Origin of the sequence: Streptomyces sp. NPDC056224 (assembly GCF_042267665.1) — a bacterium.
Classification (GTDB): domain Bacteria; phylum Actinomycetota; class Actinomycetes; order Streptomycetales; family Streptomycetaceae; genus Streptomyces.
Genome location: NZ_JBHJTK010000014.1, coordinates 1 through 55354, shown reverse-complemented (window position 1 = coordinate 55354; position 55354 = coordinate 1). Strand labels below are relative to the sequence as shown.

The 55354-nt window shown below is 70.7% G+C and carries 55 protein-coding genes and 1 pseudogene (1 of these 56 cut by a window edge); 23 read left to right on the top strand and 33 right to left on the bottom strand.

What is annotated here, in order from left to right; genetic code table 11:
* The 15 genes from mshB to ACFCZ1_RS18620 all read right to left on the bottom strand — a co-directional run.
* A protein-coding gene (gene mshB, locus ACFCZ1_RS18690; RefSeq protein ID WP_376679364.1) for an N-acetyl-1-D-myo-inositol-2-amino-2-deoxy-alpha-D-glucopyranoside deacetylase crosses the window boundary here: on the bottom strand, nt 1-17 show its start. Its footprint begins 880 nt before the window's first position; the window shows 17 of its 897 coding nt (coding positions 1-17); its start codon is at nt 15-17; its stop codon lies beyond the left edge, outside the window.
* A 309-nt stretch (nt 18-326) separates the two neighbouring features.
* Nucleotides 327-521 carry a hypothetical protein gene (locus tag ACFCZ1_RS18685; protein ID WP_053677094.1) on the bottom strand — a complete coding sequence of 65 codons (195 nt, stop codon included), beginning with the start codon at nt 519-521 and terminating at the stop codon, nt 327-329.
* Between the two features lie 370 nt (nt 522-891).
* On the bottom strand, nt 892-1941 hold the full coding sequence (locus tag ACFCZ1_RS18680; protein WP_376679363.1) for an ABC transporter ATP-binding protein: 1050 nt from the start codon (nt 1939-1941) through the stop codon (nt 892-894).
* The gene (locus ACFCZ1_RS18675; RefSeq protein WP_376679362.1) at nt 1934-2917 is read right to left on the bottom strand and encodes an ABC transporter ATP-binding protein; all 984 of its coding nucleotides are present in this window, start codon (nt 2915-2917) and stop codon (nt 1934-1936) included. The genes ACFCZ1_RS18680 and ACFCZ1_RS18675 overlap by 8 nt, the downstream gene beginning before the upstream one ends.
* A gap of 12 nt (nt 2918-2929) precedes the next feature.
* Nucleotides 2930-3955 carry an ABC transporter permease gene (locus ACFCZ1_RS18670; protein WP_376679361.1) on the bottom strand — a complete coding sequence of 342 codons (1026 nt, stop codon included), beginning with the start codon at nt 3953-3955 and terminating at the stop codon, nt 2930-2932.
* Entirely contained in the window at nt 3948-4871 is a 924-nt protein-coding gene (locus ACFCZ1_RS18665; protein ID WP_376679360.1) for an ABC transporter permease, read from the bottom strand. The genes ACFCZ1_RS18670 and ACFCZ1_RS18665 overlap by 8 nt, the downstream gene beginning before the upstream one ends.
* Nucleotides 4872-4962: 91 nt before the next feature.
* A complete protein-coding gene (locus ACFCZ1_RS18660) occupies nt 4963-6597 on the bottom strand; it encodes an ABC transporter substrate-binding protein (protein ID WP_376679359.1) in 1635 nt (544 codons plus the stop codon).
* Between the two features lie 106 nt (nt 6598-6703).
* Nucleotides 6704-7642 (bottom strand): GNAT family N-acetyltransferase, encoded by a 939-nt coding sequence (locus tag ACFCZ1_RS18655; protein ID WP_376679358.1) that lies wholly within the window; start codon nt 7640-7642, stop codon nt 6704-6706.
* 188 nt (nt 7643-7830) lie between these two features.
* Complete coding sequence (locus tag ACFCZ1_RS18650) at nt 7831-8883, bottom strand: ABC transporter ATP-binding protein (RefSeq protein WP_376679357.1); 1053 nt, start codon at nt 8881-8883, stop codon at nt 7831-7833.
* The gene (locus tag ACFCZ1_RS18645) at nt 8876-9922 is read right to left on the bottom strand and encodes an ABC transporter ATP-binding protein (protein WP_376679447.1); all 1047 of its coding nucleotides are present in this window, start codon (nt 9920-9922) and stop codon (nt 8876-8878) included. The genes ACFCZ1_RS18650 and ACFCZ1_RS18645 overlap by 8 nt, the downstream gene beginning before the upstream one ends.
* A gap of 20 nt (nt 9923-9942) precedes the next feature.
* Entirely contained in the window at nt 9943-10890 is a 948-nt protein-coding gene (locus ACFCZ1_RS18640; RefSeq protein WP_376679356.1) for an ABC transporter permease, read from the bottom strand.
* The gene (locus tag ACFCZ1_RS18635) at nt 10883-11815 is read right to left on the bottom strand and encodes an ABC transporter permease (protein ID WP_376679355.1); all 933 of its coding nucleotides are present in this window, start codon (nt 11813-11815) and stop codon (nt 10883-10885) included. The genes ACFCZ1_RS18640 and ACFCZ1_RS18635 overlap by 8 nt, the downstream gene beginning before the upstream one ends.
* A 175-nt stretch (nt 11816-11990) precedes the next feature.
* Nucleotides 11991-13625 carry an ABC transporter substrate-binding protein gene (locus ACFCZ1_RS18630; protein ID WP_376679354.1) on the bottom strand — a complete coding sequence of 545 codons (1635 nt, stop codon included), beginning with the start codon at nt 13623-13625 and terminating at the stop codon, nt 11991-11993.
* Between the two features lie 449 nt (nt 13626-14074).
* Nucleotides 14075-15979, bottom strand: a complete 1905-nt coding sequence (gene typA, locus ACFCZ1_RS18625) for a translational GTPase TypA (protein ID WP_376679353.1) — start codon at nt 15977-15979, stop codon at nt 14075-14077.
* A 362-nt stretch (nt 15980-16341) separates the two neighbouring features.
* Nucleotides 16342-18750, bottom strand: coding sequence for an ABC transporter family substrate-binding protein (locus tag ACFCZ1_RS18620; RefSeq protein ID WP_376679352.1), 2409 nt, complete (start codon nt 18748-18750; stop codon nt 16342-16344).
* A 346-nt stretch (nt 18751-19096) separates the two neighbouring features.
* On the opposite strand from ACFCZ1_RS18620, the gene ACFCZ1_RS18615 reads away from it, so the two are divergent.
* The 6 genes from ACFCZ1_RS18615 to ACFCZ1_RS18590 all read left to right on the top strand — a co-directional run bounded on the left by ACFCZ1_RS18615 (nt 19097) and on the right by ACFCZ1_RS18590 (nt 26033).
* Nucleotides 19097-19318, top strand: coding sequence for a hypothetical protein (locus ACFCZ1_RS18615; protein ID WP_376679351.1), 222 nt, complete (start codon nt 19097-19099; stop codon nt 19316-19318).
* 122 nt (nt 19319-19440) lie between these two features.
* The gene (locus tag ACFCZ1_RS18610) at nt 19441-20265 is read left to right on the top strand and encodes a hypothetical protein (RefSeq protein ID WP_376679350.1); all 825 of its coding nucleotides are present in this window, start codon (nt 19441-19443) and stop codon (nt 20263-20265) included.
* A gap of 1 nt (nt 20266) precedes the next feature.
* On the top strand, nt 20267-22183 hold the full coding sequence (locus ACFCZ1_RS18605) for a fumarate reductase/succinate dehydrogenase flavoprotein subunit (protein ID WP_376679349.1): 1917 nt from the start codon (nt 20267-20269) through the stop codon (nt 22181-22183).
* Complete coding sequence (locus ACFCZ1_RS18600) at nt 22180-22956, top strand: succinate dehydrogenase/fumarate reductase iron-sulfur subunit (RefSeq protein WP_376679348.1); 777 nt, start codon at nt 22180-22182, stop codon at nt 22954-22956. The genes ACFCZ1_RS18605 and ACFCZ1_RS18600 overlap by 4 nt, the downstream gene beginning before the upstream one ends.
* Nucleotides 22957-23166: 210 nt before the next feature.
* Nucleotides 23167-25275 (top strand): TPM domain-containing protein, encoded by a 2109-nt coding sequence (locus ACFCZ1_RS18595; RefSeq protein WP_376679347.1) that lies wholly within the window; start codon nt 23167-23169, stop codon nt 25273-25275.
* A gap of 44 nt (nt 25276-25319) precedes the next feature.
* On the top strand, nt 25320-26033 hold the full coding sequence (locus ACFCZ1_RS18590; protein ID WP_376679346.1) for a PspA/IM30 family protein: 714 nt from the start codon (nt 25320-25322) through the stop codon (nt 26031-26033).
* A 168-nt stretch (nt 26034-26201) separates the two neighbouring features.
* Here the strand turns inward: ACFCZ1_RS18590 and ACFCZ1_RS18585 are convergent, their stop codons facing one another.
* From ACFCZ1_RS18585 to ACFCZ1_RS18570, 4 genes are all read right to left on the bottom strand, one after another.
* The gene (locus tag ACFCZ1_RS18585; protein ID WP_376679446.1) at nt 26202-28811 is read right to left on the bottom strand and encodes a SpoIIE family protein phosphatase; all 2610 of its coding nucleotides are present in this window, start codon (nt 28809-28811) and stop codon (nt 26202-26204) included.
* 184 nt (nt 28812-28995) lie between these two features.
* The gene (locus tag ACFCZ1_RS18580) at nt 28996-29424 is read right to left on the bottom strand and encodes an ATP-binding protein (RefSeq protein ID WP_376679345.1); all 429 of its coding nucleotides are present in this window, start codon (nt 29422-29424) and stop codon (nt 28996-28998) included.
* Nucleotides 29425-29563: 139 nt separating this feature from the next.
* Entirely contained in the window at nt 29564-29989 is a 426-nt protein-coding gene (locus tag ACFCZ1_RS18575) for a (deoxy)nucleoside triphosphate pyrophosphohydrolase (protein ID WP_376679344.1), read from the bottom strand.
* A 27-nt stretch (nt 29990-30016) separates the two neighbouring features.
* Nucleotides 30017-30202 carry an SPOR domain-containing protein gene (locus ACFCZ1_RS18570; protein WP_328927454.1) on the bottom strand — a complete coding sequence of 62 codons (186 nt, stop codon included), beginning with the start codon at nt 30200-30202 and terminating at the stop codon, nt 30017-30019.
* Between the two features lie 383 nt (nt 30203-30585).
* Here ACFCZ1_RS18570 and ACFCZ1_RS18565 point away from each other — a divergent pair, with 383 nt between their 5' ends.
* On the top strand, nt 30586-30825 hold the full coding sequence (locus ACFCZ1_RS18565) for a hypothetical protein (protein ID WP_376679343.1): 240 nt from the start codon (nt 30586-30588) through the stop codon (nt 30823-30825).
* A 408-nt stretch (nt 30826-31233) separates the two neighbouring features.
* Here the strand turns inward: ACFCZ1_RS18565 and ACFCZ1_RS18560 are convergent, their stop codons facing one another.
* The 3 genes from ACFCZ1_RS18560 to ACFCZ1_RS18550 all read right to left on the bottom strand — a co-directional run bounded on the left by ACFCZ1_RS18560 (nt 31234) and on the right by ACFCZ1_RS18550 (nt 34989).
* A complete protein-coding gene (locus ACFCZ1_RS18560) occupies nt 31234-31986 on the bottom strand; it encodes a GntR family transcriptional regulator (protein ID WP_376679342.1) in 753 nt (250 codons plus the stop codon).
* Nucleotides 31987-32123: 137 nt separating this feature from the next.
* Entirely contained in the window at nt 32124-33290 is a 1167-nt protein-coding gene (locus tag ACFCZ1_RS18555) for a DUF4190 domain-containing protein (protein WP_376679341.1), read from the bottom strand.
* Nucleotides 33291-33417: 127 nt separating this feature from the next.
* Nucleotides 33418-34989, bottom strand: a complete 1572-nt coding sequence (locus tag ACFCZ1_RS18550; protein ID WP_376679340.1) for a S8 family serine peptidase — start codon at nt 34987-34989, stop codon at nt 33418-33420.
* Between the two features lie 229 nt (nt 34990-35218).
* On the opposite strand from ACFCZ1_RS18550, the gene ACFCZ1_RS18545 reads away from it, so the two are divergent.
* The 3 genes from ACFCZ1_RS18545 (at nt 35219) to ACFCZ1_RS18535 (ending at nt 38202) form a co-directional block, all read left to right on the top strand.
* Entirely contained in the window at nt 35219-36316 is a 1098-nt protein-coding gene (locus ACFCZ1_RS18545) for a pyridoxal-phosphate dependent enzyme (protein ID WP_376679339.1), read from the top strand.
* A 107-nt stretch (nt 36317-36423) separates the two neighbouring features.
* Nucleotides 36424-37242 (top strand): isocitrate lyase/phosphoenolpyruvate mutase family protein, encoded by an 819-nt coding sequence (locus ACFCZ1_RS18540; RefSeq protein WP_376679338.1) that lies wholly within the window; start codon nt 36424-36426, stop codon nt 37240-37242.
* A gap of 24 nt (nt 37243-37266) precedes the next feature.
* A complete protein-coding gene (locus tag ACFCZ1_RS18535) occupies nt 37267-38202 on the top strand; it encodes an EamA family transporter (protein WP_376679337.1) in 936 nt (311 codons plus the stop codon).
* A gap of 20 nt (nt 38203-38222) precedes the next feature.
* Here the strand turns inward: ACFCZ1_RS18535 and ACFCZ1_RS18530 are convergent, their stop codons facing one another.
* The 4 genes from ACFCZ1_RS18530 to ACFCZ1_RS18515 all read right to left on the bottom strand — a co-directional run bounded on the left by ACFCZ1_RS18530 (nt 38223) and on the right by ACFCZ1_RS18515 (nt 42070).
* A complete protein-coding gene (locus ACFCZ1_RS18530) occupies nt 38223-39014 on the bottom strand; it encodes a trypsin-like serine peptidase (RefSeq protein WP_376679336.1) in 792 nt (263 codons plus the stop codon).
* Nucleotides 39011-40108 carry an alpha/beta hydrolase gene (locus tag ACFCZ1_RS18525; protein ID WP_376679335.1) on the bottom strand — a complete coding sequence of 366 codons (1098 nt, stop codon included), beginning with the start codon at nt 40106-40108 and terminating at the stop codon, nt 39011-39013. Before ACFCZ1_RS18525 ends, ACFCZ1_RS18530 begins: the two co-directional genes overlap by 4 nt.
* 255 nt (nt 40109-40363) lie before the next feature.
* Complete coding sequence (locus ACFCZ1_RS18520; RefSeq protein WP_376679334.1) at nt 40364-41461, bottom strand: alpha/beta hydrolase; 1098 nt, start codon at nt 41459-41461, stop codon at nt 40364-40366.
* Between the two features lie 171 nt (nt 41462-41632).
* On the bottom strand, nt 41633-42070 hold the full coding sequence (locus tag ACFCZ1_RS18515) for a MarR family winged helix-turn-helix transcriptional regulator (protein ID WP_376679333.1): 438 nt from the start codon (nt 42068-42070) through the stop codon (nt 41633-41635).
* Nucleotides 42071-42146: 76 nt separating this feature from the next.
* Between ACFCZ1_RS18515 and ACFCZ1_RS18510 the strand changes: the two genes are divergently transcribed.
* The 6 genes from ACFCZ1_RS18510 to ACFCZ1_RS18485 all read left to right on the top strand — a co-directional run bounded on the left by ACFCZ1_RS18510 (nt 42147) and on the right by ACFCZ1_RS18485 (nt 45267).
* Nucleotides 42147-43157 (top strand): SMP-30/gluconolactonase/LRE family protein, encoded by a 1011-nt coding sequence (locus ACFCZ1_RS18510; RefSeq protein WP_376679332.1) that lies wholly within the window; start codon nt 42147-42149, stop codon nt 43155-43157.
* Between the two features lie 112 nt (nt 43158-43269).
* Nucleotides 43270-43659, top strand: a complete 390-nt coding sequence (locus ACFCZ1_RS18505) for a CPCC family cysteine-rich protein (protein ID WP_376679331.1) — start codon at nt 43270-43272, stop codon at nt 43657-43659.
* Between the two features lie 64 nt (nt 43660-43723).
* Nucleotides 43724-44038 carry a hypothetical protein gene (locus tag ACFCZ1_RS18500; protein ID WP_376679330.1) on the top strand — a complete coding sequence of 105 codons (315 nt, stop codon included), beginning with the start codon at nt 43724-43726 and terminating at the stop codon, nt 44036-44038.
* Entirely contained in the window at nt 44035-44616 is a 582-nt protein-coding gene (locus ACFCZ1_RS18495; protein WP_376679329.1) for a Uma2 family endonuclease, read from the top strand. Before ACFCZ1_RS18500 ends, ACFCZ1_RS18495 begins: the two co-directional genes overlap by 4 nt.
* 125 nt (nt 44617-44741) lie before the next feature.
* Nucleotides 44742-45011 (top strand): type II toxin-antitoxin system Phd/YefM family antitoxin, encoded by a 270-nt coding sequence (locus ACFCZ1_RS18490; RefSeq protein ID WP_019434848.1) that lies wholly within the window; start codon nt 44742-44744, stop codon nt 45009-45011.
* Nucleotides 45004-45267: a type II toxin-antitoxin system RelE/ParE family toxin gene (locus ACFCZ1_RS18485; protein WP_376679328.1), complete on the top strand. Its 264-nt coding sequence runs from the start codon at nt 45004-45006 to the stop codon at nt 45265-45267. The genes ACFCZ1_RS18490 and ACFCZ1_RS18485 overlap by 8 nt, the downstream gene beginning before the upstream one ends.
* A 74-nt stretch (nt 45268-45341) precedes the next feature.
* Here the strand turns inward: ACFCZ1_RS18485 and ACFCZ1_RS18480 are convergent.
* The 4 genes and pseudogenes from ACFCZ1_RS18480 to ACFCZ1_RS18465 form a co-directional block, all read right to left on the bottom strand.
* Nucleotides 45342-45595: pseudogene (locus tag ACFCZ1_RS18480) on the bottom strand (Txe/YoeB family addiction module toxin).
* Nucleotides 45592-45879: a type II toxin-antitoxin system Phd/YefM family antitoxin gene (locus ACFCZ1_RS18475; RefSeq protein WP_376679327.1), complete on the bottom strand. Its 288-nt coding sequence runs from the start codon at nt 45877-45879 to the stop codon at nt 45592-45594. The pseudogene ACFCZ1_RS18480 and the gene ACFCZ1_RS18475 overlap by 4 nt, the downstream one beginning before the upstream one ends.
* Before the next feature lie 344 nt (nt 45880-46223).
* Nucleotides 46224-46574 carry a hypothetical protein gene (locus tag ACFCZ1_RS18470; protein WP_376679326.1) on the bottom strand — a complete coding sequence of 117 codons (351 nt, stop codon included), beginning with the start codon at nt 46572-46574 and terminating at the stop codon, nt 46224-46226.
* A 143-nt stretch (nt 46575-46717) separates the two neighbouring features.
* Nucleotides 46718-46915, bottom strand: coding sequence for a hypothetical protein (locus tag ACFCZ1_RS18465; RefSeq protein WP_376679325.1), 198 nt, complete (start codon nt 46913-46915; stop codon nt 46718-46720).
* A 240-nt stretch (nt 46916-47155) separates the two neighbouring features.
* Between ACFCZ1_RS18465 and ACFCZ1_RS18460 the strand changes: the two genes are divergently transcribed.
* Together ACFCZ1_RS18460 and ACFCZ1_RS18455 are read left to right on the top strand one after the other, a co-directional pair.
* A complete protein-coding gene (locus ACFCZ1_RS18460; RefSeq protein ID WP_031144348.1) occupies nt 47156-47398 on the top strand; it encodes a type II toxin-antitoxin system VapB family antitoxin in 243 nt (80 codons plus the stop codon).
* Nucleotides 47398-47817 (top strand): PIN domain nuclease, encoded by a 420-nt coding sequence (locus ACFCZ1_RS18455; protein WP_360644948.1) that lies wholly within the window; start codon nt 47398-47400, stop codon nt 47815-47817. The genes ACFCZ1_RS18460 and ACFCZ1_RS18455 overlap by 1 nt, the downstream gene beginning before the upstream one ends.
* A gap of 145 nt (nt 47818-47962) precedes the next feature.
* Here the strand turns inward: ACFCZ1_RS18455 and ychF are convergent, their stop codons facing one another.
* Nucleotides 47963-49051 (bottom strand): redox-regulated ATPase YchF, encoded by a 1089-nt coding sequence (ychF, locus tag ACFCZ1_RS18450; RefSeq protein ID WP_376679324.1) that lies wholly within the window; start codon nt 49049-49051, stop codon nt 47963-47965.
* Nucleotides 49052-49264: 213 nt separating this feature from the next.
* Here ychF and ACFCZ1_RS18445 point away from each other — a divergent pair, with 213 nt between their 5' ends.
* Nucleotides 49265-49702, top strand: coding sequence for a DUF6542 domain-containing protein (locus tag ACFCZ1_RS18445; RefSeq protein ID WP_376679323.1), 438 nt, complete (start codon nt 49265-49267; stop codon nt 49700-49702).
* 67 nt (nt 49703-49769) lie between these two features.
* On the opposite strand, the gene ppgK is transcribed toward ACFCZ1_RS18445, so the two are convergent.
* Nucleotides 49770-50507 carry a polyphosphate--glucose phosphotransferase gene (ppgK, locus tag ACFCZ1_RS18440; protein WP_376679322.1) on the bottom strand — a complete coding sequence of 246 codons (738 nt, stop codon included), beginning with the start codon at nt 50505-50507 and terminating at the stop codon, nt 49770-49772.
* Between the two features lie 21 nt (nt 50508-50528).
* A complete protein-coding gene (locus ACFCZ1_RS18435) occupies nt 50529-51533 on the bottom strand; it encodes a 4-hydroxy-3-methylbut-2-enyl diphosphate reductase (protein WP_376679321.1) in 1005 nt (334 codons plus the stop codon).
* 95 nt (nt 51534-51628) lie between these two features.
* On the opposite strand from ACFCZ1_RS18435, the gene ACFCZ1_RS18430 reads away from it, so the two are divergent.
* The 4 genes from ACFCZ1_RS18430 to ACFCZ1_RS18415 all read left to right on the top strand — a co-directional run bounded on the left by ACFCZ1_RS18430 (nt 51629) and on the right by ACFCZ1_RS18415 (nt 55299).
* Entirely contained in the window at nt 51629-53047 is a 1419-nt protein-coding gene (locus tag ACFCZ1_RS18430) for an APC family permease (RefSeq protein WP_376679320.1), read from the top strand.
* Between the two features lie 33 nt (nt 53048-53080).
* A complete protein-coding gene (xseA, locus tag ACFCZ1_RS18425; RefSeq protein ID WP_376679319.1) occupies nt 53081-54310 on the top strand; it encodes an exodeoxyribonuclease VII large subunit in 1230 nt (409 codons plus the stop codon).
* A gap of 73 nt (nt 54311-54383) precedes the next feature.
* Entirely contained in the window at nt 54384-54611 is a 228-nt protein-coding gene (locus ACFCZ1_RS18420; protein ID WP_376679318.1) for an exodeoxyribonuclease VII small subunit, read from the top strand.
* A 97-nt stretch (nt 54612-54708) separates the two neighbouring features.
* Complete coding sequence (locus tag ACFCZ1_RS18415; RefSeq protein WP_376679317.1) at nt 54709-55299, top strand: malonic semialdehyde reductase; 591 nt, start codon at nt 54709-54711, stop codon at nt 55297-55299.
* Nucleotides 55300-55354: the final 55 nt, after the last annotated feature.

The window sequence follows — 55354 nt, the reverse complement described above, 5'->3', positions numbered from 1 at the left end:
GCGGGAAGACCGTTCATGGCGCCTAGCGTCTCAGATCGGGCGAGTGATCCCGAGCCGGACGTGGGCTCCGGTTCGAGGATGCGTGCCCGTCGTGGCGGCTCGCATCCTCGATCCGGGCCGGACGGGCACCACGGCGAGAAGCCGCGCGAGCCGACGGGCCGCTTCCTAGTGCTGTGGCCGGGAGGGTTTGCCGGGTCGCGGCTTCCGGTGCGGTGCATCGCAAGGCGGAGGCCCGCGGCCCGTACTGGACGTACCGGCGCGGGCCGACAACGCGGCGAGGTGCCGTGCCGGGGGCCGCGACCCGGTGGACCTTGCCGGTCACAGCACTAGAACTTGAGCCCGCTGATCATGCTGGCCACGTTCGAAGTGAGCTGGCTGAGGGTCGGGGCGATGGTGGAACTCGCCAGATAGAAACCGAGGAGCACACAGACCACCGCGTGTCCCGCCTTCAGGCCCGACCTTCGGACCAGCAGGAATACGACGATCGCCAGCAGCACCACGGCCGAGATCGAGAGTGCCACGGCGTTTCACCTCCACGTCGAGCGGACATCGGTACACGATTCGTGCTCGGCGAGAGTCATACCCACCGTGCGCTACGGATCATAACTTTCCGTACCAGCGCATCGATCGAAATCCGGCAGCACAAGGGGCGCACTCCGCGCATGGACGGGGTCACGGGGGAGGCCGGCCGGAGAGGCTGTACACCTCCCGGCCGGCTGTCGGCACCCGCACGGCCGCACGCCGTCCAGCCTGCATGCCCCAGATCTCGGGGCAGAAACGGTCAAGTTGCCCCTGTGTAAACGGCGTTGGGTCAGAGGATCGCCGATTTCTTCTCGAACAGCCTCGGGTGGCCGGAAATGATCGGCTACTTGAGCTACTTCAGGACGTGGGCTACTCCTTCACGAGCGGAGGCAGCGGGGCCGTCGGCGGGACCACCTGCTTCTCCGCCGCGAAGTGACAGGCCGACGGGTGGGCCGCCGGCCCGGACGGGAAGACCGCCGGGACCGCGAGCAGCGGCACCTCCACCACGCACCGCTCCCGGGCCTTCCAGCAGCGGGTGCGGAAGGGACAGCCCGAGGGCGGGTCGGCCGGGGACGGCACGTCGCCGGAGAGGATGATGCGCTCCCGGTGGGCGCGGGCCTCCGGGTCGGGGACGGGTACGGCCGACAGCAGGGCCTGGGTGTAGGGGTGGGTCGGGTGGTCGTAGATCTGGGTGTCGGAGCCGATCTCGACGATCCGGCCCAGGTACATGACCCCGACCCGGTCGGAGATGTGGCGCACGATGGACAGGTCGTGCGCGATGAAGACGTAACTCAGCCTGAACTCGTCCTGCAGGCGCTCCAGCAGGTTGATCACCTGGGCCTGCACGGACACGTCCAGCGCGGAGACGGGCTCGTCGGCGACGATGATCTCCGGCTGGAGGGCCAGGCCGCGGGCGATGCCGATGCGCTGGCGCTGTCCGCCGGAGAACTGGTGCGGGTAGCGGTTGATGTACTCGGGGTTCAGGCCCACCACGTCCAGCAGGTCCTGGACCTTCGCCCGGCGCGAGCCCTTCGGGGCGACCTCCGGGTGGATGTCGTACGGCTCGCCGATGATGTCGCCGACCGTCATGCGCGGGTTCAGCGAGGTGTACGGGTCCTGGAACACCATCTGGATGTTGCGCCGGACGGCCTTGAGGGCGCGCCCGGACAGCTTGGTGATGTCCTCGCCCTTGTAGGAAATCTCGCCGGCCGTCGGCCGTTCCAGGTGGACCAGCATCTTGGCGACGGTCGACTTCCCGCATCCGGACTCGCCGACGATGCCCAGCGTCTCGCCGGCGCGCAGGTCGAAGGAGACCCCGTCGACGGCCTTGACCGCGCCGATCTGCTTGCGGAAGACGATGCCCCGGGTCAGCGGGTAGTGCTTGACCAGGTCCTTCACCTCCAGAAGGGACTCAGCCATGGAGGCACTCCTTCCAGAAGTGGCAGGCGCTGGTCCGCTCCACCGGTGACCCGGTCACCGCGTACAGCGGCGGGACGTCGGTGCGGCACACCGCCTGCGCCATCGGGCAGCGCGGGTTGAAGGCGCAGCCGGGCGGGATGGCCAGCAGGTTCGGAGGCAGGCCCTTGATCGCGTACAGCTCCTGGCCCTTCTGGTCGAGGCGCGGGATGGAGTCCAGCAGACCGCGGGTGTACGGGTGCGCGGGCGCCTTGTAGATCTCGTGCACCGGGGCCGCCTCGACGATCCGGCCCGCGTACATGACCGCGATCTTGTCCGCGACGTCGGCGACGACGCCGAGGTCGTGGGTGATCAGGATCAGACCCATGTTCAGCTCGCGCTGGAGCTCGGCCAGCAGGTCCATGACCTGGGCCTGGACGGTCACGTCGAGAGCCGTGGTCGGCTCGTCGGCGATGATCAGCGAGGGCTCCAGGGCCAGCGCCATGGCGATCATGATGCGCTGGCGCATACCGCCCGAGAACTGGTGCGGGTAGTCCCCCACCCGCTGCTTCGCCGCCGGGATCTTCACCCGGTCCATCAGCTCGACGGCCCTGGCCCTGGCGTCCTTGCGGGACATCCCGCGGTGGACCTCGTACATCTCGCCGAGCTGCGCGCCCACGCTGAGCACGGGGTTCAGGGAGGAGAGGGCGTCCTGGAAGATCATGGCCATGTCGGCGCCGCGGATCTTCCGCCGGTCCTCCTCCTTCATCTTCAGCAGGTCCCGGCCCTTGAAGAGGATCTCGCCGCCCGCGATCCGGCCCGGCGGCATGTCGAGGATGCCCATCACGGCCTGCGCGGTCACCGATTTGCCGGAGCCGGACTCGCCGAGCACCGCGAGGGTCTCGCCCTCGTCCACCGCGTAGGCGACGCCGTTGACCGCCTTCGCGACTCCGTCGCGCGTCTTGAATTCCACGTGCAGGTCGCGGACTTCGAGCAGCATGTGCGGGGCTCCTCAGCGCAGCTTGGGGTCGAGGGCGTCGCGCACCGCGTCGCCGAGCATGATGAAGGCGAGCACGGTCAGGCTGAGTGCGGCCGCCGGGTAGAGCAGCATGTGCGGGGCGTTGCGGATCTGCGAGGCCGCGTTGGAGATGTCGATGCCCCAGGAGACGGTGGGCGGACGCAGGCCCACGCCGAGGAAGGACAGGGTGGCCTCCAGGGCGATGTACGTGCCGAGCGCGATGGTGGCGACCACGATGACGGGCGCGACGGCGTTGGGCGCCACGTGCCGCAGCAGCATCCGGCCGTTGCCGGCGCCGAGCGCCCGGGCGGCCTGGACGTAGTCGTTCTGTCTGGCGGTGATCACCGAGCCGCGGGCGATGCGGGCGACCTGCGGCCAGCCGAGCAGCACGATGAAGCCGACGACGGGCCAGACGGTGGTGCTGGTGACGACGGACAGGAACACCAGGCCGCCGAGGACCACCGGGATGCCGAAGAAGATGTCCGCGACCCGGGAGAGCAGGGCGTCGCCCCAGCCGCCGAAGAAGCCGGCGAGGCCGCCGAGCGCCGAACCGAGCAGCGCGGCGCCGAGGGTGGCGCAGACGCCGACGGTGATCGAGGCGCGGGCGCCGTAGACGGTACGGGTGTACACGTCGCAGCCCTGGGTGTCGTAGCCGAACGGGTGGCCGGGGGAAGAGCCCTGCTGCGATTTGGACAGGTCGCACTGGAGGGGGTCGCCGCTCGCGATGAGCTGGGGCCAGATCGAGATGACGATGAGGAAGAGGATCATCAGGGAGGAGATGACGAACACCGGGTTGCGGCGCAGCTCGTGCCAGGCGTCGGACCACAGCGACCGGGCCTTCTCCTTGGGGCCGGCCGGGCCGCGGGGCTCCACGTCCTTCTCGATACCCTCGACGCTCTCCGCCTCTTCGATGGCCAGATCCATGGGACCGCCCTGGCCGGTGGGCGACACGGCCTCGTGGGGGCGCGGCCCCACGGGGTCGTAGCCGCCGGGGCCTGCGGGACGCTCGGGGTCAGGCATAACGGATCCTCGGGTCCAGGACCGCGTAGAGCAGGTCGACGAGCAGGTTCGCCAGCAGGAAGACGATGACGAGGATCGTCACGAAGCCGACGACCGTGGGCGAGTTGTTGCGCAGGATGCCCTGGTAGAGCTGGTAGCCGACGCCGTGGATGTTGAAGATCCGCTCGGTGACGATGGCTCCGCCCATCAGGGCGCCGATGTCGGTGCCGATGAAGGTGATCACCGGGATGAGGGAGTTGCGCAGCAGGTGCCGGGTGACGACCCTGCGGCGCGGCAGCCCCTTGGCGGTGGCGGTGCGGACGTAGTCGGCCTTGGTGTTCTCGGCGATCGAGGTGCGGGAGAGCCGGGTGACGTACGCGAGCGATACGAGGGCGAGCACGATGCCGGGCAGGATCAGCTCGCTGAAGGGGGCGTCCGGGGAGACGGTGGGCTTGACCAGGCCCCATTTGACGCCGAAGAGGTACTGGAGCACGTAGCCCGTCACGAAGGTGGGCACCGAGATGACGACGAGGGTGAGCACCAGCACGGAGGTGTCGACGGACTTGCCGCGGCGCAGTCCGCTGATCACGCCGAGGGTGATGCCGAAGACGATCTCGATCACGATCGCGACGATGGTCAGGCGCAGGGTGACCGGGAAGGCGCTGGCCATCAGCTCGGTGACCGGCTGTCCGTTGAAGGCGGTGCCGAAGTTGCCCTGGAAGATCTGCCCCATGTAGTGGAGGTATTGCTTCCACAGGGGCTGGTCGAGGAAGAGGTCCTTGCGGATGCGCGCGGCGGTGGCGGGGTCGGGCGCCTTGTCGCCGAAGAGGGCCGCGACCGGGTCACCGAGCGCGTACACCATGAAGAAGATCAGGAACGTGCTGCCGATGAACACCGGGATCATCTGGAGCAGCCGCCGGATCACATAACGTCCCATGGAGTGCTCCATGTGTGTGGGTGGGCCCGGGTCGGTGTGCGGCGGGCCCCCCGCGCGGCGGGGGGCCCGGATCCGTGCGATCCGTCGCCGGTCAGCTGACCTTGATCTCGTTGTAGACCGGCACGCTGAACTGGTTGAGCGCCACGTCCGTGAGCCGCTCGGAGTACCCGGCGCTGCCGTTCTGGTACCAGAGAGGGATGGAGGGCATCTGCTCGGCGAGGATCTTCTCGGACTCCTGGAACGTGGCGATCGCCTTCGACGCGTCGCTCTCCTGGTTGGCCTGGTCGACGAGCTTGTCGAACTCCGGGTTGCTGAACTTCCCGTAGTTGGAGGAGGCGTCCGTGTAGTACAGCGGCTGCAGGAAGTTCTGGATCAGCGGGTAGTCGGCCTGCCAGCCGGAGCGGAAGGGGCCCGTCAGCTTGTAGCTGCTCTGCTGGTTGCGGAAGTCGGCGAAGGTGCCGACGGGGTTGACCGTGCACACGGGGCCTTCGCCGAGCGCGTTGTTGATGCTGTTGCAGACGGCGTCCATCCAGTCGCGGTGCGATCCGGTGTCCACGTTGGAGGTCAGTGTGACCTTGCCGCCGGGGAGCCCGCCGCCCTCCTGGATGAGCTTCTTGGCCTCGGCGGGGTCGTAGACGCAGGCGTCGCCGCAGACGGTGGCGGAGAAGCCGCCCTTCTCCCCGAGGGCCGGGGAGGTCCAGTCCTTGGCGGAGGTGCGGGTCTCCTGGAAGATCTGCTTGGTGATCTCGTCGCGGTTGATGGCCCGCGAGATGCCCTGGCGGACCTTCTCCGTGCCCGGCTTGCTCCACTGGGGGTCGTACAGGGGGAAGGTGAGGGTCTGGATGATGAGGGCCGGCTGGTTGATGTACCGGTCGCCCAGGTCGTTCTTGACGTTCTTCAGCTGCTGCGCGGGGACGTCGTCGACGAGGTCGAGGTTTCCGGAGATCAGGTCCGTGTAGGCGGTGTTGTTGTCGGTGTAGACCTTGAGGTCCACCCCGCCGTTCTGGGCCTTGTCCGTACCGGGGTAGGCGTCCCACGCGCGCAGCTTCATCCCGGTGCCCTTGGTGTACGAGTCCACCATGTACGGGCCGTTGCCGACGGGCTTGGCGAGCCAGCCGGCGTGATCGGTGAAGAAGGCCTTGGGCAGCGGGGAGAAGGCCTGGTAGCCGAGGGTCTCGGGCCAGGTGGAGAACTTCTGCTTCAGGGCGACGGTGAAGGTATTGGGGCCCGTGACGACCAGCCCCTTCATCGTCTTGGCGGTGGGCTCGCCGGTGGCGGGGTGGACGTCCTGGTAGCCGACGATGTCCGAGAAGAAGGGCGAGTTGTTCTGCTTGTTGCGCACGTCCGCCCCGTAGTTCCAGGCGTCCACGAAGGACTGGGCGGTGACCGGCTCGCCGTTGCTGAACTTCCAGCCGTCCTTCACCGTGATCGTGAAGTTCTGGCTGTCCGTCGTCTCGAACTTCTCGGCGAGCATGTTCACGGCCGCGCCGGTCTTCGCGTCGTAGCGCTTCAGACCCCGGAAGAGCATGTCGAGGACCTTGCCGCCCTGCACCTCGTTGGTGTTGGCAGGCTCCAGCGGGTTCTGCGGGTCACCCCACGAAGAGCTGACGATCCCCGCACCCTCGCCGCCGCCGCCGCCGCCGTCGCTGTCGCCCCCGCAGGCCGTCGCCGTGAGGGCGACGGCCACCGCACATGCGGCCCACTTGGCGTGGGTGGCTCCGCGCATGAAGTGCCTCCTATGGATCCCAAGACTCACTTGGGCCCTATGTCACCCCATGTGGGGTCCGGCACACCCCCGGTTGGACCGATTGCACCCCCGCTCGCGCCCCCTGTCACCCCTCCGGGTGCAAAGGCAGGTCCCAGGTGTCCACCGCGTAGTGCAGGCCCATGCCGTGCGCCTCGTAGAGCGCGAGGGCGCCGGTCTCGTTCCCGGTGTCCACACCCAGTCCCACGGTGTCCCGGCCGCGCGCCGCGTAGACCGCGAAGCCGTGGCGCAGCAGGAATCCGCCGATGCCGCGGCCGCGCAGGTCCTCCCGTACGCCGATGTGGCTGAGCCATCCCATGCTCGTACGGTCGTCCCGGGTGAGCAGCACGGCCGCGTCGCCCTCGCCGGGCAGGGCGGCGATCCATACGAGGGACCAGTCGAGTTCGCGCGCCGCGAGGTGGTCCAGCCAGGGCTCGTACGCGCGCTCCACGTGGCCGAAGTGCGCCGCGAAGGTCTCCTCGACCAGCGCGTGGGCCCGGCGGCGGTCGGTCTCGTCGGCGGCGCAGTGGCGCAGGGTGAGGCCGGCCGGGGCGGCGGGCGGGAGGTCGAGGGCCGGGGACAGCCGGCGGGTCATGACCTGGTGGCGGCGGACCGTGCGGTAGCCGCGGCCGGTGAGGAGGCCGAGGTCAAGGGTGGGTTCGGAGTGGAGGTGGAGCCGCAGCCGGGCCTGTTCGGCGTCCGCGGCCATCTCACGGGCCCTGGCCTCCATGTGCTCCAGCAGCCGGCGGGCGGCCTCGCGGTGGCCGGGCAGCACGTAGTGGTCGCCGTCGATCCTGTCCGGTCCCGCGTCGGACCAGAGCAGGGCGTAGGCGACGAGCCGGCCGCCCTGGAAGGCGAGCCGGGAGTCGGTGGCCAGGTCGACGTGCGGGTGGTGGAGGTCGGCCTCCACGGTGCCCAGGTCGGTCTCCGGGCGGCCGATCTCGATCATGTCGATGGCGTTGAGGAGGGCGCAGATGTCGGACGCGTCCCCGGGCCCGGCGGGCCGGACGGTCAGCATGGCGGTCATCTGGCCACTGTCGGGGGACCCCGAGCTCGGCCGCAACCGCCTTTGCCCGCGCGGGGTACGGAAAGGCGGTCGGGCCGGGCAGGCGGCCAGGCGGTCAAGCCGGCCGGGCGGAAAACGGGCAGGGCGCCCGGGCCGGAGGAATCCGGTCCGGGCGCCCTGGACGCCGTACGGCTGCCGCCGCGGGGAGGTCAGACGGCCAGGACGGCCTTCTCCTCCGCGAAGTGGCAGGCCGACTCGTGCGCGGCGAAGATGTCCTGCCCCTTGAACCGCTCCGGGATCGCCAGCAGCGGCTCCTCGACGGAGCACTTGTCCTGGACCTTCCAGCAGCGGGTGCGGAAGCGGCAGCCCGACGGCGGGTTGGCCGGGGAGGGGACGTCACCGGTGAGGATGATCCGCTCGCGGCCCTCGCGGGCCTCGGGGTCCGGAACCGGGACGGCCGACAGCAGCGCCTGGGTGTAGGGGTGCGTCGGGTGTTCGTAGATCTGCGCGTCGGTACCGATCTCGGCCATCTTGCCGAGGTACATGACGCCCACGCGGTCCGAGATGTGCCGGACGATCGACAGGTCGTGCGCGATGAAGACGTAGGACAGGTTGAACTCGTCCTGGAGCTTCTCCATCAGGTTGATGACCTGGGCCTGCACCGACACGTCGAGCGCGGAGACCGGCTCGTCGCAGATGATGATCTCCGGGTTGAGCGCGAGGCCGCGGGCGATGCCGATGCGCTGGCGCTGACCGCCGGAGAACTGGTGCGGGTAGCGGTTGATGTACTCGGGGTTCAGGCCCACGACGTCCAGGAGTTCCTGGACCTTGCGGCGCCGGTCGCCCTTGGGAGCCACCTCGGGGTGGATGTCGTACGTCTCGCCGATGATGTCGCCGACCGTCATGCGCGGGTTCAGCGAGGTGTACGGGTCCTGGAACACCATCTGGATGTTGCGCCGGACGGCCTTGAGGGCGCGCCCGGACAGCTTGGTGATGTCCTGGCCCTTGTAGAAGACCTCGCCGGACGTCGCCCGCTCCAGGTTCATCAGCAGCTTGGCGACCGTGGACTTGCCACAGCCGGACTCGCCGACGATGCCCAGGGTCTCGCCCCGGTAGAGGTCGAAGGAGATCCCGTCGACCGCCTTGACCGCGCCGACCTGCTTCTTGAACAGGATGCCCTGGGTCAGCGGGAAGTGCTTGACCAGGTTGCGGACCTGGAGGATCGGCTCGCGCTCGGTGGTGTGCTTGGTGAGCTCAGCCATGGATCTGCTCCTTCCAGAAGTGGCACGCGCTGCGGCGGCCCGGCAGCTCGGTGCCGTCCTGCTCGCTGACCACCTGAAGCGCGGGGACCTCCGAGTGGCAGATGTCCTGCGCGGCGGTGCACCGCGGGTTGAAGGAACAGCCGCTCGGCAGACGCAGCAGGTTGGGCGGCAGGCCCTTGATCGCGAAGAGCTCCTGGCCCTTCTGGTCGAGACGCGGAATCGAGTCCAGCAGACCGCGGGTGTACGGGTGCGCGGGGCGCTTGTAGATCTCGTGCACCGGGGCCGTCTCGACGATCCGGCCGGCGTACATGACCGCGATCTTGTCCGCGACGTCGGCGACGACGCCGAGGTCGTGGGTGATCAGGATCAGACCCATGTTCAGCTCGCGCTGGAGCTCGGCCAGCAGGTCCATGACCTGGGCCTGGACGGTCACGTCGAGAGCCGTGGTCGGCTCGTCGGCGATGATCAGGTCCGGCTCCAGCGCGATCGCCATGGCGATCATGATGCGCTGGCGCATACCGCCCGAGAAGTGGTGCGGGTAATCGTCCACGCGCTGCTTCGCAGCCGGGATCTTCACCTTGTCCATCAGCTCGATGGCCTTGAGCCGGGCTTCCTTCTTCGACAGGCCGCGGTGGACGCGGAACATCTCGCCCAGCTGGTAGCCGACGGTGAGCACCGGGTTCAGGGAGGACAGCGCGTCCTGGAAGATCATGGCGATCTTCCGGCCGCGGATCTTCCGCCGCTCCTCGAAGGTCATCTTCAGCATGTCTTCGCCGCGGAAGAGGATCTCGCCCTGCGGGATCTTGCCGGGCGGCATGTCGAGGATGCCCATGATGGCCTGGGCGGTGACCGACTTGCCGGAGCCCGACTCGCCGAGCACGGCGAGGGTCTCGCCGGCGCTCACGCTGTAGTTGACGCCGTTGACTGCCTTGGCCACGCCGTCGCGGGTGTGGAACTCCACGTGGAGGTCGCGCACTTCGAGGAGCGGGCCCTGCTTGTCCCCGTCACGCGGGGAGGGAATTGCACTGGTGTTGTCCATGGTGATCACTTACGCCCTCCTCAGCGCAGCTTCGGGTCGAGGGCGTTGCGGACCGCTTCGCCGAGCATGATGAACGCGAGGACCGTGATGCTCAGCATGATCGAGGGCCAGAGCAGGATGTGCTGCGCCACCCGGATCTGCGCGGCACCGGCGGAGATGTCCACACCCCACGAGATGGTGGGGGAGGCGAGGCCGAGACCCAGGTAGGACAGGGTCGCCTCGGCGGCGACGTAGCCGCCCAGCGCGATCGTGGAGACCACGATCACCGGTGCCATGGCGTTCGGCAGGATGTGCCGGATCAGGATGCGCGAGGTTCCCGCGCCGAGGGCCTTCGCGGCGTGCACGTAGTCCGCCTGCTTCACGGTGATGACCGCACCGCGCATCACGCGGTTGATCTGCGTCCAGCCGAGGAAGGCCAGGGCGAAGACGACGGTCCACACGGTGCGCTTGGTGAAGGCCTGGAGGACGACCATCGCGCCGAGCAGGAAGGGGATGCCGAAGAAGATGTCCGTGACGCGGGACATGATCGCGTCGGTGAGGCCACCGAAGTAGCCCGCGATCATGCCCGTGATGCCGCCGACGATCGTGACGATCAGGGTCACGGCGACCGCGACGATGACCGAGGCGCGGGTGCCGTAGATGAGGCGCGCGTAGACGCTGCGGCCCTGGCCGTCGTAGCCGAGCCACTCGGGCGAACCGACGCTGCCCAGCTCCGGCTTGGTCAGGAAGTGGTGGACCAGGTCGCCCTTGGTGGGGTCCACGCTGGTGAACAGGCCCGGGAGGGCGGCGATCAGCAGCAGGATGAGGATCAGCACGGAGGAGACGACGAAGTACGGGTTGCGACGCAGGTCGGCCCAGGCGTCGCCCCAGAGGCTGCGGGCCTTCTCCGCCTTCGCCGGCTCCACGGGGGCCTTGGGCGCCGCCGGGTTGCCGGCCGTCACGGTGTCGGTCTTGGTCATGTCAGGCATACCGGATCCTCGGGTCCATGACCGCGTAGAGGAGGTCGACGAGCAGGCTGGCAATCAGGTAGACCACGACCAGGACGGTGACGACACCGACGACGGTCAGGCCCTCGCGGCGGACGATCGAGTCGTAGATCAGACCGCCGACGCCCTTGACGTTGAAGATGCCCTCGGTGACGACGGCGCCGCCCATGAGGGCGCCGATGTCGGTACCGAGGAAGGTCACGACGGGGATCATCGAGTTGCGCATGAGGTGCACACCGATGACGCGGCTCTTGGGCAGACCCTTGGCGACCGCGGTGCGCATGTAGTCGGCGCGCAGGTTCTCGGCCATCGAGGTGCGCGTCAGGCGCGCCACGTAGGCGAGCGAGAGGGATCCCAGCACGATGGCCGGGGCGAGCAGCTCGCTCCACAGCTCGTCGTTGCTGACGTTGGGATCGATCCAGCCGAGCTGGAAGGCGAACACCGACTTGACGATGAAGCCGAGCACGAAGACCGGCATCGAGATGATCAGCAGCGTCAGGATCAGGACCAGGTTGTCGGCGAGCTTGCCGGCCTTGAGACCCGCGACGATGCCGAGGCCGAGACCGAGGACGATCTCGATGGCGAAGGCCATCAGGGCCAGGCGCAGCGTCACCGGGAAGGCGCCGCCGATGACCTCGGTGATCTCGCGGCCGCTGCGGATCTGGGATCCGAAGTCGAAGTGGAAGATGATGCCGGAGATGTAGTTCCAGTACTGCTGCAGGATCGGCAGGTCCAGGCCGTGCTCGTGGCGGAGTTTCGCGAGCGTGGCGGGGTCGGTGCCCTTGTCCCCGAAGAGTCCGGCCACGGGGTCGCCGGGCAGGCTGTACACCATCAAGAAGATGAGCAGGGTCGTCCCGAAGAAGACCGGGATCATCTGGAGCAGTCGTCGTGCGACATAGCGCCCCATCGTGCCTCCGTAGAAGATGCGGCAGGCGCAGCCGGACGGGCCCTTTCGCCACGCACGCACGTGACGGTTACGTCACTGCGTCGCGAAAGGGCCCCCCGGGCGCTGCGTATAGGCCCGGATGCGGGCCGGCTCCCCGCCGGCCCACATCCGTCGAACGTGAATTACGCGGCGGAACTTACTTCTTGACCTCGACGTCTTCGATGATCGGGTCGCCGTCCTGGGCGTACTTGACGTTCTGGACCTTCTCCGAGTAGCCCGCGTTGACCTTGTAGTACCAGAGCGGGATCGAAGGCATGTAGTTGACCAGGTCCTTCTCGATGGCCTGGTACGCCTTCACGGACTCGTCCAGGCTCGCAGCGGTGTCAGCCGCGGCGATCTTGGCGTCGAGCTCCGCGTTGGTGAAGCCGCCCTGGTTACCGCCGGCGCCCGTACGGAACAGGTCGCTGACGAAGTTGGCGTTCACCGGGTAGTCGAGGACCCAGCCGGAGCGGTAGATCGACTTGACCTGCTTCGACTTGCGGGCCTGGAGGTCGGCCTGGAAGTCGGGCTTGGCGTCACCGGTGCACTTCACGCCGGTGGCCTGGGTGATGCTGTTGCAGACAGCCTCGACCCATTCCTTGTGGCCGCCGTCCGAGTTGAACTGGATCGAGATCTCGTTGTTCGGAACGCCACCACCCGCGGTGATGAGCTCCTTGGCCTTGGCCGGGTTGAACTTGGTGACGTCGCCGGTCGCGTTCGGCGTGTAGCCGAGGACGCCCTTGGCGACCCAGCCGGTGGCGGGCTCGCGGGTGCCCTGGAGCACCGTCTTGGTGATGGTGTCGCGGTCGATCGCCATCGACAGGCCCTGGATGACCTTCGGGTCGACCGGCTTCGGGGTCTTCCACTGGTCGGCGTAGAACGCGATGGCCAGCGTCTGGACGGCGGAGTACGCCTGGTCCACGGCACGGTCACCGAGGTCGGCGCGGTAGACCGGGAGGTCCTTCGGGCCGATGGTGCGCAGGACGTCGACGTTGCCGGACTTCAGGTCCTCGTAGGCGGTCTCGACGGTGGAGTAGTTCTTGAGGATCACACCACCGTTCTTCGCCTTGTTCTCGCCCTTGTAGTCGTCGAAGCGGGCCAGCTCGATCTGCTTCTTGTGCTCCCAGGACTTGAACTTGTACGGGCCGTTGCCGACCGGCTTCTCACCGGCGGCCGCGGGGTCCTTGTAGAAGGACTCGGGCAGCGGGGAGAAGACCTCGTAGCCGAGCTTGTACGCGAAGTACGGGACGGCGTTGGCGAGTTCGATGGTGAAGGTGTTCTCGTCGACGACCTTCAGACCCTCCATCGCGGTGCCGGTGGGCTTGGCGCCCTCGGCCTCGGGGTGGACGGCCTCGAAGCCCTTGATGTCCGCGAACCAGGACGCGTTGCCCTGCTTGTTGTCGATGTTCGCGGCCCAGTTCCAGGCCTTGACGTACGAGTCGGCGGTCACCTTGGTGCCGTCGTGGAACGTCCAGCCCGACTTCAGCTTGACGGTCCAGAGCTTGCTGTCCTTGGACTCGACCGACTCGGCGTTGACCATGGTCAGCTTGCCGTCGGCGTCGTAGTCGACCAGCTGCGAGAACAGGCCCGACATGACGATGGAGCCGTTGGACTCCATCGTGTCAGCCGGGTGCAGGAGCTTCTCGGGCTCGCCGACCTCGATCGAGTAGATACCGTTCGGGTCAACCTCACCCTTGGCGGCATTGCCCTTGTCGCCACCGCCACAAGCGGTCGCTGCCAGGGCGACGACAATCGCGCCCGCTACCCACTTGGCGCTCTTGGCACCGCGCATGGGTTTCCTCCTCATGAGTCCACTGTCAGATGTGAAGGACACCGATACGTTTCGCCGACACCCCTGACGGCGATAGGGACGGTGTCCCGAGTGTGCTCGTGAGTCGGCGCTCCCCACAGCGCGTGACCCATTGACCCGAGCTCAATGGAGCCATCCTCAGGGACTCCTAGGCCGTAAACCACACTTAAGTGGTCTCGTTTTCACAACATCACCTCAGGCCGAAAACCCGAAATCCGGACAAACGGATAGGAGACAGACACGTGCGAAACGGACGGTTAGCTCACCTTCCGGAGTGTCACGGTCGGTATGCGGACACCTGAACACAAAATCCGCTTGACACAAGCGAACAGCCCCTCCCTCACGGACTCCGTGAGGGAGGGGCTGCTGGGTGCTACGGCTGTGCGACCGCGACGGTCACCGACCGAGCGGCGACCGGGCTCGGCAGGTTACTACTTGGCGGACTTGGCGCGCGACGCGGTGCGCGAGCGGTCCTTCTGGTCCAGGACGACCTTGCGGATGCGGACGGCCTCCGGGGTCACCTCGACGCACTCGTCGTCGCGGCAGAACTCCAGGGACTGCTCCAGGGAGAGCTTGCGCGGCGGCACCACGTTCTCGGTGTTGTCCGCGGAAGCCGCACGCATGTTGGTGAGCTTCTTCTCCTTGGTGATGTTCACGTCCATGTCGTCGGAGCGCGAGTTCTCGCCGACGATCATGCCCTCGTACACCTCGGTGCCGGGGTCGGTGAACAGGACGCCGCGCTCCTGCAGGTTGATCATCGCGAACGGCGTGACCGCACCCGCGCGGTCCGCCACCAGCGAACCGTTGTTACGGGTGACCAGCGGGCCGAACCACGGCTCGTGGCCCTCGTGGATGGAGTGGGCGATACCGGTACCGCGCGTGCCCGTGAGGAACTCCGTACGGAAGCCGATGAGACCGCGGGACGGGACGACGAACTCCATGCGGACCCAGCCGGAGCCGTGGTTCGACATGTTGTCCATGCGGCCCTTGCGGACGCCCATGAGCTGCGTGACCGCGCCCATGTGCTCCTCGGGGACGTCGATCGTCATGCGCTCGACCGGCTCGTGCACCTTGCCGTCGATCTCCTGCGTGACCACCTGCGGCTTGCCGATGGTCAGCTCGAAGCCCTCGCGGCGCATCTGCTCGACCAGGATGGCGAGCGCGAGCTCACCACGGCCCTGGACCTCCCAGGCGTCCGGGCGCTCGGTGTCCAGGACGCGGAGCGAGACGTTGCCGACCAGCTCGCGGTCCAGACGGTCCTTGACCTGGCGGGCGGTGACCTTGCGGTCCTTGACCGCGGACTTCGCGTCCGCGCCCTTGCCGCTGCCGCCGCGGCCGACCATCGGGGAGGTGTTCGTTCCGATGGTCATGGAGATGGCCGGCTCGTCCACCGAGATCAGCGGCAGGGCGATCGGGTTCTCCGGGTCGGCCAGGGTCTCGCCGATCATGATGTCGGGGATACCGGCGACCGCGCAGATGTCGCCCGGGCCCGCCATCTCGGCCGGCTTGCGGGTGAGTGCCTCGGTCATCATCAGCTCGGTGATGCGGACGTTGGACATCGAGCCGTCACGCTTGATCCACGCGACGGTCTGGCCCTTGCGCAGCTCGCCCTGCTCGACGCGGAGCAGCGCGATGCGGCCGAGGAAGTTGTCGGCGTCCAGGTTGGTGACGTGGGCCTGGAGGGGGGCCGCCTCGTCGTACACCGGGGCGGGGACGTGCTCCAGGATGGTGGAGAAGAACGGCTCCAGGCTGTCGCTGTCCGCGGGGACGGTGCCGTCCTCCGGCTTCGTCAGCGAGGCGACGCCGTCCCGGCCGCAGGCGTAGACGATCGGGAACTCGATCTGGTCCTCGTCCGCGTCCAGGTCCAGGAAGAGGTCGTACGTCTCGTTGACGACCTCGTCGATCCGGGAGTCCGGGCGGTCGGTCTTGTTGATGCAGAGGATGACCGGCATCTTCGCCTGCAGGGCCTTGCGCAGGACGAAGCGGGTCTGGGGCAGCGGACCCTCGGAGGCGTCCACCAGCAGGACGACGGCGTCCACCATCGACAGACCGCGCTCGACCTCACCACCGAAGTCGGCGTGGCCGGGGGTGTCGATGATGTTGATCGTGATGGGCGCCCCGCCGTCCTTGGGGTGGTACTTCACCGCCGTGTTCTTGGCGAGGATCGTGATGCCCTTCTCACGCTCCAGGTCGTTCGAGTCCATCATGCGGTCGTCGAGGTGCTGGTGGGCGGCGAAGGCACCGGCCTGCTTGAGCATGGCATCGACGATGGTCGTCTTGCCATGGTCGACGTGGGCGACGATGGCGACGTTACGGATGTCGTGGCGCGTGGGCACTTCGGCGCTTCTCCCGGGATAGTGGATGGCGTCGCGTACGGCCTGGCACGCTCGCCTCGGCCGGGCGAAAACCTGCCACGGCCTTACCCCATGGTACGTCGCGTGGCGGGAACCGCCTGCCGGGGGGTCTGTCAAGAGGCCGGACGAATGAGCGGGGCCGGATGCGGTGTGGGGTGCGCCGGCCGCCTGTCCTGCCTGGATTCAAGCGGGTCAACGGGTGTCCATGACCTTGCCCGCCGGGATATCCGGCGGGCAAGCGACTTGAGTCACATCTGAGCTTGGGATCCCGGGGTCAACCTGACAGGCACCCCTTTGTCACCACATCTTCTCCTGCTCTCCTCCTCGCGCCGTTCCCGCGTGCGTCAATTCTTCTTGTCCTTGGCGGCCGGGGGCTTCTTCCAGCCGATGTCCTGGAAGCGCGGGGCCCCGAGCCCGAAGGCTCCCGCGTTGACCAGGGCCGGCTTGACGGCGACCAGCTCCGGGCGCTGGTAGAGCGGGACGGAGCCGGCCGCGGCCCAGATCCGGGCGTCCGCCTTGCGCATCAGCTCACGGGACTGCTCCTCGTCCAGCTCGCCGGCCGCCTGGTCGAAGAGCTGGTCGATGTGGTCGGTGCCGACCCGCGTGTAGTTCTGTTCGACGAGGAGCGAGCCGTCCGCGGCCGGCTCCGGCTTGGCGAAGATCGGCCGGGCGTCGGTGGCCGGGTAGGCGGTCGCCGGCCAGGAGTAGAGGGCCAGGTCGTACTGGCCCGAGGCGATGTGGTCCTTGAAGAAGCTCTCGTCGGCCACCTTGGTGATCTCGGTGCTCACGCCGATCTTCTTGAGCATGGCGGCGATCCGCTCACCGACCGCGCGCAGGGACTCCGATCCGGGGCCCGCCGGCAGGACGAAGCGCAGGCTGAGCGCCTTGCCGTCCTTGGCGAGCATGGCGCCGGAGGTCCGTACGGCCTGCTTGGCCGGGGGCGCGGAGCCCTTGGCGGGCTCGGCGGGCTCCGCCTCGCCGTCGCGGGCCGGGCTGCGCTTGCCGTCGTCGACGGCTTCCGCAGCGGCGGCGGCCTGGGCGCGCAGGGCCGCCTCCTGCCCCTCCGCGAACGGCGCGGGGGCCAGCACGGGGGACCGGTCCCGCTCCGCGGCGTCCGGGGCGAACCTGTCGGCGTCGACGATCTCGCCGTCGGGACCGTAGGCCGCGCCCTCGGGGAGCGCGCCGTCGCCGCCGTGCTCCCCGGGGCCCTCGGGGCCCTCGGGGCGGCTGCCGTGCGTGCCGGTGTCGTCGCCGTTGCGCTCGTCGTCCTGGCCCACGATGTAGAGCCCGTCGTTGCCGGTGCCGGGGCCCGACGGGGTCTTCCCGTCGTCCTGCGGCGCGCTCTCCGGGCCGGCCTTCGCTCCCGGCGGCTCGGTGAGCTTGCCGTCCCGGCGCCAGCCCGCGTCCGCGAGGAGCGCCTGCGCCGCCTTGGCGTCCTGGCCGCCGAGGGCCTCGCTGTTGTCGGCGTACGCCCGCTGCCCGGCGAGTGCCACGTGGCTGCCGACCGGCTTCGCGGGCAGGCCCAGCGGCTTCAGTACGATCTCGGCCAGCTCCTTGCGGTCCAGCGCCCTGGCCACCGCCCGGCGGACCCGCTCGTCGGCCAGCGGGCCGACGGAGCCGTTCATCGCGAGCTGCGTGTAGGCCGGCTCCAGGGACTTGCGGACGGTGAAGTTCCGCAGTGCCTCCTGCTCGTCGGCGTACCGGCTGACCGCCTCGGCGTGCTTCTGGCGGGTCTCCTTCTCCGCCTGGGCCTTGTCCTCGTCCGTGCCGAAGGCGATCGCCCACGACAGGGTGGCCTGCGCGGCGGTCATCGAGGCGCCGGGGCCGTGGGCCGGGGCCCCGCCCGAGCCCGCGCCGCCCGCGCCGCCCGCGCCCTGCTTCTTCGCCTCCCGGTGGGCGAGTGCGATCCGGTCGGCGCCGGTGCGGTCGATCTCCGCCATGTCGAGCTTGCCGGCGGCCAGCGCGGCCGGGCGCTCCGCCCGGGGCACCGCCGTCAGGACCAGCGTGTCCAGCTTGGTCGGCCGGCCCCACCAGCGCGGATTGCGGTTCAGGGCGACGGTGCCGGTCTTCTTGTCGATCGCCCCGAGGCCGAAGGGTCCGGCGGTGACCTTGAGGGTGCCGCGGGCCCCCTCGTTGAAGGCGTCCGGGGTGCCGGTGACCTGCTTGGGGTAGAGGGGGCTGAAGAGGGAGCGCCAGTCCGTGTACGGCTTGGCGAAGGTGACCTTGACCTCCAGGTCGCTCTTGCCCCGCTCGATCTTCTCGATCCGCTCGTAGCCGGCGTTGCGGGCCGTCCAGTACGCCGAGTCCTTGCCGTTCAGGGCCCGCCACTGCGCGACGAAGTCGGGGGCGCCGATCTCGCGGCCGTCACTCCACACCGCCTGCTGGTTCAGCTTGTACAGGACGACCTGCTTGGGCTCCCGCTCGACGACCTCCGCCTTCTCCAGGTAGTCCGGATTGGCCGCCGGGCGCCCCTTGGCGTCCATCACGAACAGCTGCGGCAGCACGGCCGCGGCGATCCGGCCGGTCGTGGCGTCCGCGTCGGCCTGGAAGGTGTTCAGCGTCTGCGGGAGGGCGTCCACCGCCCACCGCAGCACACCCCCGTCGGCGACCTTGTCGCGGGCGGTCGCGGCGATGTCCTGTCCGGCGGCGACCGGACCGCCCTCGTCGTCACCCGCGCCGCAGCCCGTGAGGAGCGGCAGTGCGAGGACTCCCGAGGTCACAAGCGCCAAGGACCTGCGCCTTCTCTGGGACATGGGTGGTACCTCCGGGGCGGGGCGTGGGGGAAGCATGATCACGTTCGGCGGTATATGGAGCTGATCACACCGGTTGCCGGGACCCACTGAAATCGACCGCCCCCCGCACCCCCCGCAGCCGCCTCGCGCCACGCCGCGAACCCCACCCGTGCGGACCAATACGGCTTGCGCGGCAAACAGGCATTCCCTCGGGAGAGGGATGAGAATGGGGTGCAGGGAGGGGCGCACAGTTCACGCCTGCGCGCCCGCAATCGCTGCACGTCCCTTCACAACCGGGGACGTGAGGCGCGACACTCGCAGGCGCACATGAGCGTTGCCACCGCACCTGCGGAAGTGAGGGCAAATCATGTCCCTGCAAGACGATCTGAGTGCCGTACGGCGCAACCTGGACGAGCTGACGCGCAAGGTCGAGCAGCTGGAACGGCAGGCGAAGCGGCAGAAGCCGATGTCGTCGGGCGCGCCGGATCCGTCCCGGATGGTGAGCATCCCGGACGCGCCGTACGACAACGCGCTGTGGACGGACACCGACGACGAGGGCCTGGGCGCGCGCGACCGCCACGCCCCCTGACGCCGGGCGTCCCGCCCCGGGTACACCGCTCCAGCCGTACGACCCGTTCCCCCATCTGGCCCGGCCGCCCGTGGCGGCCGGGCCTCCTGGGCCACCCCTCATCACTCCTCCCGGAGTCCCCTTTGGCCACAGGCACACAACCACCCCGGCAGCGGCCCGGCGGCGTCCACGACGCCTCCCGGGCCGCGATCACTGCCCGGCACCTGCGGACCGACCGGTGGTGGCTGGCCCCCGCCGGCACCGCGGCCGGGCTGCTCGCCTTCATCGTCTACTCGACCTGGCGGGCCTTCGCGAACGCCGACTACTACGCGGCCCCGTACGTCTCCCCGTTCTACTCCCCGTGCCTGGCGGAGAACTGCGAGGAGATGCGCGGCGGCCCCAACTGGGACCTCTTCGCCAGCTGGTGGGGCCTGTCCCCCGCGCTGCTGATCCTGGTCTTCCCGCTCGGCTTCCGGCTGACCTGCTACTACTACCGCAAGGCCTACTACCGGGGCTTCTGGGCCTCGCCGCCCGCCTGCGCCGTCGCCGAGCCGCACGCGAAGTACACCGGTGAGACCCGCTTCCCGCTGATCCTGCAGAACGCGCACCGGTACTTCTTCTACGCGGCGGTCCCGGTCGCGGGCATCCTCACCTACGACACCGTGCTGACCTTCCGCGACGAGCACTACGAGTGGGGCCACATGGGCCTCGGGACGCTGCTGTTCCTGGTCAACATCACGCTGATCTGGGCGTACACGGTGTCCTGCCACTCCTGCCGCCACATCATGGGCGGCCGGCTCAAGCACTTCTCGAAGCACCCGGTGCGCTACCGGCTGTGGGGCTGGATCAGCCGGCTCAACTCCCGCCACATGCAACTGGCGTGGGCCTCCCTGGTCAGCGTGGCCCTGTGCGACTTCTACGTGTACCTGCTGGCCACCGGCGCGTTCACCGACCCGAGGATCTTTTGAGATGGCTGAAGTGGAACGGCAGCAGTGGGACGTGGTGGTGGTCGGCGCGGGCGGCGCCGGACTGCGGGCCGCGATCGAGGCCCGTGAGCGCGGCGCCCGTACCGCCGTGATCTGCAAGTCCCTCTTCGGCAAGGCCCACACGGTGATGGCGGAGGGCGGGATCGCCGCCTCCATGGGCAACGTCAACGAGGGCGACAACTGGCAGGTGCACTTCCGCGACACCATGCGCGGCGGCAAGTTCCTGAACCAGTGGCGGATGGCGGAACTCCACGCGAAGGAGGCTCCGGACCGGGTCTGGGAGCTGGAGACCTGGGGCGCCCTCTTCGACCGCACCCCCGACGGGAGGATCTCCCAGCGCAACTTCGGCGGCCACGAGTACCCGCGCCTCGCGCACGTCGGCGACCGGACGGGCCTGGAGCTGATCCGCACCCTCCAGCAGAAGATCGTCGCGCTCCAGCAGGAGGACTTCAAGGAGTACGGCGACCACGAGGCCCGGCTCAAGGTCTTCCAGGAGTGCACGGTCACCCGCGTGCTGAAGGACGGCGAGAAGGTCGCGGGGGCCTTCTGCTACGAGCGGGAGTCCGGCCGCTTCTTCGTCCTGGAGGCCCCGGCGGTCGTCCTCGCCACGGGCGGGATCGGCAAGTCCTTCAAGACCACCTCCAACTCCTGGGAGTACACGGGCGACGGCCACGCGCTGGCCCTGCTCGCGGGCGCCCCCCTGCTGAACATGGAGTTCGTCCAGTTCCACCCGACGGGCATGGTCTGGCCCCCGTCGGTGAAGGGCATCCTCGTCACGGAGTCCGTGCGCGGCGACGGCGGCGTGCTGCGCAACTCCGAGGGCAGGCGGTTCATGTTCGACTACGTCCCCGACGTCTTCAAGGAGAAGTACGCCGAGTCGGAGGAGGAGGGCGACCGCTGGTACGAGGACCCGGACCACAACCGGCGTCCGCCCGAGCTGCTGCCGCGCGACGAGGTGGCCCGGGCCATCAACTCCGAGGTGAAGGCGGGCCGCGGCTCCCCGCACGGCGGGGTTTTCCTCGACGTGTCCACCCGGATGCCGGCCGAGAAGATCAAGCGGCGGCTCCCGTCGATGTACCACCAGTTCAAGGAACTGGCGGACGTGGACATCACGGCGGAGCCGATGGAGGTCGGCCCGACCTGCCACTACGTGATGGGCGGGATCGCGGTCGACTCCGAGACCGCCGCCACGGTCGGGGTGCCGGGGCTGTTCGCGGCGGGCGAGGTCGCGGGCGGGATGCACGGCTCGAACCGGCTCGGCGGGAACTCCCTCTCCGACCTGCTGGTCTTCGGCCGGCGGGCTGGGCTGCACGCGGCGGAGTACGCCGCGCAGGACACCTCCTCCGCGGCCGCCGCGCGCCCCGCCGTCTCCCAGGAGCAGATCGACGAGGCCGCCGCGGAGGCGCTGGCTCCGTTCCACGCCGCCGAGGGCGCGGAGAACCCGTACACCCTCCACCAGGAGCTCCAGACGACCATGAACGACCTGGTCGGCATCATCCGCCGGGCGGGCGAGATGGCCGAGGCCCTGGAGAAGCTGGCCGGCCTGCGCGAACGGGCCTCCCGGGCCGGGGTCGAGGGCCACCGCCAGTTCAACCCGGGCTGGCACCTGGCGCTCGACCTGCGGAACATGCTGCTGGTCAGCGAGTGCGTGGCCCGCGCGGCCCTGGAGCGCACCGAGAGCCGGGGCGGGCACACCCGGGAGGACTTCCCGGCGATGGAGCGGAGCTGGCGCCCGGTCAACCTGCTGTGCCGCCCTGTCGACCCGGCCCCGGCGGATCCCGCGGCCGACCGGATCGAGCTGGTCCGGACCCGTACCGACCCCGTCCGCCCGGACCTGCTCGCCCTGTTCGAGAAGGAAGAACTGGCCAAGTACCTCGCCGAAGAGGAGCTCTACCATTGAGTACGTACGACGCGAGCTTCCGGATCTGGCGGGGCGACGCCGAGGGCGGGGAACTGCGGGACTTCACGGTCGAGGTGCACGACGGTGAGGTGGTCCTGGACATCGTCCACCGGCTCCAGGCCACCCAGGCCTCGGACCTCGCCGTGCGCTGGAACTGCAAGGCCGGCAAGTGCGGCTCCTGCAGCGCGGAGGTCAACGGGCGGCCGCGGCTGATGTGCATGACGCGGATGTCGACCTTCGAGCGGACCGAGACGATCACGGTCACCCCGCTGCGGGCCTTCCCGGTCGTGCGCGACCTGGTGACGGACGTGTCCTTCAACTACCGCAAGGCGCGGGAGGTCCCGGCCTTCGTGCCGCCGGAAGGGGTGGCGCCGGGCGCGTACCGGATGCAGCAGGTGGACGTGGAGCGCTCACAGGAGTTCCGCAAGTGCATCGAGTGCTTCCTGTGCCAGGACACCTGCCATGTGGTGCGGGACCACGAGGAGAACAAGAGCGCCTTCGCCGGTCCGCGCTTCCTGATGCGGGTGGCGGAGCTGGACATGCACCCCCTGGACGCGGCGGCGGAGGCGGGCCTGGACCGCAAGCGCACCGCGCAGGAGGAGCACGGGCTCGGCTACTGCAACATCACCAAGTGCTGCACGGAGGTCTGCCCCGAGGGCATCAAGATCACCGACAATGCGCTGATCCCGCTGAAGGAGCGGGCGGTGGACCGCAAGTACGACCCGCTGGTGTGGCTGGGGAGCCGGATCCGCCGCCGTTCCGATCCCCGGTAGTACGCGACGGGCCCCGTACACGGCGTGCGTACGGGGCGTGCCTACGGGGCGTGCGTACGGGGCACCACGACCGGGGCGCCGCGACCGGGCGTTCGCCCTGCGAGTGACGGATGGCCTTGCACGGGCCGCCCCCGCCGCGGCGGCGGAGCGGGGCACTGGCGGCAGCTGCTCCGGGTGCGGAAGGGTGAATCCACCCATACTCTCCCAAATGTGATTCCGCCGAGAAGCAGGGGACTCGTACGGGCCGGGCTCGCCCTCGCCGCCGCGCTGCTGGCGTTCGGCGGCTGGGGCGTGGCCGGGGCGCCGCCCGTGCGGGCCGACGACCCCGTCACGCTTTCGCAGCAGGGCCAGATCACCGACCGGGTCGACGCGCTGGGCGACCGGAAGGCCGCGGTCACCGCGGCGCTCGACAAGCTGTACGCCGACCGGAAGATCCAGCTCTTCGTGACGTACGTGCGCGACTTCTCCGGGCGCTCCGCCCAGAGCTGGGCCGACGCCACCGCGGAGAAGAACGGCCTGGGCCAGGACGACGTCCTGCTGGCGGTGGCGACCGGGGCCCGCCAGTACGCGTACTCCGCCGCCGTCGACTCCGGCTTCACCGAGCAGCAGCTGTCCGCCGTCGCGCGGACCGCCATCGAACCGGCCCTGAGGCAGAACGACTGGGCGGGCGCCGCCATCGGCGCGGCCAACGGCTACGACGCGGTGCTCGGCGGGCAGCCCGTACCCGTCCCCTCCATCACCCCCGGCCCGGCCGACCCCGGCGGTGAGCCGGGCGGTGAGAGCGGGGCCGGGGACTACGTGCTGCCGGTGGTCGCGGTCGGCGCGGCCGGAGCACTCGGTGTGTACGCGTACCGCCGCCGCAAGCGCAAGGACGCCGCCATCGGCGCCGGCGGCCGCGGTACGACGACCGGCCCCGGCTGGCCCGAAGGAGCGCCGGACCGGATCCCGCTGCCGGAACTGGACGCGAGGGCCGGGGCGCTGCTGGTGGAGACCGACGACTCCGTCCGCACCAGCACGGAGGAACTCGGCTTCGCCTCCGCGCAGTTCGGCGAGGAGGCGGTCGTCCCGTTCACCGCGGCCGTGGAGTACGCCAAGGGCGAGCTGACGCACGCCTTCCGGCTGCGCCAGCAGCTCGACGACGCCTACCCGGAGGACGACGCGACCCGGCGCCGGATGCTGGACGAGATCGTCGCCCGGTGCACGGAGGCGGGCCGCCGGCTCGACGCCGAGGCGGCGGACTTCGACCGGCTGCGGGACCTGGAGAAGAACGCCCCGCAGGCGCTGGCCACCGTGGAGGAGCACTTCCGGGCCCTGACCGGGCGCACCACGACGGCCGTGGCGACCCTGACCGCGCTGACGCGGCGGTACGCGGACTCCGCGTCCGCTCCTGTCGCCGCCAACCCCGAACAGGCCGAGGACCGGCTGCGGTTCGCCACCACCAACCTCGGCGAGGCCCGCGCGGCCGTCGACGCGGGCGACAACGGCGGGGCGGCCGTGCACGTACGGGCCGCCGAGGGAGCCGTGGACCAGGCCGCGACCCTGGTCGACGCGGTGGAGCGGCGGGCCCGGGAGCTGGCGGAGGCGGCCGGGAAGCTGCCGGGCGCGCTGAACGAGACGGAGACCGACCTCGCCGACGCGCACGGGCTGCTCACCGGCACCGCGGAGGGCACCTCGACGGCGGACCTGCGCGGCCGCATCGGCCGGGCCGAGTCCGTACTGGCCGACGTACGGCAGGAGATGGCGGCCGGCCGGTACGACCCGATCGACGCCCTGCGCCGTGTCGAGGAGGCCGACGCGGCCCTGGACGACTCCCTCGCCGGGGCGCGGGAACGGGAATCGGGCCGGCAGCGGGCGGCGGCCCTGCTGGACCAGGCCATGCTCTCGGCGCGCAGTGCCATCGGGGCGGCCACGGACTACGTCACCACCAGCAGGGGCGCGGTCGGCAGCCAGGCCCGCACCCGGCTGGCGGAGGCCGGGCGGCACCTGGAACGGGCGGTGTCCCTGGCGGCCGCGGACCCGGCGGGCGCGCTGGCGGACGCGCAGCGGGCGGATGCGCTGGCACGGCAGGCGCAGCAGCTGGCGGAGCAGGACGTACGGGCGTACCAGGACCCGTACGGCGGCGGGCGCCCGGGCGGCGGCCAGGGTGGCGCCGTGCTCGGCGGGATCATCCTCGGCGAGATCCTGCGGGGCGGCTTCGGCGGAGGCGGCTTCGGTGGAGGCGGAGGCGGGGGCGGGGGCTTCGGGGGCGGCGGCCGCGGCCCCGGATCCTTCGGCGGCGGCGGCACCCGAGGCCGGATGGGCGGCGGCGGCCGCTTCTGAACGCACACACCATCCCTCACCAGGAGCACCGGGAGAGACCCCTCATGAGCAAGCAGACCATCCTCGGCCGCGTCACCCAGCTCGCCAAGGCCAACATCAACGCGCTGCTGGACCAGGCCGAGGACCCGCAGAAGATGCTGGACCAGCTGATCCGCGACTACTCGAACAACATCTCGGAGGCGGAGCAGGCCGTCGCGACGACGATCGGCAACCTCCGCATGATGGAGGCGGACCACACGGAGGACGTGGCGGCGGCGGCCGAGTGGGGCGGCAAGGCCCTCGCGGCGAGCAGGAAGGCGGACGAACTGCGGGCCGCGGGCGGGGCGGCGGACGCCGACAGGTTCGACAACCTGGCGAAGGTGGCGCTGGGCCGGCAGATGCAGTCGGAGAAGGAGGCGAGGACGGCGGAGCCGGCGATCGCGGCCCAGACGCAGGTCGTCGACAAGCTCAGGTCGGGCCTGGACTCGATGAGGACCAAGCTGACGGAACTCCAGGCGAAGCGCGACGAACTGGTGGCCCGGGCGAAGACCGCGCAGGCGCAGAACGCGATGCTGGACGCGGTGAAGAACATCGACGTGATGGATCCGACGAGCGACCTGAACCGCTTCGAGGAGAAGGTGCGCCGCGAGGAGGCCATGGCGATGGGCAAGCAGGAACTGGCCGCGTCCTCGCTCGACGCGCAGTTCGAGTCCCTGGAGGACCTCGGCAAGACCTCGGAGATCGAGGCCCGCCTCGCCGCCCTGAAGGCCACCGCCTAGCTGGTGCTGTGACCGGCACGGTTTGCCGGTCACAGCCACCGGCCAGGCCTGTCGTCGAAGTGGCGCCCGGCCCGCGGCGCCCGGGCCGCGGCCGGGCGGAACAGGCCCGGCGGCGAGCCGTGGTGGGCGTACGCCGCCCCCCGTCGCGGTACGGGGGGCCGCCCTGCGTTATCCGTACATGCTCAGCAGCTGCTCCGCCGACAGCTCGGAGACCGACTCTGCGGACGCGCCCGGGAGCGGGAGCTCGAACCAGACGGTCTTGCCGCGGTGGGTGCGGCGCGTGCCCCAGCCGGCCGACAGCAGGCCCACGAGCTGGAGGCCGCGGCCGCCCTCGTCGGTGTCGCGGGCCCGCCGGCGCCGCGGCTGCACGAGGTTCGCGTCCCACACCTCGCAGACCAGCGTCCGGTCGAGCAGCAGCCGCAGCCGGATCTCGCCCTCCCCGTACCGGAGGGCGTTGGTGACGAGCTCGCTGACCAGCAGCTCGGTGGTGTCCAGCAGGCCCTCCAGGCCCCAGGCCGGCAGCTTCGCCCGTGCCAGCTCCCGTGCGCGGCCCACCGACCGGGCCTCGCGGGGCAGCTGCCAGTCCCCCACCGCGTCGAGCGGCAGGCCCTGTACCCGCGCCATCAGCAGGGCGATGTCGTCCTCCCCGTGCCGGGTGTCCAGCGTGTTCAGGACGTGGTCGCAGACGTCCTCCAGCGGGCGGACCGGGTCCGCGAGGGCCTCGCGCAGGCCCCGCAGGCCCTCCTCCAGCGGGTGGTCGCGGGATTCGACCAGACCGTCGGTGTACAGCGCGAGCAGCGCCCCCTCGGGCAGATCCACCTCGACCTCCTCGAACGGCTCCCCGCCCACGCCCAGCGGCATTCCGGGCGGCACCTCCAGGAGCAGCGCCGGCCTCGGCTTGCCGGCCTCGTCGGGCGGCTCGACCAGCACGGGCGGCATGTGGCCCGCGTTGGCGATCGTGCAGCGGCGCGTCACCGGGTCGTAGACGGCGTACACGCAGGTGGCGAGGTAGACCTCGGAGCGGTCCGCGTCGCGCGAGTGCAGGGCGGCACGCGAGGCCTGCTGGGATCCGCCGGGGGCCCCGAGGCCCCGGGCGATCTCGTCCAGCGCGGTGAGCACCTCCGCCGGTTCGAGGTCGAGCAGCGCCAGCGTCCGTACGGCGGTGCGCAGTTCGCCCATCGCGACGGCGGCCCGCAGCCCCCGGCCCATCACGTCGCCCACGACCAGCGCCGTACGGTGGCCGGGCAGTTCGATGACGTCGAACCAGTCCCCGCCGACCTCGGTGGCCGCGTTCCCGGGCAGGTACCGGCAGGCGATGTCCAGGCCGGCCGCCTCCGGATCGCCGGGCGGCAGCAGGCTGCGCTGCAGTATGAGCGCCCGCTCGTGCTCGCGCCGGTAGAGCCGCGCGTTGTCGATGCACACGGCGGCGCGAGCGGCCAGCTCCACCGCGACCGCCCGGTCCCGTTCGCCGAAGGGCTCGCTGCCCTTCGTACGGGAGAACTGCGCGAGGCCGACCACCGTGTCGTGGGCGACCATCGGCACGACCAGCGTGGACTGGACGAGGCCGTCCGGTCCGCCCTCGATCAGCCGCGGCCGCGCCGTGCGCAGCGCCAGCGCGCCCGGCGAGGCCGCCGGATAGCGGTGGGTCTCGCCCACGGAGACCGGTGCGCCCGTGCCCGACAGCGGGGCGTCGGAGACGGCCGAGGCGAAGGCGACGCGCCGCAGCGGCGCGGACGGGGCCCGCCCGGCGCCCAGCCCGGGCGGCAGCGAGGGCACCCCGGGGCCCTGCGGTCGCGCGGGCCGGTCGTCGTCGCCGAGCAGCAGCCCCTGGTAGAGGTCCACGGCGGCCAGGTCGCAGAAGCCGGGGACGGTGACGTCGAGGAGTTCGCGGGCGGTGGTCTCCAGGTCGAGGGAGTTGCCGATGCGGTGGCCGGCCTCGTTGAGCAGGGCGAGGTTGCGCCGTACCCCGGCGGCCTCGCGGGCGGCGAGGTGGCGGCGGGTGACGTCGGTGCCGATGCCCGCGACGCCGATGGGGCGTCCGCTGCCGCCGTGCACGCGGTAGAGGTTGATGGACCAGTGGCGGTCCTCCCGGCTGCCTGGGGTGGCCCCGGTGATCCGCAGATCGGTCACCGAGTCCCCCGTCTCCAGTACCCGGCGCAGCGCCTCGGCCATCCGGTCGGCCTCGTGCACCGGGAGGTAGTCGTGCACGGTCCGGCCCCGGTGCTCTTCGGCGGCGCCGCCGAAGACGGTGGCGAAGCGGCGGTTGGCGCGCTGCACGGTGAGGTCCGGACCGAAGAGCAGGAAACCGAAGGGAGATTGGCCGAATATGGCCTGCGAGGCCGCCAGGTCGGATTCGATCCGCCGCAGCGCGCGTACGTCGACGACGACGCACAGCGCGGCTCGTTCGGCGGCTTCGGTCTGGGTGGGCATCACATAGATCTCGGCCACGCCGTGCTCGCCGTTCCCGCCCGGGATCCGGAAGGGGACCAGGCCCGTCCACTCCTTGCCGTCGAGGATCTCGGCGACGCGGCGGTGTCCGCCGGCGCGCAACTCGGGCGGCATGAAGGCATCGACCGGATCCCGGCCCACCGCTTGAACTGCGGTGAGCCCGAAGAGTTCTTCGGCGCGCAGGCTCCACTGATCGATGAGGCCGTCGGGCCCGATCGAGAAGGAGGCAACCTTTATGTAGTCATATATCGAGCCAGGCGGACTGCTGTGCCACAAGGAGTCGTGCCATGCCTCCCCGGGCACACTGGTCTGATGTGCCTGCGCAGGTATCTCGCTCACGCGACCGTCCCCTCCAGCTCACCGCAACCGGACCGGCCATCACCGCAGTATTCAGCACCACGGCCCCGGACGGCACGGCGTTCACGATCACAAAACGGTCCCGTTCGTTTCGAGCCACATCCGGTGATCGCCCCCGGACTTCGTCCGGGGGTACCCCCAGTCGCCCTACACCTTGTTACTCACCAGGAAGAGCCAATTCGAACCACACTGTCTTGCCCGACTTCCCGTGCCGCGTCCCCCAGCGCTTCGAGGCGACGGCGACGAGATGCAGCCCCCGGCCGCCCTCGTCGTCGGGTCTGGCTTCCCGCTCGCGGGGCGGATCCGGAAGCGGATCGGAAACCTCCACGAGCAGCGCGGCGACGCTCCCCGTGTTCGGGGCGGCCGAATTCCGCCGCTCCAGACGGACACCGATGGGGCCGGAGGCGTACCGCAGGGAGTTGGTGACGAGCTCGCTGACCAGCAGGACGGTCACATCGCCGACGGAGTCCAGGCCCCAGTCCCGGAGGGTGCCGCGCACGGCGTTGCGGGCGGTGCGGACGGCACCGGGCTCGGCGGGGAAGGCCCACTCGGCACATTCGCCGTCTGTGTCGATCACGCCGATCACTTCCCGGGCCAGCAGGGACCCCAGTCCGGTTCGTCGGGGACGAAAGGGGGGACGAGACAGGGATTAATACCGACATACCCCATATTTGGGGCGCCGTACCACCCGATCCCCACGCACGGCGCACTGTGGCGCAGACGGCCTACAGCGCGAGCGTCACGCGCCCCCCTGCGCCCCCGTCGCGCAGCCGGCGCCCCGCCTCGGCGACGGCGGGCCGGTCCTGGTCGAGCCAGTCCACGGACTCCAGTTCCTCGGGCCCCAGCCAGCGCAGCTCGTCGTGGTCCTCCAGCGGCGCGGGCTCGCCGGAGACCAGACGGGCGGTCCAGACGTGCAGGACGAGACCGGGTTTCAGCGGCCACTCCCCCGGGATCCGCTCCAGCGGCTCGGCCTCGACGCCGAGCTCCTCGCGCAGTTCGCGTACCAGCGCCTCGGGGACGGACTCGCCGGGCTCGGCCTTGCCGCCCGGCAGCTCCCAGCGTCCGGCCAGCTCCGGGGGCGCACTGCGGCGGGCGGCCAGCAGGCGCCCCTCATGACAAAGGGCTCCGCCCACGACCACTCGTACAGTCATGGGCGGAGCCTATGTCAACACTGACGCTCAATTCATCGTGGCGGTCTGACCGATCCGCTCGACCCAGTAGAGCTGCTTGTGTCCTCGGTCGTCGAGGCTGTCGACGACCTTCTGGGCCTCGGCCCGGGTGGGGTAACGGCCCACCCGGTAGCGGTTGCCGTTGTCGTCCTGACGTATGACGTGCCACGGGAGCAGGGCACCGCTGTCGTTCATCGCGTTTCACCCTCCGCCGGCGTACCCCTCCAGGAAACCGCATTGCGCATATGCCTGAGCTTACGCCCGGACTTTACGGAGCGGATACGGTTTTTCACGAAGAGATACCTGGCGGGCGTACGCATCCGGCCATGCGTCCGAGCGGGCCGTGCGCTCCGGCGCATACCCGGCGCACGGAGGGCGCCGGAAGGATCACCGCGCCGGACGCGCGGGGGCCGTGCGGCGGACGTCCCCGCAGGTCGCGCCGCGGGAGCGGGCGGAGAGCGGCACGGGGAGCGGGCGGAGAGCGGCACGGGGAGCGGACGGCCCTGACCGGACGGGGCCGGCCGGCGATGCCGGGGATTGCGCGGGCCGTCCCGCAGGCGGAGCAGAGGCGGGCGGCGGTGACGTCCTCGACGTCGGCCTCCGGCCCGTTCGCCGTGTCCGGCCGGGCCGGGCGGCACTTCCCGCTGGTCATCCAGGCGGTCAACGGGCAGAGGAGGAGGGCGAGTCCGGCCGCGACGACGGCGGGGCAGGCCTCGGCGTGCGTGCCGAACAGCCCGAAGACGGCGAGGATCGAGACGGGGGAGGCGCTCACCATCGCGCCGAAACCTGCCGGGTTGACCGCACAGGGTTCCGGCTGAAGCCGGGGAACTGCCGCTCACCTCGCGGCAGCGGGCCCGACGCGCTTCCCGCACAAGACGCCGCCCTCCCGGCGGCCGGGATGAGCGCGCGGCCGGTCCGATGACAGCGGCCCGTCCATGCGCGTGCGGGACGTTGCGGCCCCGCGCCTCCCCGCCGCCGGAGCGGTTCAGCCCGGATTCCAGCCCGGGTTCCCACCGGCCTGCCCCCACCGGCCTGCCCCCACCGGCGGGGCGCACAACCGTCGCTCGGCCTTCGTCACCGGGTGCAGGAAGAAGGCGTGCACCGGCGCCACGCCCCCGCCCCCCGCGTCACCAGGGTGTGAAAGACCCCCCGGACCCCGGCCTCGCTCTCCGGTGCGGACCGCCGTCGGGGGCCCGGCCCCTCCCGGCAGCGGCGCCCCACCCCGGTCACCGCACCGGCAAGTGGTACGCCAGCCGGTACCGGTCGGCCGGCACCACCACGTCGGCCGTTTCCACCGCGCGGCCGGAGGCGAAGTAGGTGCGCCCGATCACCAGCACCATGTGGCCCGGGACCCCGCCCAGGAGGAGGATCTCCTCCGCCAGCCCCGGACGGGCGCCCACCTCCTCCACGACGTTGTCCACGACGACGTCGATCGCGGCCATCCGGTCGACCACCCCGGACCCGCCCAGCGGACCTTCCTCCGGCAGCATCACGGGGGTCCGGCCGGTCACGGCCAGCGGCTCCCAGGAGGTCGACAGCATCATCGCCTCCCCCGCGTCGCGGAAGACGTACCGCGTCCGCATCACCCGCTCGCCCGGCTGGATGCCGAGCCGCTTGGCGATCTCCGCCGGGGCCGCCGCCTGCTCACTGCTGGACTCCCAGGTGCCGCGCGCGCCGGCCTCCGCCTGCTCCTGGCGGAACGGCGTCGAGGCACCGCCCGTGCGGTAGCCGGCGCGCGCGACCCGCCTCGGCACCGGCTGCTCCCGTACGTACGTACCCGACCCGGACCGACCCTCGACCAGGCCCTCCGCCATGAGGACCTTGCGCGCCTCCAGCGCCACGGTGTCGGAGACCCCGTACTCCTCGCGGATGCGGGCCTGCGAGGGGAGCCGGGCGTGCGGGGGGAGGGAACCGTCGACGATCTTCCGCCGCAGATCCCCGGCCACGCGCAGATAGGCCGGCTGCTCACCGAAAGTCACTGGCCACTCCCATCAGGTTGACAGACAGCTACACCCTGGCAACCGACGGTTGAGCATCGCAAGCAAGGGCCAGAGTTTCACCCGAAGTGATGAAACCAGGTCACCCAAACCCGTTACCGCGCGTTACCCCGATGACATCAGGCGGCCTGCGCCGAGGGGCCCCGGGCCGCCCCGCCGTCCGGGCTCCCCGAGGACTCCTCCAGCCACTCCGGAACGTCCGTCGACAGCCCGTACGCGCCGCGCAGCGCCTTCTCCGTGTCCACGGACATCGCGCCCAGGGCCCGGCCCCACTGCTTGTCGAAGTCCGCCGCCGTCCTCGCCTGCGCGGCCCGCTGCCAGGCCGCGCGGGCCGCCTCGATCTCCTTCAGCTGCGCCTGGACGGCCTTGTCCAGCCCCGCCCGCGCCTTGTCGGCCTCCAGCACCTTCGCCTCCTCGCCCAGCGCCGCGTACACCTCGCGCGCCCACGCCTGGTGCTCCGGGAGCGCGTCCTCGATCTCCTCCTCGGGCGGCCGGCCGACGAGGAACTCGACCGCGTTCGCCACCCGCAGGAAGGCCGACTGCTCGGGCTTCAGCATGCGCGCGTCCCGCCGCAGGCTGCCCCGCTGCTCCTCCTCGGTCGTGCCGATCACGCACAGCAGCCGCCGGTCCCCCTGCCGCCAGGACTGGCGCGAGGGCGCGAAGTAGAACATGTCCGCGTAGGCGGGCAGCGCCCATGTGTCCATCGCGTACTCGTCCTGCGCCTTCCAGCAGGCGTCCTCGGACGCGCGGTCCGCCTCGGCCGATCCGGGGAGGTCCCCCGGGTCCGCCGCCTTCGACGCGGTGACCTCTCCGTGGTGCGCCTGCGCGCAGTCGACCCTGTAGGTCAGGGGCCGATCGGCCATCAGGTCTCCGCCCGGGACGTTGAAGCAGTCGCCCTCCCGCAGGTCGTCGAGGTCCGTCAGGTCTCCGTCGACGTCGCCGAGTTCGCCCATCGCGTCGATCCTGTCGCGGACCGCCGCGCCGACCCGGTCGACGGTGACCGCCAGGACCCCGGTCATCACCACGGACACCACCAGACCCACGATCGCCAGTGCCCTGCCCCTCTGCCTCTTCTTCGCGATCTGCACGAGGGCCACGACGCCGAAGACGACGCCCAGCGGCGGCAGGCACAACAGCCCGACGAGGAGCGAGGCCAGCGCGAAGCCGTTGAGCTCCGGCTGCGACGGCGACCGTCCGTAGCCGGGGGGCGGCGCCCACACCGGCTGCGGGGCGGGCGGGGGCCAGGAGTGGCCAGGTCCGGGGGGCGGGCTCGGCGGCGTGCTCACGGGGCGAGGGGCTCCATCACAGGGGGCGTGCGAACGAATTCGCGAATAGTACGCAGCGGGGGCGACCGTCTCGTCGGTCGCCCCCGCCCGTTCGTCGCGGCTCGGCCGGTGTGCCCGGTTCAGGCGCTCAGAACTGGAGCGCCCAGGAGTCGATCTTGCCGGTGTCGATGTTCGCGTTGTCGTTCACGCGCAGCTTCCAGACGCCGTTCGCCACCTCGGAGGAGGCGTTGACCGTGTAGGTCTGGTTGATGTTGTCCGTGCTGCCGCCCGCCCGGTTGTGCAGGGTGTAGACGGTGCCGTCGGGGGCGATCAGGTCGACTTTCAGGTCACCGATGTAGGTGTGCTTGATGTCGACCGGAACGCTCAGGGCCGCCGGGGCGTTGCCGGAGACTCCGCTGACGGTGACCGGCGATTCGACGGTCGCGTTGTCGTTGATCGCGTAGTCCGCGGTGTTCTCGAAGCGCGGGCCGGGCGGGACGGTGCCGCCGGCGCCGACGTTGAGCAGGCGGTTCGGGGAACCGGTGCCGGGGCCGGTCACGACGCCCGGCGTGGCCGCGGCCACCAGGCCGTCCCGGACCTGGGCCGGGGTGCTCGACGGGTTCTGCGACAGGTACAGGGCCGCCGCGCCCACGACGTGCGGGGTGGCCATGGAGGTGCCGGAGATGGTGTTGGTGGCGGTGTCGCCGGTGCCCCACGAGGAGGTGATGGAGGAGCCCGGCGCGAAGATGTCCAGGATCGAGCCGTAGTTGGAGTAGCTGGCCTTCGCGTCGGTGCTGGTCGTGGCGCCGACCGTGATGGCCTCGGCGACGCGCGCCGGGGACTTGGTCGAGGCGTCGGTAGACTCGTTGCCCGCGGCGACGCCGTAGGTGATGCCGGAGGCTATGGAGTTGCGTACGGCGGTGTCGAGCGCGGAGTCCGCGCCGCCGCCGAGCGACATGTTGGCCACGGCCGGCTTGACGGCGTTGCGCGTCACCCAGTCGATGCCCGCGACGACCTGGGCGGTCGTGCCGGAGCCGTTGTTGTCGAGCACGCGGACGCCGACGATCCTGGCCTTCTTCGCCACGCCGTACGAACCGCCCGCGACGGTGCCGGCGACGTGCGTGCCGTGGCCGTGGCCGTCCTGCGCGGTGTTGTCGTTGTCGATGGCGTCGTAGCCGTCGGAGGCACGGCCTCCGAAGTCCTGGTGCGTCTTGCGGACGCCGGTGTCGATGATGTAGGCGGTGACGCCCTCGCCGGCCTTGTCCGGGTAGGTGTAGCTCTGGTTCAGCGGGAGCGCCCGCTGGTCGATGCGGTCCAGGCCCCAGGACGGCGGGTTGGGCTGGGTGGCGTCGACGGTGAAGACGCGGTTCTGGACGACCGACTTGACCGCGGGGTCGGCGGCCAGCTTTCTGGCCTGCGCCTCGGAGACCTCGACGGAGTAGCCGTTGAGGGCCGCGCTGTAGGTCCGGTCGATCTTCGCGCCGTACCGCTCGGCGACGGCCTTGCCGCTGTCGGCGGTGGAGCGGGCGGCGGAGTCGTTCAGGGTCACGATGTAGCTGCCGGAGACGGTTCCGGCGGCCCCGGCGTTCTCGATGACGCCCAGCGGGGCGCTGTCGGCCGCGGACGCGGGTAACGCGGCGGCCGCGCCGAGCGCGAGGGCCACGACGGCGGTCGCGCTGACGCCGGCGATCTTCCGGCGGGTGTGACGCATCACGGACATGTGAGGGGTCCTCCTCATAGGTGGTGCGCTGCGGGGGGTGAGGCGGTGCCGTACGCGCCGCACGGTCGCACGGACAGGGCGAGATCGCCATGCCCATGACAATCCAATCGGCCCAACGAGCTTTCGCCTCCAAAAGGTTGACGCACCGTCGTCGCCGCCCACAAGAGGACGGCCGAGCCGTAACATCCATGCCATACGCAAGCCATGATTGAGCAAAGGCGCCCCGCACATGACGCACGCACTCCCCGGTTACCTCTGTCCCGAGGACGGCACCCGCGCGGACGTCCGGACCGCCCCGTGGTGCTGCCCGGTCTGCGGCAGCCCCTGGGACCTCGACTTCACGCCGGATCCGGCCGGTGTACTGGAACCGTCCGCCGGGCCGAACTCACTGTGGCGGTACGCGGCGGCGCTGCCGCTGCCGGGGGCTTTCTCCGTGTCGCTGGCGGAGGGGCACACTCCCATGGTGTCGCTGGGAGAGCGGGTTCACGCCAAACTCGACTTCCTGATGCCGACGCTGTCGTTCAAGGACCGGGGCGCCGTGATGCTCGCCGAGCTGGCGCGGCGGCTGGCCCCGCGGCGGGTGGTGGCGGACAGCAGCGGCAACGCGGGGGCCGCGGTGGCGGCGTACTGCGCCCGGGCCGGGCTGAGTTGTGAAGTTTTCGTGCCGGAGGGCACGTCGGAGAAGAAGACGGACCGGATGCGGGCGCACGGGGCGGCCGTACGGGTGGTCCCGGGCGGCCGGGAGGCCACGGCGACGGCGGCCCGGGAGGCCGCGGACGAGGCGGGGGTCTTCTACGCGAGCCACGTCTACAACCCCTACTTCCTGCACGGTACGAAGACCTACGTGTACGAGGTCTGGGAAGAGCTCGGGGGACGGCTCCCGGAGGCCCTGGTCGTCCCGGTGGGCAACGGCACCCTGCTGCTGGGTGCCGCGCTGGCCGTGGAGGAACTGGCCCGGCGCGGGGTCAGGCCGCCGGCCCTGATCGCCGTGCAGGCGCAGGAGGTGGCCCCGCTGGCGCGGGCGTTCGCGTCGGGCGCGCAGGAAGCGGAGCCGGTGGAGCAGCGGCCCACCCTGGCCGAGGGCATCGCGATCCCGGCGCCGCCGCGGGCCCGTCAGATCCTGGCCGCGGTCCGCAAGTCCGGCGGCACGTTCCTGACGGTCCCGGAGGACCGCCTGCGCGCGGCCCAGCAGGACCTGGCCCGCCGCGGGCTCTTCGTGGAACCGACGGCGGCGGCCTGCTGGGCCGCGGTCGGCCCGCTGGCCCCGGAGGACCCCCTCCGGGGCCGCACGGCGGTCCTCCCCCTGTGCGGCGCGGGCCCCAAGTAGGGGCCCGCTGCGGCGGCCGGTGCGGGCCGCCCGCCACGGAGCCGCCGCCGGACCTCGATGTCGGAAACTCGCGCGCCCCGGCCGGGCCGGTCTGCTGAACTGGGCGCATGACCAACACCCTTGACCTCGCCGCCCGGGCCAGGGCGTTCGCGGGGCTGCACACGCCCGCCGCCCCCCTCGCCCTGGCCAACGCCTGGGACGTCGCGGGCGCCCTCGTCGTGGAGGCGGCCGGCGCGTCGGCCGTCGCCACCACCAGCGCCGGCGTCGCCTGGTCCCTCGGCTCCCCCGACGGCGACGCCCTGGCCCGCGACCGCGCCCTCGACCTCGTCGCCCGCGTGGCCGCAGCCGTCTCCGTCCCCGTCACCGCCGACATCGAGAGCGGCTTCGGCGCCGACCCCGCCGCCGTCGCGGAGACCGTCGCCGGGGTGCTGGCCGCCGGCGCGGCCGGCATCAACATCGAGGACGGCACCCGCGCCCCCGCCGAGCACGCCGAGCGCGTGGCCGCCGCCCGCTCCGCGGCCGAGGCCGCCGGTGTCCCGCTGTACATCAACGCCCGCGTCGACACGTACCTCAAGGGCCTCGGCGACCCCGCGGCCCGCCTCGACGAGACCTTCGCCCGCGCCGCCGCCTACCTCCGGGCGGGAGCCAGCGGCGTCTTCGTGCCCGGCGTCACCGACCCGGACACCGTCGCCGAGCTCGCCAAGGGCATCGACGCCCCGCTCAACGTCCTCGCCGGACCCGGCGCCCCGACGGTCGCGGAGTTCGGCGCCCTCGGCGTCGCCCGCGTCAGCCTCGGATCCTGGGTCGCCGAAGCCGCGTACGCCGTGGTCCGCCGCGCCGCCGAGGAGCTGATCTCCGGCGGCACGTACGGATCGCTCGCGGGCTCCCTTCCGTACGGCGAGCTGAACAGCCTGCTCAGGAGCTGATCGAAGACTGAGAGGATCCGGTCCATGCGCATATCGACTCCGGTGGAGCCCCAGCCGGCGGCCACCCGGCACCGCAAGACCACCGGAGCCGTGTGGACGGCCCTCCTCCTCGTCTACGTCGTCTGGGGCTCGACGTACCTCGGCATCCGGATCGTCGTCGAGACGATGCCGCCCTTCCTCTCCGCCGGGGCCCGCTTCATCACCGCCGGCCTGCTGCTGGCCGCCGCCGTCGCCTGGCGGTACGGACCGGCCGCGCTCAGGGCCACCCGCGCCCAGCTCGGCTCCGCGGTCCTGGTCGGTCTGCTGCTGGTCCTCGGCGGCAACGGCCTGGTGGTCCTCGCCGAGACCTCCGTGCCGTCCGGGCTGGCCGCCCTGCTGGTGGCGGCGGTGCCGATGTGGGTGGCGGTGCTGCGGGCGGGCACCGGGGACCGGCCGCCGCTGCGCACCCTGGGCGGTGTCCTGGTCGGCCTGGCCGGGCTCGTGGTGCTGACCAGCCCGGGGATGAGCGGGCAGGTGCGGCTGTCCGGGGTCCTGATGGTGGTGGGCGGGTCGTTGCTGTGGTCGCTGGGCTCGTTCTCGGCGTCGAAGCTGAGCCTGCCGGGCAATCCCTTCACGGGCAGCGCGTACCAGATGCTGGCGGGCGGGCTGGCGGGGGTGCTGGTCGGCCTGGCGCGCGGCGAGCACCGCGGTCTGGACCCGGCGGCCTTCTCCACCGCCTCCTGGCTGGCCCTCGGCTACCTGGTCGTCTGCGGTTCGCTCGTCGGCTTCACGGCGTACGTGTGGCTGCTCCAGGCCGCGCCGCTGTCACTGGTGTCCACGTACGCGTACGTCAATCCGGTCGTGGCCGTCGCGCTCGGCGCGCTGATCCTCGACGAGGCCCTGACCTGGCCGATCCTGCTCGGCGGCGGGATCGTCGTGGCGGCGGTGGTCGTGATCGTCAGTACGGAGCGCACGAAGTAGGCGGCGGGAGCGGGCGCTCCTCAGCCCCGCGCGGCCCGCTCGTACAGCGCCTTCGCGTGCTCGTCGAACAGTGCGGCCGTGGAGTCCACGTCCGTGTCCCCGCCGCTCAGCACCCCGATGAGGCGGCCCGGCCGGGCCGGGCCGCCCCGGTCGGCGATCCAGGGGCTGCCGCTGGTCCCCGTCCAGAACCCGGCGCAGCTGATGTACAGCATGTCGGGGTCGTCCTCGTCGTGGCGGGTCTGCGTCGTGCAGGAGACGGGCTTGTTCTGCGGGTTGTGCTCGGACTCCGGATAGCCGACGACGGTCACCTCGCGCAGGTAGCCGGAGGTCCACTCGGGCTTCGGGGCCTCGGCGCGGCCGCCCACGGCCTCCTGGACGCTGCGCCCGTCGTCGTCCGGGGCGATGGTGAGGAAGGCGAAGTCGGCGGTGTCCTCGCCCCACTTCGTCCAGCGCTCGTCCACATGGATCGAGCTGACCTTCCACACGCCCAGCGGGTGGCTGCCGGAGCCCTCGCCGGAGAAGGCCGGGGCGAAGGCGAGCTCGCCGATGGCATGGCCGTCGTGGGCGACCTCGCCCGGCCGGCCGTCCTCGCCGCCCGGGGCCACGCAGTGCGCGGCGGTGGCGACGACATTGCCCTTCGGGCTGTCGACGACACTCGCCGTGCACCAGTGCTCGCCGTTGGCCGTGAGCACGCCGACGGTGGGGAAGGGGAGCACCGGGCGGTCGCCGGGCACCTTGAGGTACGCGACGGCGAACACCATCGCGATCCCCGCGGCGGCGGCCGCCGACGCCCCCTTCACCACCTGGCTCACCGCACGCCGGGGTCGGGTGCCGGTGCCAGCATCTGCTTGCTGATCCACGCCAGTGCGCCCTCCCTCATGCCGCGTACGTACGACTTTCCGTTGTGCTCACCATCCTGGATCACCTGCAGCGTGGTGTGCACGGGGCCCTTGCCGTAGTCCTTCATGAACTGCTCCGCCTTCTCGCGGCCGCTCTCCGCGGTGCCGATCTGGAAGTTGATGTAGACGTCCGGACCGCCGTCCTTGATCAGCTTCTCGGCGAGCTTCTCCGGGTTGTTCTCGTCCATGGCCTGCGTGTTCCCCTTCCACAGCGGGGAGTCGGGGACGATGTCGACGCCGCTCGCGATGGCCGCCTTGAAGCGGTCGGGGTACTTCAGGAGGTGCTTGAAGGCGCCGAATCCGCCTGCGGAGGAGCCCATGAAGGCCCACCCGTCGCGGGAGGTGAAGGTGCGGAAATTGGCCTTCGTGAAATCAGTGACGTCTTCGACCATCCAGGTGCCCATCTTGGGCTCTCCGGGGATGTCCGAGGCGTCGAAGTGATGCTTGGTGTCGGCGTTGTGCACCGGCATGATCAGGATGAAGGGCAGGCTGGTACCGGCCTTCGCCCCGTCGCTCACGGCCTTCTGGAGGCCGAGTCCGGGGCCCGTCCCCCAGTAGTTCGTGGGGTAGCCGCGGCCGCCGGGCAGGGAGATCAGGACCGGGAAGGCGCTCTTGGCGTACCTCGGCTCGTCGTACTCCTTGGGCACCCACACCCATACGTCACCCGTGAAGCCGGACTTCGCCCCGGTGAGCGTGGTCCGGCCGATCTGGGTGCCGTCCGGCAGCCGGCTGGTGCGGACGAACTCGGCCTTCGGGCCGGTGGGCATGCGTACGCCCGGGCGGATGTCGGAGGCCTTGGCGGCCTTCTGCTTGACGTCGCCGTCGACCTTCCCGAAGGACACCGGATCCCCTATGTCCGAGAAGAGGCCGTATTTGTATGCGGCCGCGCCGCCCCCGGCGACGAGGGTGAACGCGAGCCCACCGCCGATCAGAATCAGGCGCAGGCGCTTGGGGCGACGGCCGCCCTTGGTCGTGGGGCTGCCGTCACCTTGCTGGTCATGCTGCACGGAATTGTCCCGTTCCTTCTCCGGCGCTCGCTGCGGAGCGCGGGTCGGACCGATCGGTCCCCCTTACACCCTTTACAGAGGTATGAACGACGGGATGGGTTGCCTGGGACGGGGGTCACGTGCTGAGCACCACGTGGTGCCCCTCACGTGGCGCCCACCATGTTCGTGCGCGCCGGCGGTACGGACCGGAACGGGCTCGCGCAGGGGCTCGGGCACGGACCGGAACGGGCTCGTACAGGGGCTCGGGTGCGGGCGTCAGCCGGCCGTGTCGGGCTTGGGGGCCTTGAGCACCTTGCTGATCGACTCCAGGGAGCCTTCCTTCATGCCCCGTACGTAGTGCCAGCCGTTGTGCTCGCCGTTCTGGATGTCGCGGATGGTGATCTTGACGGGTCCCTTGCCGTACTGCTGCTGGAACTTCGTCATCCGCTCCTTCCCGCTCTCCTTGGTGCCGATCTGGAAGTTGATGTAGACCTCGGGCCCGTTGGTCTCGATGAGCTTCCTGGCCAGGGTCTCCGGGTTGTTGGCGTCCATCTCCGCCTGGTGGCCCTTCCAGAGCGGGGAGTCGGGAACGATCTCGCCGCCGCTGGCGATCACGGCCTTGAACCGGTCCGGGTGCTGCAGCACCGTCTTCATGCCGACGAAGGCGCCGGAGGAGGAGCCCATGAAGGCCCAGCCGTCACGGGACTTGAACGTGCGGAAGTTGGCCTTGGCGAAGGCCGGGACGTCCTCGGCGATCCAGGTGCCCATCTTGGGCTGGCCGGGGATGTCGGCGCCGTCGTAGTAGTACTTGTTGTCCGGGTTGAGCACCGGCATGACCACGATGAAGGGGAGGCTGGTACCGGCCTGGACGCCCTCGCTGATGGCCTTCTGGAGGCCGAGGCTGCGGTCGGACCAGTAGTTGGCCGGGAAGCCGTTGCCGCCGGGGAGCGCGATGAGTACCGGGAAGCCGCTCTTGGCGTACTTCGGGTCGTCGTACTCCTTGGGCGCCCACACCCACACGTCACCCTCGAAGCCGGACTTCGCGCCCGCGAGGCGGGTCTTGGCGATGACCGTGCCGTCGTCGAGCTTGGTGGTCTGCTTGAAGTCGGCCTTCGGGCCCGTCGGCATGAGCACGTCCGGGTCGCCGGAGGGCGTGGGGGACGGGGACCCGCTCGGGGCGGCCTGCTGTTCCGCGGCGGGGGCCGACGCGGGCTTTCCGAAGCTCACCTTCTCGCCGTTGCCGGAGAACCGGTCCAGCTTCCAGGCGGCGAAGCCGCCGCCACCGCCGAGCAGGACCACGAGGGCGACCACCGCGCCGATCCATATTCGACGGCGGGAGCGCTTGGGCTGCGGGCGCTGCGGGTACTCGTGCACGAACGTGGCTCCGAACGGTCTTGGCTGCCCCGAGGCGGGGCAGAACGGCTGTGCGTCCCTAGGGGGTGGGATGCGCGAACCCCCCGGACAGTTCCAAATCCGAGCAAAAACATTGCGCGGCTCTCAGCGGAACGAGGGGCAGCGGAATGAGGGCAGCGGAACGGGGAGGTCTCAACGCTGGCCGTCGAGCACCTGCGCGCACCGGCCGAGCAGCCGGACGAGCTGCTCCCGCTCCTCGTCGGTGAACGCCGCGGCGAGCGCCCGCTCCACCCGCACCGCACCGGAATCGGCCAGCTCCAGCGCGGCGCGCCCCTCGTCGGTGAGCCGGGTCTCCAGCACGTTGCGGTGCCACTCGTGCGGGGTCCGCTCGACGAACCCGCGCTCCTGGAGGTTCTTCAGCACGGTGTTCATGGTCGGCGGGGTCACCCCGCACAGCCGCGCGAGTGCGGCAGCGGAGATGCCGGGCTTCTCGTCCAGCCAGAGCAGCGCGGCGTACTGGGGAACCGTCACGGCGGCCGGCTTGCACGCTGCGTTCTTCGCCGCGAGGAGTGCCTGCTCAGCGCGCTTGAGGTGTGCGCCGATGCGCTCCGCGGGGGCCATCGAGGTCATTCCCGCATCCTACGACCCTTGCATGCATTAGAGCTCCAATCTAAATTCGCACCCACCTACTCATTAGAGGACATGCATGATGACGTACTCGACCAAGCGGCGGAAGCGGATCCCGGCCATTGCGACGGCCCTGACGGCAGCCCTGGCCGGGGTGCTCGCGAGCGGAGCGGTCCCCGCCCGGGCCGAGACCCGCGACGCCGACGTCCGCGTCTCCATATCCACGGCCTTCACCCTGCCCGGCGCGAAGGTCTACCCGGAGGGCATCGCCACCGACCCCCGCACCCGCACGGTCTACGTGGGCTCGTACGCGGACGGCACCGTCTACCGCGCCCGTCCCGGCCGCCCCGGGGCCGAGGTGTTCCTGCCCTCCGGCACCGACGGCCGCCGCACGGCGAACGGCCTGCGCGTCGACGCCCGGGGCCGCCTGTGGGTCACGGACTCCACCACCGGCGTCTGCGTCTACGACACCTCGACCGGGGCCCGCCTGGCCCACTTCGAGGTGGGCGGGACCTCCCCCCGCTTCGTCAACGACCTGACCCTCACCCCAGACGGCACCGCGTACCTGACGGACAGCGCCCGCGGGGTGGTCTACCGCGTGACCCCGGCCCAACTGGCCGCCGGCAGCGGCACCCTGACCGAGGCGTACGACCTCACCCCGGCGCTGGGCCCCCGCCCCGCGGGCTCGTTCAGCCTCAACGGCATCGTCTCGGACCGGACGGGCCGCTACCTGCTCACCGTCGACATGCCCCGGGGCGACCTCTACCGCGTCGACCTGCGCACCGGCGCCGTGCGCCGCGTCGACCTGGGCGGCGCCGACATGAAGGCCGCCGACGGCCTCGACCCCTCCCCCGACGGCACCCTGCGCGTGGCGCACAACACCACGAACACCCTGACCCGCTGGCGACTCGGCCAGGACGGCACCCGCGCCCGCCTGCTCCACACGGTCACGGACCCGTCCCTGCAGATCCCCACGACCCTGACCCACACCGCGGGCCGCACCCTGGTGGTCCGCTCCCAGTTCGACCGGATGCCCCCCGGCTCGGACACCCCCACCACGTTCACGATCGCCTCGGTCCGCGGCCTGTAGGGTCCCGCCTTCCGCGCCGGGCGGTGTCCCGCGGAAGGCCCGCGGACCGGCTGGAACGCTGCGGCGGAGAAATGCATGGCACACCGGCGGGACCCGCAACGAGACTGCGCGGGTGAGCGACTCCTACCCCTGTCCCTGCTGCGGCCACCGCGTGCTTGACGACATGCCCGGCTCCTACGAGATCTGCCCCGTCTGCCTCTGGGAGGACGACGGGGTCCAGTTCCGCTGGCCGGCCATGGAAGGCGGAGCGAACAAGGTCTCCCTGATCGAGGCCCAGCGCAACTACCAGGACTTCGGTGCCTGCGACCGACACGGCCGGCAGTACGTCCGCCCGCCGGTCGCGGACGAGCCGCTCGACCCCGCCTGGCGCCCCATCGACCTGACACGCGACTCCTTCGAGGACCGGGAAGCCGAGGACCGCGCCCCGTGGCCCGACGACCGCTCGGTGCTCTGCTGGTGGCTCCCCACCTTCTGGCGCCGCGGGGACCCGGCGGCATCATGACGCCCCCAGCTGGCCCTCGGCCCCCTTCACCGAGATCATCAACGACCTGGCCGACCACGCCCAGGTGATCCTCTACTCCCGGTTCCGGCGGGTGGACGCCGACCGCACGTACGACATCTCCGGCACCGCTCTGGACTGGGAACCCGACTGGACCGCGCCCTGGGAGCACCTGGTCGAGGAGTCCCGCACGTGGTCCCTGCTGGAAGCCTCCGAAGCCCCCGTCGGCGACGACATCTACGTCGCGCCCACGTGGATCGACGTACCGACCTCCACGTGGAGAGGTGACCGATGCCGTTTCAGCACCCGAGGGGACCGGCCACGGCTACCGGGATCGTTGACTCTCCAGCTCGGGCTGCGGGCCGCTACCGTGAAGCCATGACCGCACTGCCCGACTGGATGCGCCCGCCGCGTGCGGAAGGCTGGTTCGCGGAGGACCTCGACCGCCTCCCCGAGGCACCCCGCCACACCGAGTTGATCGACGGAGCCCTCGTCTTCATGATGTCGCCCCAGCGGTCCTGGCACGGCCGCCTCGTCACCGCCCTGACCACCACGCTCATGGCGCAGGCGCCGGCCGGCTTCGAGGTTGAGCGCGAGATGACGATCCGCCTCGATGCCCGCAACCGCCCCGAGCCGGACCTCTTGCTGACGAACCTGCCCTATGACCCCGACCGCACCTGGTACGCCCCAGAGGACGTGAAGCTCGTCGTGGAGGCGGTGTCACCCGAGTCCGCCCATCGCGACCGCACAGTAAAGCTCCGCAAGTACGCGGAGGCCGGCATCCCGCACTACTGGTGCATCGAGGACGAGGACGGGGCACCCGTCGTCCACGTCTACGAGCTCGACGAACCCACCGGCGCCTACGCGCCCGCCGGGATCTTCCGGGGCACCCTCCAGCGCCCAGTGCCCTTCGCGGTCAGCCTGGACCTCGACAAGCTCACACCGCCCCGAAGCAGCTGAAAAGCCGGCACCGAGTCGGCACGGTGCACGTTCACTCGGCACATCCGGCACACGCGACCGCGGCGAGGGGGGCCCACCCATCGCAGGCGTTGTGTACACATGGGACACTCGGTACGCTTGAGCGCATGACGCAGCCGCTGCCCATAGAGTCCATCCGCGACGTGCGCGCCCACCTGGCGGAGGTCGTGGAGCGCGCGGACCGCGACGACGTACCCACGGTGATCACGCGCCGCGGCAAGGAAGTCGCCGCAGTCGTCTCCATCGAGGTGCTGCGCAAGTACCAGGAGTGGGAAGAGCGCGAAATCAATCGGATCATCGACGAGCGCATGGCAAACCCCGCACCCGGCATCCCGATCGAGGACATCATGAGGGAGACGCTGGCGCGCGGTGAGTGAGTACCGAACCGTCTTCCGCCCCGAGGCGCAGGCCGAACTTCGGAAGATCCCTCGCGACACGGCGCTGCGCATCCTGGCCAAACTGACCGAGCTGGAAAGCGATCCGCTCGGCTTCAACACCACCGCACTCGTGTCCCAGCCAGACCGCCGCCGGCTACGGGTCGGCAACTACCGCGTCGTCTACACGATCGACAACGGGGAACTGGTGGTCTGGGTCGTTCACGTGGGACACCGGTCCACCGTTCACGACACCTGATTGCCGCTGACCACACGTCAGGATGTCCAGCACCCATCCAGCACGGTAACGACGAAGAGGTCGGACTCGGGCGGTCAGTAGTGGTACCGAGCCGCGAGGTGACGACCTCCTTGTCCGTCACCAGGTAGACCAGGCGGTGCTCGTCGTCGATCCGCCGCGACCACGCCCCTGGCAGCTGATACTTCAGCGGCTCCGGCTTGCCGATGCCCGTGAAGGGGTCGCGCCCGACGTCCTCAATGAGCTTGTTGATCCTGGCGAGCATCTTGCGGTCGTCCTTGAGCCGGGACGTGTAGTCCTCCCAGCCCTGATCCTCGAAGACGAGCCTCACGCGGCACCCGCACCCGCACCCGCACCCGCCGAGTCCGGATCGATCAGCTCGCGCTCCGACACGTTGATGTGGGCCAGGGCGTTCTCGTACGCCTTGAGCAGCCGACGGGCGTTCGCCGGAGAGCGCAGCAGGTACGAGCCCTCGCGCAGCGCCGCGTAATCCTCGGCCGAGACGAGCACGGCATTGCTGTGCTTGGACACGATCTCGATGGCCTCGTGGTTCTCGTTGACCTTCTTGATCAGCGGAAAGAGTTCCTTGCGGGCTTCGCTCGCGGTTATGGACATGACCCGACCCCATCCCTCAAGTGGTACCTAATGACGTACCATTCTCGACACCCTCCGGCCGGGTCGAGCGGCTGGTGCATGGTCAGATTTCCCAGCACCATCCCAGCACGGGAAGCCAGAAGGGGCCGACTCCCGACGGAGTCGACCCCTTCTGACCTGCATGTTTGCTACGTCAGTGACGTGGCGCCATTTCATCCGCTCACACGTTGAAGCGGAATGTCTGCGGACCGATCCTGACCTGCGGCGGAACCGCATGTGCCGCCCTGACCAGGCATTTTTCCGTTTGTGTGCGTTGGGTCCCGACGGCTGTTTACGGGTGTCCTGCGGACTGTCCGCGGACTGCCCTACCGGGTCTCGACGGAGTCGAGGTGCCTGCGCAGCTCCGCTGCGATCTCTTCGTCCCTACCCTCGACCGGCAGCGGCCACGGGTCCTGCTCGCCGTTCGCCACAGCGAGGCTGCTCGCGAACCAGACGAGGTGCGGTGCGGGCACAAGGGAGTCCCGAAGCCACTGCGCGAAGACCGCGGCTTCGCCTGTGGTCACGTCGGTCAGAGTGATGTAGGCATAGTCGGGCTTGGGCATCGAGGCCGTCCCGTCGATCCATATGCCAGGCGCGAGCTCGATCTCGAAATCGAGGACAGGGGCGGCCCGGCCGACGGGGCGGCCCGCGTCAGCGGCATGAGGGGTTTGACTCAATGAGCCGGGCCCTCCAGTGTGCGGCGCGGTCAGACGCCGAAGCGCAACGGACCGCCAATCTGCGCTCGCCAGCCCAGACTGCCCCCACGCAGAGCCTTGCTACCGCCGGCAGGATCCGCACCATGAGCAGTAGCAGGAAGTACTCAATGAGCCTGCCCGAGGACCTCGCCGAGGCCGCACGCGCCCACGTCGGGCCCGGCGGCTTCTCCGCCCATGTCGCCCAAGCCCTCGATCAGCGGGTCGCCATGGACAAGCTCCGGGAGATCGTTGCCGACTTCGAGACCGACAATAATGAGCTCACCCGCGAGGAGATCGAGGCCGCCCGCGCACAGTTGCGCCATGACCACCAGCAGGCCGGCGGAGCCGCCGCCTTGAAGCGGAATATCGACGACTCCGCGATGACCTGCGGGAACAGCTCACGCGCAGGACCGATCCAGCGTGGATCCAGCAACCGTCGAGGGTGCCGGGCGATCCCGAACCCAGAGGCTGTCCGGTGCAACCGGAACACAAAACGACATCGCCGCCGCCATCGAGATGGTATCGTTTTGCGTAGTGCACCTCCCGGAGAAGGGACTCAAACCATGGCTCGGACAGTCATCGATCTCGACGAGGACATGGTCGCCGAGGCTATGCGCATCTTCGGCACCAAGACCAAGGCGAAGGCCGTGCGACTGGCCATGGAGGACGCCGTCAAGCGTCACCTGCGCCAAGAGTTCTTCGACGCCATGGACTCAGGCGAGCTCGACTTCAGCGAGATCATCGAGAACACCGGCCCCCGCAACGCCGACGGCTCCCTCAAGCGCACAGGCGGCCAGGCCGCCTGATGCAAGACCGCTACCTCATCGACAAATCCGCCCTCGCTCGATGGTCGAAACCCCCGGTAAAAGACGCACTCCAGCCGCTGCACGAGCGCTACCTGCTAGCCGTGTGTCAGCCCACGGAATACGAAATGGTGCACTCCGCCCGCACCACCGCAGAAGCGCTGCGCATCAGCACCTGGCTCCACGCATTCGACTACCTCACCTGTGACGACGACACCTTCACCCGTGCCCTGGAGACCCAGCGCCACGCCCTCAACGCCGGCTTCCACCGCGCTCTGTCCCTCCCCGATCTGCTCATCGCCGCCACCGCAGAACTGCACCGGCTGACCGTCCTCCACTACGACGGCGACTTTGACATGATCGCCTCCATCACCGGACAGCCGACCCAATGGGTGGTACCCCCGGGCAGCGCCGACCACTGAGCTGATTCCATCCTGATGGTTGCCGGCCAGTGGGGCTGGCGCGGGGTGGCATTCCCCTCAGGGTCGAACCGTTCTGCGGACTGTTGCGGACAGCACAACGGCCTGACCCGCGTTCTCGCAGGTCAGGCCGCTTATGGGTTTGCGATCAGACGTTGAAGCGGAACTCCACCACGTCGCCGTCCTGCATGACGTAGTCCTTGCCCTCCATGCGGGCCTTGCCCTTCGCGCGGGCCTCGGCGACCGAGCCGCACTCGACCAGGTCCGCGAAGGAGATGACCTCGGCCTTGATGAAGCCGCGCTGGAAGTCGGTGTGGATCACGCCGGCCGCCTCCGGGGCGGTGGCGCCCCGCTTGATCGTCCAGGCGCGGGTCTCCTTCGGGCCGGCCGTCAGGTACGTCTGGAGGCCCAGCGTGGCGAAGCCGACGCGGCCGAGGGTGGCCAGGCCCGGCTCATCCTGGCCGACCGACTGGAGCAGTTCGAGGGCCTCGTCCTCGTCCAGCTCGGAGAGGTCCTGCTCCAGCTTGGCGTTCAGGAAGATCGCCTCGGCCGGGGCGACGAGCGCGCTCTGCTCCGCCTTGAAGGCGTCGTCCACCAGCTCGTCCTCGTCCACGTTGAAGACGTAGAGGAACGGCTTCGTGGTCAGCAGGTGCAGCTCGTGGAGGAGGTCGCCCTGCTCCGTGCCCTTGGTGATGCCCTTGGAGAAGAGGGTGTCGCCGGCTTCGAGGATCTTCTTGGCCTCGACGACGGCCGCGAGGACCGCGACCTTCTCCTTCTGGAGGCGGGACTCCTTCGTCAGGCGCGGCTCGGCCTTCTCGATGGACTGGAGGTCGGCGAGGATCAGCTCGGTGTTGATCGTCTCGATGTCGTCCTTCGGCGAGACCTTGCCGTCGACGTGCACGACGTTCTCGTCCTTGAAGGCACGGATGACCTGGCAGATCGCGTCCGACTCGCGGATGTTGGCCAGGAACTTGTTGCCCAGGCCCTCACCCTCCGAGGCACCGCGCACGATGCCCGCGATGTCGACGAAGTCGACCGTCGCCGGGAGGAGCTTCTGGGAGCCGAAGATGCCCGCGAGGACCGCGAGGCGCTGGTCCGGGACGCCGACGACGCCGACGTTCGGCTCGATCGTGGCGAACGGGTAGTTGGCCGCCAGCACGTCGTTCTTGGTCAGGGCGTTGAACAGGGTCGACTTGCCGACATTCGGCAGGCCGACGATTCCGATCGTGAGCGACACGTTGGCGACTTCCCGTAGCTGGAGGGGGCGGCGGCCCGGAGGTGGGCCACCGGACAGTTTACTTTCCGATGAGCGGCGGTCGATGTACGCGTGTCCCCACACGGATACCGCGCTCCCCGCGCCTAGCGTGGTGGCGTGGAGCAACACAGGACGCGACCGGCCCCTCACCCCCAGCGACCCCCGGCCCAGCGCCGGGGGACACGGCCTGCGGCCGTGCCCGCCCAGGGCGGCGGCCGCCCGCTGCCCCCGCTGACCCGCCGGCTGCCCCGGCCCCGGCTGACCGGGCTCGGCGGCGGGCTGTTCGCGTGCGCCGCCATGATGCTGGCCGGCGGGATCTGCTGGCTGCTGTTCGACTCCTCGCTGTTCGTCTACGGGCTGCTCTTCGTGCCCGTCGCGGCCGCCACCGCGCTGTGGGTCCGGCCCGCCGACCTGATCACCGCCCCGATCACCGCCCCCATCGCGTTCGCCGCCGGAGTGTGGCCCGTCTCGGGCGGCTCCGGCGGCTTGGGCGGGCAGCTGATGGGGCTGGTGTCCGCCCTGTCCCTGCACGCGGGCTGGCTGTACGCGGGGACGCTGGCCGCCGCCCTGATCGCGGTGGTGCGCAAGGCCGTGCTCATCGGCAGGCGGCGCCTGCCCCGGCGAACGGCGTGACACCGGCCCCGGACCCCCGGGCCCCAAGCCCGAGCCCGAGCCCGAGCCCCCAGGCCCCAGGCCCCAGCTAGAGCCTCGCCGCCATCGCCGCTCCCACGATCCCCGCATTGTTCTGGAGCCTGGCCGGGACGATCTCGGCCCGGATGCCCTCGATCAGCGGCAGGAACTTCTCCGGCTTGCGGCTGACGCCGCCCCCGATGATGAAGAGGTCCGGGGAGAACAGCATCTCCACGTGCGCGAGGTACTTCTGGAGCCGGTGCGCCCAGCGCTCCCACGTGAGGTCGCCGTCCTCCTTGGCCTTCACCGACGCCCGCGTCTCCGCGTCGTGGCCCTTCAGTTCCAGGTGCCCGAGCTCCGTGTTCGCCACCAGGTGCCCGTCCGTGAACAGGGCGCTCCCGATGCCCGTGCCCAGGGTGAGCATGATGACCGTGCCGCCGCGGCCGCGCCCGGCCCCGTACGTCATCTCCGCGACTCCTGCCGCGTCCGCGTCGTTGAGGACCGTCACCGGCAGCCCGCCCAGTTCGCGCGCGAGCAGCGCCGCCGCGTCGACGCCGACCCAGCCCTTGTCGACGTTGGCCGCCGAACGGGTGATCCCGTTCGTGACCACGCCCGGGAAGGTGACCCCGACCGGGCCCGACCAGGAAAAGGCGCCGACCACCTCCGCGACGCAGCCGGCCACCTCCTCGGGGGTGGCCGGCTGCGGTGTCAGTACTTTGTGGCGCTCCCGCGCCAGGTCGCCGCGGTCCAGGTCCACGGGCGCGCCCTTGATCCCTGAACCGCCGATGTCCACACCCATGATCTGCATGGACATACCGTACGAAAGGAGTTACTTGTCGGCGACCAGTTCCGCGGCTTCGGCACGCAGGTCGCGGCGCAGTTCCTTCGGCAGCGAGAAGACGATCGACTCCTCGGCGGTCTTGACGATCTCCACGTCCTCGTAACCGCGCGCGGCCAGCCACTCCAGGACCTCCTCGACGAGGACCTCCGGCACCGAGGCGCCCGAGGTCAGGCCGACCGTGGTGACGCCCTCCAGCCAGGCCTCGTCGATCTCGCTCGCGAAGTCGACCAGGTACGCGGCGCGCGCGCCCGCGTCCAGCGCGACCTCGACCAGCCGGATCGAGTTCGAGGAGTTCTTGGAACCGACCACGATGACCAGGTCGGAGTCGGCGCCCATGGCCTTGACCGCGGCCTGCCGGTTCGAGGTGGCGTAGCAGATGTCGTCGCTCGGAGGCGAGACCAGCAGCGGGAACCTGGTCTTCAGCGCGTCGACCGTCTCCATCGTCTCGTCGACCGAGAGCGTGGTCTGGGACAGCCAGACGACCTTGGACTCGTCGCGCACCTCGACGGACGCGACGTCGTCCGGGCCGTCCACGATCGTGATGTGGTCGGGGGCCTCGCCGGAGGTGCCGATGACCTCCTCGTGGCCCTCGTGGCCGATGAGGAGGATGTCGAAGTCCTCGTTCGCGTACCGGATGGCTTCCTTGTGCACCTTGGTGACCAGCGGGCACGTCGCGTCGATCGTCGCGAGCTTGCCGCGCGCCGCCTCCTCGTGCACCACCGGCGCCACGCCGTGGGCGGAGAACATCACGATGGAGCCCTCCGGCACCTCCTCCGTCCGCTCGACGAAGATGGCGCCCTTCTTCTCCAGCGTCTGGACGACGTACTTGTTGTGCACGATCTCGTGCCGGACGTAGACCGGCGCGCCGTACTGCTCAAGGGCTTTCTCGACGGCGATCACGGCTCGGTCCACGCCCGCGCAGTAGCCGCGGGGCGCGGCGAGCAGGACACGGCGGGAAGCGGGAGCAGGGGCGGGAGCAGTCATACGCTCCATCGTACGGGGGTCTCCAGGAGGCCGTTCGTCGGCCGTACGGCACACACTTGCGCAGAGGATCCGAACGATTGTCCCGTCTATCGCCCGGAGGACGGATGGCGTCCGCTACGGATTCCGACGCGCCGGCGCCCACCGCCCTGCGGCGGAGCCTCGGCTTCCGGGACCTGGTCGTCTACGGGCTGCTCTTCATCGCCCCCATGGCCCCGGTCGGGGTCTTCGGCACCCTGGACGCGACGTCGCACGGCGCCGTGGCCCTCGTCTACCTCGCCGCGACCGTCGCCATGGCCTTCACCGCCTTCTCGTACGCCCAGATGGTGCGGGTCGCCCCGCAGGCCGGCTCTGTCTTCACCTATGCCCGCAAGGGCCTGGGCGAGGGGCCCGGCCTGGTCGCCGGGTGGATGGCGATGCTCGACTACCTGCTGATCCCGGCGGTCGCGTACCTGTTCTCGGGGATCGCGATGAACGCCCTGGTGCCCGAGGTGTCCCGGTGGGTGTGGACGGCGCTGGCCGTCGTGGTCACCACGCTGCTGAACCTGTGGGGAGTGCGGGCGGCCGCGCGCGTGGGCTTCGCCGTGCTGGCCATGGAGATCCTGGTGCTGCTGGTCTTCGTGGTCGCGGCGGCCTGGGCCCTGGGCCGGGGCGGGGCGCGGCGCGGCTGGCTCTCCCCGCTGACCGGCGACGGCTCGCTCGGCTTCTCGTCGGCGGCCGTACTGGGCGCGGTGTCGGTGGCCGTGCTCTCGTACCTGGGCTTCGACGCCGTCGTCTCCTTCGCGGAGGAGGTGACGGGGGGCTCGGAGCGGGTGGCCCGGGCGGTGCTGCTCTGTCTGGCACTGGCCGGGGTGCTGTTCGTCGTCCAGACCTACCTCGTGGCGCTGCTCAACCCCGTCACCGCGGCGGAGCTGGCGGCCGATCCGGGGCAGCAGGGCCCGGCCTTCTACACGGCGGTGGAGACCTCGGTCGGCTCCTGGCTGCACGACCTGGTGGCGGCGAGCAAGGCGGTCGGGGCGGCTTTCGCGGCGCTGGCCGGGCAGGCGGCGGCCGGGCGGCTGCTGTTCGCGATGGCCCGGGAGCGGCGGCTGCCGCGCGCGTTGGCGCGGACCTCGGACGGCACGCCCCGGCCGGCCCTGCTGGTGGCGGCCGTCATCACCCTGGTCGCGGCGGTGTGGGCGGCGCGGCGCGACGACGGGCTGGACCACCTGGTCTCCGTCGTCGACGTCGGGGCGCTGGTGGCCTTCACGCTGCTGCACGCCTCGGTGGTGGGCTGGTTCGTGGTCAGGCGCCGGGAGGGTCCGCCGAACCCGTGGAAGCACCTGGTGGCGCCGGTGCTGGGCGCGGCGGTGACCATCGCGGTGATCGTCGGGGCCTCCCGGACGGCGCAGCTGGTGGGGGCGGTGTGGCTGGCGGCGGGGCTGTGCCTGCTCTTCGCCCAGCGCGGACGGCGCGGAGGGCGCGGACGGCCCGGTGGAGGCACCCCTGAGGGCCGTCGGGATCCCGACACCCTCGGCGGAGCCTGAGACGCTGTCAGCGGCGCCCGTTAGCCTGCGTGCATGGGACTCAATACGTCGGCCGAGGCGCCGCTGCCGGTGGGGCAGGTGTCCCGGCTCATCGGGGGCTGGATCGAGCGGCTCGGCCAGGTGTGGGTGGAGGGGCAGATCACGCAGCTCTCGCGGCGGCCGGGAGCGGGGGTGGTCTTCCTGACGCTGCGCGACCCCTCGCACGACATCTCGGTCAGCGTGACCTGCTTCCGCCAGGTCTACGACGAGGTCGCGGACGTGGTCTCGGAGGGCGCGCGGGTCGTCGTGCTGGCCAAGCCCGAGTGGTACGCGCCGCGCGGGCAGCTGTCCCTGCGGGCCACGGAGATACGGCCGGTCGGCATCGGAGAGCTGCTGGCCCGGCTGGAGCGGCTCAAGCGGTCCCTCGCCGCGGAGGGGCTGTTCGCACTGGACCGCAAGAAGCCGCTGCCCTTCCTGCCGCAGCTGGTCGGGCTGGTGGTCGGGAGGGCTTCGGCGGCCGAGCGCGACGTGCTGGAGAACGCCCGGCGCCGCTGGCCGGCGGTCCGCTTCGAGGTGCGCAACGTCGCCGTCCAGGGGGTGCACGCGGTGCCGCAGGTGATCCAGGCGGTCAAGGAGCTCGACGCGCTCGACGAGGTCGACGTGATCATCGTGGCGCGCGGCGGCGGCAGCGTGGAGGACCTGCTGCCCTTCTCCGACGAGGAGGTCGTACGGGCGGTCGCGGCGGCCCGTACCCCGGTCGTCTCGGCGATCGGCCACGAGCCGGACTCGCCCCTGCTGGACCTGGTCGCGGACCTGCGGGCCTCCACGCCCACGGACGCCGCGAAGAAGGTGGTCCCGGACGTGGGCGAGGAGCTGGAGCGCGTACGCCAGCTGCAGGCCCGGGGGCTGCGCGCGGTGAGCGGGCTGCTCGACCGGGAGGAGCGGGGCCTCACGCACGCCCTGGCCCGGCCGGTCTTCGTCCATCCGCAGCGGATGGTGGAGACCCGCGAGGACGAGCTGGAGGCGCTGCTGGCGCGCGGCCGGCGGACGCTCGGGCATCTGCTGGACCGGGCCGACTCGGAGCTCGCGCACACGCTGGCCCGGGTGGTGGCGCTGTCCCCGGCGGCGACCTTGGAGCGGGGCTACGCCGTCCTGCAGCGGGCCGACGGGCACGTGGTGCGTTCGCCCGAGGAGGTCTCGGCGCAGGAGGTACTGCGCGCGCGGGTGGCCGAGGGCACGTTTTCCGTGCAGGTCGCCCCGGTACGGGCGGTCGCCTCCGAGTAGCTCCCGGCGGCCCGCGGGCGGCGGCACACTGCCGCGATCAACACGTTGCACTACACACAGGGTGGAAAAGGGAATGGCAGAGGCCGAGACGGCGCTGGGGTACGAGCAGGCGCGCGACGAGCTCATCGAGGTCGTCCGCAAACTGGAGGCGGGCGGGACGTCCCTGGAGGACTCCCTCGCGCTCTGGGAGCGCGGCGAGGAGCTGGCGAAGGTGTGCCGGCACTGGCTGGAGGGGGCGAGGGCCCGGCTGGACTCGGCGCTCGCGGCCCGGGACTCGGCCGAGCCGGCCGGGGGCGAGTGATCCGGGTCACCGGCCCCGGGATTTAGTTGAAAATTCATCTACTTGCGCCGTAGAGTCGGGGACATCGCTTCACCCCCGTATGGAAGAAGGCTTTCCGATGTCTCTCGTTCTTGACCCCGCCGCGCAGGACCTGCTGTTCCGCGAGGCCCGCACGGCCAACTCGTTCTCCGACGAGCCGGTCACCGAGGAGCAGGTCCAGGCGATATACGACCTGGTGAAGTACGGACCCACCGCCTTCAACCAGACCCCCCTGCGCATCACCCTGGTCCGCTCCCCCGAGGCCCGCGAGCGCCTGGTGAAGCACCTGGCCGAGGGCAACCAGGCCAAGACCGCCGCCGCCCCGCTGGTCGCGATCCTCTCCGCGGACAACGAGTTCCACGAGGAGCTCCCGCAGCTGCTGCCGCACTTCCCGCAGGCCAAGGACATGTTCTTCGCCGAGCGCCCGGTCCGCGAGCAGTCCGCCCTGCTCAACGCCGCGCTGCAGGCCGCGTACTTCATCGTCGGCGTCCGCGCCGCCGGCCTGGCCGCGGGTCCGATGACCGGCGCCGACCTCGCCGGCGTCCAGAAGGAGTTCCTGGACGCCGACCACACCCCGCTGATGATCGTCAACATCGGCAAGCCGGGCGAGGACGCCTGGTTCCCGCGCTCCCCGCGCCTGGCGTTCGACGAGGTCGTCACCACCGTCTGAGCCGACGGAGCCGACCCGGCACGGCGAAACGGCCGCGCACCCCGGACACCGGGGT

What these genes read in the sequence shown, in the direction of transcription:
- ACFCZ1_RS18460 (WP_031144348.1), top strand. Translation starts at nt 47,156, where the DNA reads ATGGCTCGGACAGTCATCGATCTCGACGAGGACATGGTCGCCGAGGCT.
- ACFCZ1_RS18590 (WP_376679346.1), top strand. Translation starts at nt 25,320, where the DNA reads ATGAGCAAGCAGACCATCCTCGGCCGCGTCACCCAGCTCGCCAAGGCC.
- ACFCZ1_RS18515 (WP_376679333.1), bottom strand. Translation starts at nt 42,070, where the DNA reads ATGACCTCGATGGCCCCCGCGGAGCGCATCGGCGCACACCTCAAGCGC.
- ACFCZ1_RS18435 (WP_376679321.1), bottom strand. Translation starts at nt 51,533, where the DNA reads ATGGAGCGTATGACTGCTCCCGCCCCTGCTCCCGCTTCCCGCCGTGTC.
- ACFCZ1_RS18665 (WP_376679360.1), bottom strand. Translation starts at nt 4,871, where the DNA reads ATGGGACGTTATGTGATCCGGCGGCTGCTCCAGATGATCCCGGTGTTC.
- ACFCZ1_RS18575 (WP_376679344.1), bottom strand. Translation starts at nt 29,989, where the DNA reads ATGACTGTACGAGTGGTCGTGGGCGGAGCCCTTTGTCATGAGGGGCGC.
- ACFCZ1_RS18465 (WP_376679325.1), bottom strand. Translation starts at nt 46,915, where the DNA reads ATGGCGCAACTGTGCGCGGGCGGCCTCGATCTCCTCGCGGGTGAGCTC.
- ACFCZ1_RS18550 (WP_376679340.1), bottom strand. Translation starts at nt 34,989, where the DNA reads ATGTCCGTGATGCGTCACACCCGCCGGAAGATCGCCGGCGTCAGCGCG.
- ACFCZ1_RS18655 (WP_376679358.1), bottom strand. Translation starts at nt 7,642, where the DNA reads ATGACCGCCATGCTGACCGTCCGGCCCGCCGGGCCCGGGGACGCGTCC.
- ACFCZ1_RS18475 (WP_376679327.1), bottom strand. Translation starts at nt 45,879, where the DNA reads ATGTCCATAACCGCGAGCGAAGCCCGCAAGGAACTCTTTCCGCTGATC.
- ACFCZ1_RS18570 (WP_328927454.1), bottom strand. Translation starts at nt 30,202, where the DNA reads ATGAACGACAGCGGTGCCCTGCTCCCGTGGCACGTCATACGTCAGGAC.
- ACFCZ1_RS18535 (WP_376679337.1), top strand. Translation starts at nt 37,267, where the DNA reads ATGCGCATATCGACTCCGGTGGAGCCCCAGCCGGCGGCCACCCGGCAC.
- ACFCZ1_RS18645 (WP_376679447.1), bottom strand. Translation starts at nt 9,922, where the DNA reads ATGGACAACACCAGTGCAATTCCCTCCCCGCGTGACGGGGACAAGCAG.
- ppgK (WP_376679322.1), bottom strand. Translation starts at nt 50,507, where the DNA reads ATGCAGATCATGGGTGTGGACATCGGCGGTTCAGGGATCAAGGGCGCG.
- ACFCZ1_RS18660 (WP_376679359.1), bottom strand. Translation starts at nt 6,597, where the DNA reads ATGCGCGGAGCCACCCACGCCAAGTGGGCCGCATGTGCGGTGGCCGTC.
- ACFCZ1_RS18675 (WP_376679362.1), bottom strand. Translation starts at nt 2,917, where the DNA reads ATGCTGCTCGAAGTCCGCGACCTGCACGTGGAATTCAAGACGCGCGAC.
- ACFCZ1_RS18495 (WP_376679329.1), top strand. Translation starts at nt 44,035, where the DNA reads ATGACCGCACTGCCCGACTGGATGCGCCCGCCGCGTGCGGAAGGCTGG.
- ACFCZ1_RS18510 (WP_376679332.1), top strand. Translation starts at nt 42,147, where the DNA reads ATGATGACGTACTCGACCAAGCGGCGGAAGCGGATCCCGGCCATTGCG.
- ACFCZ1_RS18420 (WP_376679318.1), top strand. Translation starts at nt 54,384, where the DNA reads ATGGCAGAGGCCGAGACGGCGCTGGGGTACGAGCAGGCGCGCGACGAG.
- ACFCZ1_RS18615 (WP_376679351.1), top strand. Translation starts at nt 19,097, where the DNA reads ATGTCCCTGCAAGACGATCTGAGTGCCGTACGGCGCAACCTGGACGAG.
- ACFCZ1_RS18430 (WP_376679320.1), top strand. Translation starts at nt 51,629, where the DNA reads ATGGCGTCCGCTACGGATTCCGACGCGCCGGCGCCCACCGCCCTGCGG.
- xseA (WP_376679319.1), top strand. Translation starts at nt 53,081, where the DNA reads ATGGGACTCAATACGTCGGCCGAGGCGCCGCTGCCGGTGGGGCAGGTG.
- ACFCZ1_RS18620 (WP_376679352.1), bottom strand. Translation starts at nt 18,750, where the DNA reads ATGTCCCAGAGAAGGCGCAGGTCCTTGGCGCTTGTGACCTCGGGAGTC.
- ACFCZ1_RS18650 (WP_376679357.1), bottom strand. Translation starts at nt 8,883, where the DNA reads ATGGCTGAGCTCACCAAGCACACCACCGAGCGCGAGCCGATCCTCCAG.
- ACFCZ1_RS18415 (WP_376679317.1), top strand. Translation starts at nt 54,709, where the DNA reads ATGTCTCTCGTTCTTGACCCCGCCGCGCAGGACCTGCTGTTCCGCGAG.
- ACFCZ1_RS18630 (WP_376679354.1), bottom strand. Translation starts at nt 13,625, where the DNA reads ATGCGCGGTGCCAAGAGCGCCAAGTGGGTAGCGGGCGCGATTGTCGTC.
- ACFCZ1_RS18490 (WP_019434848.1), top strand. Translation starts at nt 44,742, where the DNA reads ATGACGCAGCCGCTGCCCATAGAGTCCATCCGCGACGTGCGCGCCCAC.
- ACFCZ1_RS18640 (WP_376679356.1), bottom strand. Translation starts at nt 10,890, where the DNA reads ATGCCTGACATGACCAAGACCGACACCGTGACGGCCGGCAACCCGGCG.
- ACFCZ1_RS18680 (WP_376679363.1), bottom strand. Translation starts at nt 1,941, where the DNA reads ATGGCTGAGTCCCTTCTGGAGGTGAAGGACCTGGTCAAGCACTACCCG.
- ACFCZ1_RS18635 (WP_376679355.1), bottom strand. Translation starts at nt 11,815, where the DNA reads ATGGGGCGCTATGTCGCACGACGACTGCTCCAGATGATCCCGGTCTTC.
- ACFCZ1_RS18605 (WP_376679349.1), top strand. Translation starts at nt 20,267, where the DNA reads ATGGCTGAAGTGGAACGGCAGCAGTGGGACGTGGTGGTGGTCGGCGCG.
- ACFCZ1_RS18545 (WP_376679339.1), top strand. Translation starts at nt 35,219, where the DNA reads ATGACGCACGCACTCCCCGGTTACCTCTGTCCCGAGGACGGCACCCGC.
- ACFCZ1_RS18670 (WP_376679361.1), bottom strand. Translation starts at nt 3,955, where the DNA reads ATGCCTGACCCCGAGCGTCCCGCAGGCCCCGGCGGCTACGACCCCGTG.
- ACFCZ1_RS18540 (WP_376679338.1), top strand. Translation starts at nt 36,424, where the DNA reads ATGACCAACACCCTTGACCTCGCCGCCCGGGCCAGGGCGTTCGCGGGG.
- ACFCZ1_RS18455 (WP_360644948.1), top strand. Translation starts at nt 47,398, where the DNA reads ATGCAAGACCGCTACCTCATCGACAAATCCGCCCTCGCTCGATGGTCG.